This is a genomic window from Chitinophagales bacterium (assembly GCA_019638515.1).
In the GTDB taxonomy this organism is placed as follows: Bacteria; Bacteroidota; Bacteroidia; order Chitinophagales; family LD1; genus UBA7692.
Genome location: JAHBTS010000005.1, coordinates 57,672 through 115,342, shown reverse-complemented (window position 1 = coordinate 115,342; position 57,671 = coordinate 57,672). Strand labels below are relative to the sequence as shown.

Below are 57,671 nucleotides of genomic sequence, written 5' to 3'. Positions count from 1 at the left end.
GTCGCGGCCGGTACTAACGCCAAAGCTTAAACCCAACTTGTAAAATTCTTTCTGTAAATCTTCGGCAGTGTATTTATCGGTTCCCAAGAATTTAAGGTAATCTACGGCAAGCCCCAACTTCTTTATGTTGTCGGAACCCATATCAAAAATATAATTGAGCGAAAAGGTTTTGTTCAAATCATTTTTCACATAATCAAAATTCACTTGCGTGCCTAATTTCAAATGCTGAATATCTTTATCAAAATCCAAGAACTTAGGCTGCAATTCACTCATTTTTATTTGATCGAAAATGGTTTTAAAATTACTCTGCGTGTCTTTGTTCATTACAACAGGTGTAATCTTAGGCTTATCCACTTTGTGTCGTTCCGGCTCGCCTATTCGCTTGTAGCAAACGGCATATCCGCTACCATAATACTTATTTGCGAATGCCACAATTTCTTGCTTTGTAAGTTTTCCTAACTCATCAATTTCCTTTATCTGCTTTTCCCACGGAACATCTTGTACAAAAGCATTCATGAGCGCATAGGCACGAGAATCATTTTTTTCGGCTTCTTTCATTAAACGCAGTTTTCTGTTTTGAACAATTGCGGGAATAAGCCAATCCTCAAATTCACCTTTCTTAATTTTTTCTACTTCGCCCAGCAGCAAATCTTTTACTTGCTCAAGTGTTTGCCCTTGTTTGGGTTCGCCATATAGAAAATGTGTACTAAAATCCTTGTCTATAGAAAAAAACGAATAGGCTTTTAATACCTTTTGTTTTTGCACTAAATCTAAATCTATTAAACCTGCTTGGCCGTTAGAAAGTAACTCATCTACCAACGAAGCCATTAAACTTTCGCGCGTACCGGCACCATCAAAACTATAACCTACATACACATGCTCCGGCTGCGGCCCTTTAATTACTGTTTCAATAGGACTTTTCAACTCCTTCAAAGCAGGTTTATTAAAGATAGGTAAATCGCCTGAACCCCATCTTCCGAAGTTCTTTACAATTTCCGGCATTACCTTATCGGGATCTACATCGCCCGATAAAATAATTGCCATGTTATTGGCACGGTAATAGGTTTTAAAATAGTTATGGATATTTACCATACTTGGGTTTTTCAGATGTTCGCCCAAACCAATGGTTGTTTGTGTTCCATATGGATGATTAGGATAAAGCGAAGCCAAAATGCTTTGGTAGCTCCAACGTGCATCGCGGTCTTGGCTGATGTTAAACTCTTCGTACACCGCTTCTAGCTCTGTGTGAAACAAACGAAGCACCAATGTTTTAAACCTATTAGCTTCTAATGTAAGCCACTTGTTTATGGCGTTAGAAGGAATATCGTTTACATACACCGTCATATCATTCGATGTAAAAGCATTGGTTCCTTGCGCCCCCAGCGAAGTTGTCATTTTATCGTACTCATTCGGAATAGCAAACTTAGAAGCCTCGTAGCTAAAACTATCTATGCGTTTGTAAATGGCTACTTTCTTAGCTTCGTCCGGTTCATTCTTATGGGCTTCAAACAAATTGGAAATAGAATCGAGCAACACGCTTTCTTTTGTCCAATTTAAAGTTCCAAATTCGTGCGTACCTTTAAACACCATGTGTTCTAAATAGTGTGCCAAACCGGTAGTTTGTGGCGGATCGAATTTAGAGCCTGCTTTTACGGCAATCATAGTTTGCACGCGAGGCGAAGTTTTGTTTACAGAAATAAAAACTTTCAACCCGTTTTTCAGGGTATATTCACTTACCGGAAAATTACCATCGGTATAGTTTTTTACCTCATAAGGATTTTGGGCAATTGCTGCAAAAGCAAGCATTAAAAAAGCTGATAAAAAGCTACAATACTTCACCATATTTTTTTGTTCTAAACATCGAAATTGAAAAAATTATGGGAACTGCTACATGTTTTACCAAATTACTTTCACATTGTTAAAAAGCATTTATCAGCAGCATTGGTAAGCCACAGCACACCAAAAACTTTGGCGGGCTTTCAATTCAAGCAAATTATTGAACTTGCAAAAACAAGAAATACAAGCTTCAAAAAGAATAAATTGTTAAAAATTGAAGTTTAACACTACCTTGCGCGGCTTTAATTATTGCAAAATGCAAATTCGCACCTCAACCAAAACATGGAAAGTTAATATGAAGTTTTTAATTCTTGCTTCTGCGCTTACAGCAGCAACCACATTGTTTTCTCAAGTTGACAAAAACACCACGCTTTTTAAAATTGCAGGCGAGCCTGTAACCGTAGGTGAGTTTGAATATGTTTATACCAAAAACAACATCAACAACCAAGCCGATTACAGCCAAAAGAGTTTAACCGATTACTTAGAACTCTACAAAAATTTCCGCCTAAAAGTTAAAGAGGCTGAAGCCATAAAATTAGACACCGTAAGCGGCTTAATGAATGAACTCGAAGGCTATCGCAAGCAATTGGCAAAATCGTATTTAACCGACAAAGAAATTTCCGATAAACTTTTACAAGAAGCCTACGAACGCTCGCTGCACGATGTAAACGCCAGCCATATTTTAATTAGATGCGATGAAAATGCCAACCCGCAAGATACACTCACCGCATACAAAAAAGCCATGAACCTTCGCCAGCGTCTTATTAAAGGAGAAGACTTTGGTAAATTAGCCAAAGAAAACAGCGATGACCCAAGTGCAAAAGATAATGGAGGAAACTTAGGATGGTTCTCGGTATTCCAAATGATTTATCCATTTGAATCGGCTACTTACGCATTAAAAACCGGAGAAATAAGCATGCCTGTTCGCACACAATACGGCTACCACATTGTAAAACTAAACCAAACCCGCCCGGCACAAGGCGAAATACGCACCGCACACTTACTGTTGAAATTCCCCGAAAATGCTACCGATGACCAAAAGAAAAAAGTAGCTACTAAAATAGACTCAGTTTACAATGCCGTAAAATCAGGAAATGCCACATTTGAAGATGCCGTTGCCAAATTCTCTGAAGACCGCACCACCCGCAATAAAAAAGGCGAACTACCTTGGTTTGGTACAGGCAGAATGGTTCCTGAATTTGAAGAAGCTGCATACGCATTACAAGCAGACAATGAAATTTCTAAACCAGTAAAAACAGCTTACGGTTGGCATATAGTAAAACGCTTAGAAAAAAGAGACCTTCCAAAGTTCAACGATATTAAAGCCGACCTTAAACGCAAAGTAGAACGCGACAGCCGCAGCCAAGTTGCCAAAGGCATTTTAATTGAGCGCATTAAAAAAGACAATAACTTTAAGGACTTCCCCGAAAACAGAAAACAATTCTTTGCATCGGTAGATTCTAGTCTTACTAATGGCACTTGGAATTCAACCGCAGTTGCCAATCTAAACAAGCCACTGTTTACCATTGCAGATAAAACATATACCCAAACCGATTTTGCCAACTACATCAGCAAAAATGCAAAACGCAGAGGCGATAAAAACAAAGACCAATTATTAGATGAATACTACGGCAACTTTGTGAGCCAAACAGCTTTAGACTACGAAGAAAGCCAGCTAGAAAAGAAAAAACCTGAGTTTAAAACCCTCATGAAAGAATACCGCGATGGCATTCTGCTATTTGAATTATCAGATCGCTCTGTATGGAGCAAAGCACCAAAAGACACCGCTGGATTGCAGGTCTTTCATGAGCAAAACAAGAACAAATACATGTGGGGCAACCGTGTGCAAACAGTAATATACAACACCACAGATAAAACACTTGCCGATAAAGCACACAAAATGGCGCTCAAGAAAAAAAATGCCGAAGCAATTAAAACCAAACTCAACAAAGCCGATGCTACAGCAAAAGTTTCTACTATCGAAGGCAAGTACGAAAAAGGACAATACGATGTAGTAGATGCCTTAGAATGGAAAGTAGGAGTTACACCCGTAGAAATGCTAGACGATAGCAGCTATCGCTTTGTGGTAATACAAGCATTGCTCCAACCCGAGCCTAAAACATTAAAAGAAGCAAGAGGCTATGTAGTAAGCGATTACCAAGAATACTTAGAGCAAAAATGGATTACAGATCTGCGCAAAAAATATCCCATAGAATTGAACGAAGAAGTATTCAAAGCACTTATCAAAAAATAGTAGCCCTACGCAGTTAGCATGAAGCGCTTAACTAACAAAACCGGTTTCAACCTAAATGAAACAAGAAAAAGAACTCCATTTTTGGGGTTCTTTTTCTTCATGGTATTGGGTTTATGCGCGCTCTCATCTTGTAACTATTTCAAAAAGAAATTTATTGGCGAAGACGAAAAACCCATTGCCCGCGCATACGATAGTTACCTATACCCAAGCGACCTCAACGGACTTACTACTGGCGTAAAACCGGAAGACAGTGCCCGCATCGTAAAAGCTGTAATTGAAAAATGGCTACAACGCCAACTACTTCTCAAAAAAGCCCAAGAAAATATACCGGAAGACGACCCCGGCATTATACGTAAAGTAGAAGACTACCGCGAATCGCTCATCTTGTATGAATACGAAAAAGCGCTCATTACCGATAAATTAGACACCTCCATTAAACAATCTGACATCGAAAAATACTACACACAATTTACCGACAACTTTCCCCTGCAACACGATGTGTATTTTGTACAGTTCATAAAAGTAAAAGAAGATATCACCGACCTTAAAAACTTTAAAAAACTATTGCTAAACATTCGCACCCAAGAAGACGAACAACAAGTAGAAGGCTATTGCAAAGCCAATGCCGTAGCTTATGCCTTTGCCAAACCACTTTGGTACACTGCCGAAAACCTAAAAACCGTATTTATGTTTAGCGACAACGAAGTAGCTCAACTCAATACCAGTGAACGATTCAGAGAGTATAACAAAGAAGATGGCTCGCTAATATTTTTGCGCATACTCCAACACAAAAAGCAAGGCGAAAAAGCACCTATAGAACTAGCACAAACCAACATTGCAAAAATTCTTATCGAAAAAAGAAAAATGCAACTAATAGAAAACTTCTACAACCGTGTTTTTAAAGAAGGAATTTCATCTAAAAATGCCGAACTGTATGCACCATAAAATCCTCGTATCGCTACTGTTACTGCTGTCTTTTTCCATAGCCAAAGCCCAATTAGAAAAAGGCAATATTTCTACCGGAGCAGGTATTGATGTTGCCAGCACTTTTGTAGCCGCTACCAAATACAACAACAGTTATTTCAGGCTTAGCATTTCGCCCGGCTTAACCTATTTTGTTATCAACAACTTAGCCATTGGAGGCAATGTAAACTTTACGATGGATGTAAGAAGACGCGAAAAAATTACTGCCTTTTTATCGGAAGTTGGTCCCGTGGTGCGCTATTATTTTGGAAAGAAAAAAGTTACCAATAAAAAAGGGTTTGCACAAGTTACCGGTGGCTACGCCACTTCAACCTTTTTAAACGATGGAAAAACCTCCGGCCGCGATGGGTGGTTTGTTGGTGGTATGGTTGGCTTTGCCTATTTCATCAATAAAAATATTGCCATGGAAACTTCGCTAGGCTACAACTACAACAAACAAAAAGATTGGGTAACCCACAACATTCCATTTAAAGTTGGTTTCAATATTTTTATTCTTCCCAAGAAGAAAGACATAGCTGCTCACCAATAATGAAATTATTCTTGACTATGGCTGTAACATCTTTTTACAATAAATCTTTTTGCAACTTGATTGCAATAAAGTTATTTGTATTTCGCCAATAACAACAAAAAGTATGAGCGATAAAACAGCAAAACGCAGAATTAGTTTTAAAGAAATAACTGCTTCATTTAAAATTTACCGCTTCATTACTCCCTACAAATGGCAATTTATAGTTGGCATCCTGTGCTTAATAGTTTCTACTGCCGTAGTATCGGTGTTGCCAATTGGTTTCAGGCAATTGGTAGATGCAGCTAACAGCAGCGCCATGAGCCGCGAAATGCTTACCAAACTCGGTATGTACTTAGCCGGAGTATTGTTTATTCAAAGCATATTTTCATTTTTCAGAATTTGGTTGTTTGAAATTGTAAGCCAGCGCAGTATGAGCGATATACGCAAAACGCTGTACGAAAAAATAATTACGCTACCTATTTCATTTTACGAAAACAACCGTGTGGGCGACCTCACTTCTCGTATTAGCAGCGATGTAACACAACTGCAAGATGCCTTAGGTTTTAACCTTGCCACCTTTGTGCGCCAATTGGTATTACCCATTGTTTGCATTCCATTTTTGTTTACCATTTCGGTAAAACTTACCTTGGTGATGATGGCTACTTTTCCGCCACTTATTATTAGTGCCGTAATCTTTGGACGATTTATTAGATCACTCTCCAGAAAAAGCCAAGATGCGCTGGCAGCCTCCACTACTATTGTAGAAGAAACATTCCAAGCTGCCGATGTAGTAAAGTCTTACACCAACGAGCTATACGAAAGCAATCGCTACGGCAATGCCGTAAACCATGTAGCCAATGTGGCGCTTAAAGCAGCCAAGTATAGAGCCTCCTTTGTATCGTTCATAATTTTTGCACTCATAGGCAGCATTGTACTTATAGTTTGGCAGGGGCTTAGCATTGTAGCAGCCGGCCAACTTACCATGGGGCAACTTATAGAGTTTTTACTCTTCACCATTTTTATTGGTGGCTCGCTAGGCGGTTTAAGCGAAAGCTACTCGGTGATTCAAAAAACGGTGGGTGCAGCTGAGCGCATCAACGAAATTTTAAATGAACCCAGCGAAGTGCAACTTGCAGACGAACAACAACAAATCGGCATTACAGGAAAAGTACGTTTTCACGATGTTCAATTTTCGTATCCCACACGCAAAGACATTCCCATTTTTACCGACCTCACATTTGAAGTTCAACCCGGTGAAAAAATTGCATTGGTAGGACCCAGTGGCTCCGGCAAATCAACTATCATTAAACTGCTTAGCCATTACTACCAACCCGATAGCGGCACTATATCTATAGATGACCAACCACTCCGCCATTTCAACATTACTGCTTTAAGAAAAAATATTGGCATGGTACCTCAAGAGGTTATACTTTTTGGAGGAACCATTGGCGAAAATATTGCTTACGGAAAACCCGGAGCTTCGCAAGCAGAAATTATAGAAGCAGCCCGCAAAGCCAATGCACTTCAGTTCATCCAATCTTTTCCCGATGGCTTTGAAACTGCCGTTGGCGAGCGCGGCATTAAACTAAGCGGAGGACAGAAGCAGCGCATAGCCATTGCACGCGCCATTCTTCGCAATCCTAAAATTTTAATTTTAGACGAAGCCACCAGTGCACTCGATGCCGAAAGTGAAAAACTAGTGAAAGATGCGTTAGATGAACTTATGAAAGGCAGAACTACTTTTATTATTGCACACCGACTTTCTACCATTAGGCAAGCCGATAAAATCTTAGTTATCAATAAAGGAAAAATTGTAGAGCAGGGCACACACAAAGAGCTTTCCGCCTTGCCCGATGGTATTTACAGCAAACTGCTAAAACTGCAATTTGAAGAATAGCACTACTCCTCTCCTACTACAGATTCGGCTTCTACACCAGCAGGTGCTACAACTTGTGCCGCTGCGCCTTTCAACACTACTTTAGGCTGAAAAGAAAGCATATCGTTTTCTGTTATTCTTTCTCTTAGCAACATCCGGTTTACTAAAATTTCTGCATACCGCTTAAAATGCGGTTTAAATGAACCATCGCTCTCTACTTGATATTTATAGAACTTGGGGTTAGGAATAATTCCTGCTAAAAACACACTTTCCGGCAGCGACAATTCTGCAGGTTTTTTCCCGAAATAATAGGCAGCAGCCTCGCCAATGCCATATACATTTGGCCCCCACTCAATAATATTCAAATACACTTCCAATAGGCGATCCTTGCTTACCAAATGCAAGTTCTCAATTAAATATACAATAAGCGCCTCTTCTATTTTGCGCGCTACGTTTTTGTTTCTGTTTAAAAACACATTTTTAACCAACTGCATAGTAATGGTACTTCCACCGCGAGCAAAACGCTTCTCTTTAATATTTTGAATTGCCGATTCCCTAAATGCACTTTCTATAAAACCATTATGCTGCAAAAACGAAGGATCTTCTGATTGTAAGACCGCAGCCACCAAATAAGGTGCAACCTGCCGCAGCGATGTAAAAGCCGCATTGCTATGTCCAACCGACATGCTGCGCACCAAACGATCTTTGATAAAAACATCGTGAATAAATTCATCGTTTATACGCGTAAAATTTTCGGCTCCAAAATGCCTTATGTAAAAATTCTTGCGCTTAAAATCCGATTCAAATACCAATGAATCTAAACTCCGAGAATCTACACTAAAATGTAAATTGTAAGCAAGCCTGCCACTACACGATATGCCTTTTAATGTATGAAACATTCCTGCCGGCAGTGAGCTAAAAAAACTATCGGCACCCACCTCCGGCATCTTAAGTTTAAGCGCCACTTGGTAGTTGGTATCTTCCTTAAATGCCGATGCAAACAATTGCAGCGGAATATCTTGCACCGCAGCCGTAGAAGATGAGTCTATTACAAACGTATTGGAGCCTACCATGCCAATTACATGCGCCCGACAATTCCGAAATATTATTGGCTCTGCTGCCAAGCGCCAATGCGCACAACTAAAATTTACCACCTTAGATGCCACATCAAAATGCACACCTGCATCTTGAGCAAGTTTCCATTTCATTTCAACATCTACTGTATCAAAATTCAAACTCAAATCGTATCCTTTCTTTAAAAAAGAAAACGCACCAACGCTATCGCCTTCGTGACTTAACTTGCACTCAAACAGTGTTTGCCTGGCATCAAAAATACCATTAGCAAACAGTGTGTCTGGCTGTTTTCCATTAGTAAAAAACGCAGTGAATTTTTGCTGATGTAGCTTAAAATATGGCAACACAATTTGTTCACTTCCTACGGTATCTTTAAATACCACATTTGTATTTTTCAATACAATTTCTGTTGAAGAAAACATAGTTGCCTTCTTGAGTATTCTAGCAATAAAAGCACCTTTTCCTTCCTTTTCATTTGGCAAATTGGAAGCAGAAGACTTTCGGAACTTTTTATAGTTAGCTACATTATGTTTATCGAATAAATATAGTTCAATATTCTCCGAAAGGATATTGGTAAAACGCAATTGTCCAATTAACATACGCATTGGAGATACTTCTACATATAATTTCTCTACTCTTATTATTGCTGCTCCTGCGCTATCGTTCAACACTATGTTTTCTGCTGAAACACCGCTCCATTGGCTAAAATGAATACTGCTGCAATGCAAATCCAAGTTGTATTGCAGCTTCAACTTATGTTGCACATTTTCCATTGCAAAATGCAACAATGTGTTGCGCCCAAAAAAAATGGCAGTAGCTATCAGTAAAGTTATGGTTGCAATTACAAATGCAAAATATCGGAGTTTATTATGTTTCAAGTGTGCTACTTCAATTTATCCTTGAAAACTTTTTCAAACTTTTCGAGTTTAGGTACAATCACAAAAGTACAGTAGGGATTAGCATTTTTGTTATCATTAAAATAGTTTTGGTGGTAATCTTCTGCCTTGTAAAATGTAGCAGCAGGCGTAACCTCTGTAACTATTTTGCTATTAAAAGCGCCTGCGCTGTCTAATGCTTCAATAAGCTGTATTGCTGTACTTTTTTGAGCCTCGCTATGGTAAAAAATGGCCGATCGGTATTGAGTTCCGGTATCGTTACCTTGTCGGTTTAGTGTGGTGGGGTCGTGTGTTTTAAAAAACACTTCCAAGATTTCGGCAAACGAAATTTGTTTGGGATCAAAAGTTACCTGAATACATTCGGCATGCCCCGTAAGTCCGCTGCAGATTTCTTTGTAAGTTGGATTGGCAATTTTTCCTCCGCTATAACCACTTTCTACTTTTTCTACACCTTTCAAGCGTTGGAAAACAGCTTCGGTACACCAAAAGCATCCATTGGCAAGTGTGGCAATTTCTAACTCGTTTGTGTTACTCATGTTATTTTTTGTAGCTACTTTTTGACTCTTGCCACAATGGGCAAATGCCAATAACAAAACCATTACAAATATGAAATTCTTCATGAACAATAAACGTACCTGCATGGTAAATGTTTTGGCAAATTATTGCTTTTGGCAATGCAAAATAATACGTGGCGAAGCGCCTGGATTAAAATTACCCAATTCATAATCGCCCCAAATATTTTTTATTTCCAAATTAGCGCTGCTGCACAGTTCTCTAAAAGTTTGCAAGTGAATAATGCGCAATTTTTCTTCGTACTCATCATTGCTTCCCTCTGCGTTTACAAACTGAATTTTCTTTAATATAAATCCATCCTGCACCTTTTTTTGGATATGAAATTGCGTATCGCCACGTTGCAAAATTTCGCGTGGCTTTAATTGCTTCACCACCCATTCTGCATTCATATAATCTAAAATTAAAACGCCCTGCGGCTTTAAATTAGAGGCTATTGCCTTTAGCGCAACAAGGTTGTCTTCATCGCTGGGCAGGTATCCAAAACTCGAAAACAAGTTTACGGCCACATCAAAACAATTGGCGCAATATGTTTCGCGCATGTCCCAACGTACAAAATGCAAATTGCTATCTTCAAACGCTTTAGCTGCAGCAATACTGTTTTCACTCAAATCTATTCCTGTAACATTAAAACCAAGTTTATGCAATGTTTTGGCATGGCGCCCTTTGCCACAAGCCACATCCAAAATTTGAGCACCTTCCTGCAATTTAAGTTGCACCGTTAGCTTCTCCACAAACTTCTCTGCCTCGTGCTCATCTCGGTTATTATAGAGCAAATGATAATATGCAGAATCAAACCAATCTGTAAACCATTCTTTTTCAGTCATTAACAAAACTTTAAAACATTATGTACTTAGATAGCGCTGAGTTCTTATTTTCGCCCCCTCAAAAATAGAATAAGTTGTCGCTCATCAAATCAATTTCAGGAATAAGAGGAACCATTGGTGGTTTCCCTGGCAGTAATCTTACGCCAGAAGATATTATGAAGTTTACCGCAGCCTTTGGCGAGTGGGTAATTCAAAATAGCGGAACCCGCAAAATTGTAATAGGGCGCGATGCGCGTGTAAGTGGCGAAATGGTGAACCATATTGTGGTGGGCACTTTGCAATCCATAGGTATAGATGTGGTAGATTTAGGGCTTTCTACTACGCCAACAGTAGAAATGGCAGTACCCGAAGAGCGTGCAGGCGGAGGCATTATTTTAACCGCCAGCCACAACCCTAAGCAATGGAATGCACTAAAATTGTTGAATGCACAAGGCGAATTTATTTCTGCCAAAGCGGGCGAAGAACTACTGCGCATTGCCGAGGAAAAAGAAGTAAAGTACGAAGATGTAAACTCCTTGGGGCATTACACTCAAAACGATACCTACATTGATTTTCATATTGAAAAGATATTGAAGTTGAAATTGGTAGATACCGAAGCCATAAAAAAAAGAAACTTTAAAGTAGTTATTGATTGCGTAAACAGCACAGGCGGCATAGCATTGCCCAAACTGCTTAAAGCACTTGGTGTAGAGCAAGTAATAGAATTATACACCGAACCAAACGGCTTATTCCCCCACAATCCAGAACCACTACCCGAGAACCTGAGCGAACTTTCTATGACGGTAAAGAAAAACAATGCCGATGTAGGTATTAGCGTAGATCCGGATGTAGATAGATTGGCACTTGTAAGCGAAGATGGCAGCATGTTTGGCGAAGAATACACCTTAGTTGCTGTTGCCGATTATGTATTGAAAAACAAACGCGGCAATACAGTTTCTAACTTATCTTCTACCCGCGCCCTGCGCGATGTTACCGAAAAACACGGAGCAGAATATTTTGCTAGTGCTGTGGGCGAAGTAAACGTGGTTCAAAAAATGAAAGAAGAAAAAGCCGTAATTGGTGGCGAAGGAAACGGAGGTATTATTTATCCTGAACTGCACTACGGACGCGATGCAATGGTGGGCATTGCCTTATTTCTTACCCACTTAGCCAAGTTCGGAAAATCTACTTCACTGCTGCGTGCACAATATCCCAACTACTACATCAGCAAAAAGAAAATAGATTTAGATCCATCTATAAACATAGATAACCTCTTCGATGACATCGAAAGCAAATACAAAAACCAACCTATCAATAAAATAGATGGTGTAAAAATTGAATTCGAAAAAGATTGGGTGCATCTAAGAAGAAGCAACACCGAACCTATCATAAGAATTTATGCCGAGAGCGGCTCCGAAACCACTTCGGAAAATATTGCCAACCAAATTATGGCAGATTTAAAATTCTTTAGCAAGCAACAACAAGCATAAGCGCATTATTGCAGCTTTAGAATTGTAGAAGTTTCGTTTATTTTGGCTCGCGCCACACACAATTGGCGGGTTAGTTACATCATGAAAACCGAACTCAGCATTACCGAAGAAAATTACATTAAAACCATTTACCACCTTTCTGCCGGAGGAAATGAAAATGTAAACACCAACGCCATAGCCGATGCCATGAGCACCACCGCTGCATCGGTAAGCGATATGCTGCGAAAACTAAGCGATAAAAAACTGGCCGACTACGAAAAATATAAAGGCGTGCAACTTACCGAAAGTGGCATTTTAATTGCCCGCAGATTGGTACGCGCACACCGCCTTTGGGAAGTTTTTTTGGCCGAAAAACTAAACTACGAATGGCACGAAGTACACGAACTTGCAGAACGCCTAGAACACATTAGAGACGAAAATTTCGTAACGCGCCTCGATAACTTTTTGGGCAATCCGCAATACGATCCGCATGGCGACCCAATTCCCGATGCCAATGGCAATATCGAAAAAAGTAATGCCGTTCCATTAAGCACCCTAAACAAAGGTGCTACTGCGGTTGTGGTGGGCGTAAAAAATTCTTCTTCCAACTTTTTACAATACTTAGATAGCATTGATATTGCTTTAGGCACAAAGCTAAAAGTAATGAATGTGTTTAACTTCGATTCGAGCGTAGAAATAAAACTACCTAAAAAAACCATTTCGGTTTCGGCAAAAGCTGCCGAGCATTTACTGGTAGAAGTAGTGTAATGCCACTAAGCTTTTTCTTTTAATACAATTTCATCGTTCACATATTTCGATGGACATTTCATTAAAATTTCGCTTGCGCGAAAATACTTCCCTTCCATTTTTCCTTTTACCACTACTTGCTCGCTGCGTTCAAAATCTTGCGGCTTAGAGCCTTTAAATACCACCTCTTGCACATTTCCCTCACGGTCGTACATAGTAAACTCAAAATAGTTAGGATCTTTAAGCGGATCGTAAACCAATGGTTTATCTTTTGCTAGAAACCCGGCAACGCTCACAGCTTTGCTCTTTTCTTTTGCCTGCACAAAATTAGAATAGGTAGTGTAATCGCCCGTCATGGCAATAATTACGCCCACACTTACAGCAATAAGAATTAAAAGAACTATATGCGATTTTTTCATGTTTCTAATTTGTGCAACGAATTTACAATCAACTTGTTTTAAACGAAAGTTTTAAGCAAAATTTTGAACTTCCCAATATTCGCTCCTACCCACTAAATTACAAATTGCACTTCTTGCATATTAAAGCGTAATTCCTTTCCACTGCTGTGAATAATAAGTTTCCCATCGCGGGCAATTCCTGCAATTTCGCCTTTAAATGTTTGCTCACCTCTTTTAAAATAGGCAGTTTGGTTGTAACGAAAAAGAGCTTCGGTATAAGCTCTTTGCAAAAAATGGTGGTGCTGTTGGCGCAGTTGCAAATAGTATTTTTCCAAATAGATGTTTAAGTTCTGCAACATGGCATTCAAATCTATATCTGTTTGTGTAAACATTTTGAGCGAACCGGGATTGGGTAATGCCTCATCGAATTCGGTTTGGTTTACGTTAATACCAATGCCCACTACCGAAGTAATTACAGTAGCGCCACTAATTGAATTTTCAATTAAAATTCCTGCAATCTTCTTGTTGCCATAGTAAACATCGTTTGGCCATTTCACTTTTACTTCATCTTCCAAAATTGCTTCACAAACTTCTTTTACTGCCAAACTTGCCACCATATTTAGGTAAAAATGCTTATCGGCTCCCAAAAAAACAGGGTATAAAATATAACTGCAGGTAAGGTTTTTTCCGGCCTCGCTTACCCAAGTATTGCCGAGTTGTCCTTTGCCCTTAGTTTGCTTTTTGGCTATAACCACCGTGCCTTCTATCGGCTTCTCGTTTTCAATTAATTGCTTTGCTTCGGTATTGGTAGAAGTGGTTTCTTCTAACTCAACAACATTCATTCCTGCAAAGAGTGGCGAACTATCCATAAAAGTGTAGTGTTTTTATACCTTTGGCGTTTATTTAAAATTTAAATCGTAATTGATTGGCGAAGCAAGATATTCCAACCACGGCAAAGTTGCGCAAAATTATAGTAGAAGCGCTATTGGATAAAAAAGGAAATGAAGTAGTTACACTCGATCTGCGCAGTTTGGGCGACAGACCTACCGATTTCTTTATTGTAGCACATGGCGATTCTTCTACGCAAGTAAAGGCTTTAGCCGATGCTGTAGAAAAAGACACTTCCGAAAACGGAGCAAAACCATTTAGAAAAGAAGGCGTTAAAAATTCAGAATGGATAATTATTGACTTTGCAGATGTGCTGGTACATGTTTTCCATCGCGAAAAGCGCGATTTCTATCAATTAGAAGAACTTTGGCACGATGCCAAAAGAACGCTTCATAAAGAAAAACGTCCGGTAGCTAAAAAATAAAATACTACTACGGTCGTCCACACTTCACTTAATATTTAGAAAAGATAGTTTTAAACCATCATGGAAAATAAAGACGATAAAAAAGAGAATAAAAGAGAACCAATAAGGCTACCCAAAAGCAAGCGCCCCGAAGAACCCAAGTTCAATTATTTGTGGGTTTATATTCTGTTGGGCGTGTTTATTCTGTTTTCGCTAAACATGAACTACTTCCAGAGTAAAGTTGCCGAAACCTCGCAGCAAAAACTAAAACAAATGCTCGAGTTAAATGAAGTAGAAAAAATTGTAGTGGTAAACAAAGAATATGCAGAAGTATATCTGCGCGATACGGCACTTGCCAAACCACAGTACCAAGAAATTTCGCGCACACGCTTCGGCATGATAAATAAAGGACCGCACTTCTTTTTATCCGTAGCATCTAACGATGCCTTCGACCGTTTTGTAAACGAATTTTACAAAGAACATCCCGATTTAGCAGCCGTTGATTTGCAGTACCAAACCCGCAACGATTGGTTGCGCGATGTAATTGGTTGGGTATTGCCCGTATTACTTTTTGCTGGAATTTGGATATTTATTATGCGCAGAGTTTCCGGTGGCATGGGCGGCCCCGGTGGACAAATTTTCAACATCGGCAAATCAAAAGCCGTACTGTTTGATAAAGACGAAAAAATAAACCTCACCTTCGATGATGTAGCCGGATTAGACGAAGCTAAAGTTGAAGTACAAGAAATAGTAAACTTCTTAAAGAATCCACAGAAATACGCCACCTTGGGCGGTAAAATTCCAAAAGGAGCATTACTGGTTGGGCCTCCAGGAACAGGTAAAACCCTTATTGCCAAAGCAATGGCAGGCGAAGCAAAAGTACCGTTCTTTTCTATTAGCGGTTCCGACTTTGTTGAAATGTTTGTGGGAGTTGGAGCTTCGCGCGTGCGCGATTTATTCCGCCAAGCAAGAGAAAAAGCCCCTTGTATTATTTTTATAGACGAAATTGATGCCATTGGAAGAGCAAGAGGCAAAAACATAATGAACAGCAACGATGAGCGCGAAAATACGCTCAACCAATTGCTGGTAGAAATGGATGGTTTTAGCAGCGAAAAAGGCGTTATTATTATTGCCGCCACCAACCGCCAAGATATTTTAGATACTGCGCTATTGCGCCCGGGCCGCTTCGATAGAGTTATTAGTATTGACAAACCCGACTTAGTTGGGCGTGAACAAATCTTTAAAGTTCACTTGAAAAATATTAAAACCGCACCTACCGTAGATGCACATAAATTGGCTGCACAAACACCCGGTTTTGCCGGTGCAGATATCGCCAATATATGCAACGAAGCCGCCTTAATTGCTGCACGCAAAGACAAGCAGCAAATAGAAATGGAAGACTTTAATGATGCCATAGACAGAACCATAGGCGGCTTAGAGAAAAAGAATAAACTCATTTCGCCCGATGAGAAAAAAATAATTGCCTACCACGAAGCGGGGCATGCCGTATGCGGTTGGTTTTTAGAACACGCCCACCCTTTGGTAAAAGTATCTATTGTGCCGCGCGGTGTAGCAGCACTCGGCTATGCACAGTACTTACCTAAAGAAAAGTATTTAGAAACTACCGAAGAAATGCTCGACCGTATGTGTATGACACTCGGTGGAAGAGCCGCAGAAAAAGTAATGTTCGATAGAATTTCTACCGGAGCACAAAACGATTTAGACCATGTAACCCGCATTGCTTATGCGATGGTAAGCATTTTTGGAATGAACGATAAAGTAGGAAACATCAGCTTTTACGATATGATGCAACAAGGAGCCGGCTTTACCAAACCATACTCCGATGAAACAGCAAAGCTAATTGACGATGAAGCTCGCAAAATAATTGAACTTCAATACCAACGTGCACAAAAACTACTTACAGATAAGCGCAGCGAAATGGAACTCTTAGCACAAGAGTTATTGCAAAAAGAAGTTCTTTTTAAAGACGATTTGGAACGCTTGATTGGTAAACGCCCTTTTGATAAACCCGAAACTGAAACCCAAGAGCAAGCCACCCAAACAGCGGCCTCCGCAACAGAGACCAATAATCAACCAACAGCATCTTAAATAACTAAAAGCGCAGTTTAAAAATTGCGCTTTTTTTATTTCATTGCATAGGCTTGCCACACTCTTTCATAAAAAACAAAGCACATGAAATCGTACGAAAAACTATTACTCGATAATAAAAACTGGGCTACCAATAAAACTACCAACGACCCCGACTATTTCCTACGCTTGGTAAGCGTACAAAAACCCGATTTTTTATGGATTGGCTGCTCCGATAGCCGCATTCCTGCCAATGAAATTACCGGCACAAAATCGGGCGAAATATTCGTACACCGCAACATTGCAAACATGGTAGTAAACACAGATTTAAACCTACTTAGTGTATTGCAATACGCAGTAGAAATACTAAAAGTAAAACACATAATCGTATGCGGACACTATGGTTGCGGTGGCGTAAAAGCCGCCATGAGCAGGCAAAATTTCGGCATCATAAACAAATGGATTAGAAACATAAAAGACGTGTACAGAATCCATCGAAACGAGATAAATGCCATTGCCGATGAAGAGTTAAGGGTAAACAGAATGGTAGAACTAAATGTAAAAGAGCAACTTTTTAATTTGGCAAAAACCTCCATCATACAAAAAGCGTGGAAATACCAGCAACAGCCACACTTGCACGGCTGGGTGTACGACCTTAAAGATGGTTTACTGCGCAATATATACGACATGCCTCCCGGAACTCATATTGATGAAATATACGAATACGAAGACTTGTAAGAAGCATGAAACAGATTAGCACTTTCCTATTGCTGAGCATTAGCCTGTGGGCATATAACCAAACATCGGCATTTAACATACAAGGGCATCGCGGTGCGCGTGGGCTTTATCCCGAAAACACCATTCGCGGGTTTATAGAAGCATTAAAAATGGGTGCCAACACCATAGAACTAGATGTGGTAATAACCAGCGACAGCCAAGTAATTGTAAGCCACGATTGGTGGATTGGCAACCATATTTGCAACAATGTAACCAAGAATAAATCGAAATTCAATATCTATAAAATGACCTATCGGGAAGTGCAGCAATACGACTGTGGCAGCAAACACCATAAGCGCTTTCCCGAGCAAGAAAAATTTCATGCCTATAAGCCCCTACTCAGCGAAGTTTTTGATAGCATAGAAGCCTTTGCAGCAAGCGCCAATATTGCATTGCCGCATTACAATATAGAAATAAAATCTACCAAAAAGGGCGACAACAAACACCATCCGGAACCTGAGCTTTTTACATCTTTGGTGTATCAAGTTATTAAAGAAAAAAATGTAGCGCAGCGCAGCTATATCCAATCGTTTGATATGCGTATTTTACATACACTTAAAGAATTGAATTGCTTTATGCCACAGGCACTTTTATCTGTAAACATAGGTGGCGCAAAAAGTAGTTTAAACAAATTGAAGTTTGCTCCTACCATTTACAGCCCGCTTTACTTACTTACGTCTAAAAGTACCGTAAAAAAATGTCACCAACTGGGTATTAAAGTTATTCCGTGGACGGTAAACAAACGCAAAAAGATGAAACGTATGAAAGCCATCGGTTGCGATGGTGTTATTACCGATTATCCCAACATTGCAGTGCAGGAATTACGATAACAATATTAGCATACTCGACATAAACAATCTTTAGAACAAACCGCCTTGTTCACCTTTCTTTCCTGCTTTGCCATCTATTTCCCATTCAATGGTATCGCCTACATTTATTTCGGTTTCGGAAACTACTTCTTCGGGTGTAACATCTGTAATTTTTCCTGTTACTACAAACTGGGTTAATCGGTTGCCTAGTGCTTTCCAACCTTTTATATCTACAATATCGGCAAGCGGCTGCTCCACTTCGTACTTCTCTTTATCTTTTCCTTTTAAGATATTGAACTTAGCAACCGGAGCGGTGGCGCTACTGAATATTGCTAGCTTACTATCTTTATGATCTGTAATAATGCTTGATTTTACTTTCTCTGATTTCAACTCAATTTTAAAGCGCTTTACATACCAATTTTTGCTACTACCATCGAAATACACCACACTATAATTTCCTTCGGGCGCAAATTTTTCAACCAACATTACATCGTTGGGCTCATATCGGTTGGTGAGTTCAAAATCGGTAAGCTCCACATTGCCATCTTTATAGGCAACTAATATTTTATCGCCAGTATCGAATTCACCAAGGTATTTGCCTTTTTCATCGCGGTTAAGGCGACCATATTCTGCATCGAACCAAATTTTTAAACCGCCAATGCTGGAAGAACCTTTTTCTTTTAAATCTATTTTGCGTATCGGAAATTTGGTAAGTATGTTGCCTTGTGCCTGCCGTCCCTTTATATCAATGCTTCCAAAATCGAAATCAAACTCTTTTATTCTGGCTGCGGAATTGGGATGCAACTGCACGCGCACTACTTCGCTTTCGCTGTTGGGGTTTACAGTAAAATATAGCACTTTGCTACCGGAGGAGCCTTGTGTTAAATCGTATTCTGTGCTGCGTGTGATAGAGGTTACATTAAAGCGTTTTACAAAGGTGCGCTTACTTGTGCCATCGTAATACGCCATATTGTAAGCAGTGCGGTCATCGCCTTTTTTCCAAACGGCAATATGTATAATTTCTTTACCTATAAATTTCTTGTCTTCAATTTTAAAGACCATCATTTTCCCACTACGGGTAAAGGCAATAATGTCGTCTATATCGGAGCAATCGCATACGAATTCATCTTTCTTTAAGCCGCTCCCAGCAAAGCCTTCGGCACGGTTTACATAGAGTTTTGCATTATTAAATACTACTGCTTTTACTTCAATATTTTCGAAGCCACGTATTTCTGTTTTGCGCTCTCTGCCTTTGCTGTATTTCTTTATTAAGTTTTCAAAATAGGTAATAGAAAAATCTGTTATATGCTCCAAATCGTATGCTACCTGCGCCAGTCCTTCTTCTATTTTCTTAATTTCATCGTTGGCCTTAAAAGAGTCGTACTTTGATATTCGCTTTATTTTTATTTCTGTAAGTTTTAGAATATCTTCTTGTGTAATCGTTCTTTTAAACAACTTTTTATAGGGCTGCAGTCCTTTATCTATCCTAAGAATTACATCTTCAAAAGTTTCGGCTTCTTCAATATCGCGGTAGATTCTCTTTTCAATAAATATTTTTTCGAGCGAGGCAAAGTGCCATGCTTCGTTCAATTCTACCTGCCTTATTTCCAACTCGCGGGTAAGTAATTCTTTGGTTTGCTCGGTGCTTTTTTTAAGAATTTCATCTACGGTTGTAAAAATTGGTCTTTCGTTTTCTATTACACAAGCATTGGTACTTATGCTTACTTCACAATCGGTAAATGCGTATAGGGCATCTATGGTTTTATCGGCATCTACTCCCGCTTGTAGCTCTATATTCAACTCTACAAACTTGGCGGTATTATCTGTTATCTTCTTAATTTTTATTTTGCCCTTATCGTTGGCCTTTAGAATACTTTCTATGAGTGAGCCTGTGGTGGTAGAAAAAGGTATTTCTGTAATAATTAGATTCTTTTTATCTACAGCGTCTATTTTGGCGCGTACTTTTACTTTTCCTCCGCGTGCTCCGCTGTTGTATTCACTTACATCTACAAAACCGCCTGTTGGAAAATCTGGGTACAGCTTAGTCTTTTTTCCTTTTAAAACATCTATGGAACCTTTGCAAAGTTCTATAAAATTATGTGGCAATATTTTGGTTGAAAGCCCCACGGCAATACCATCGGCACCTTGCGAAATTACAAGTGGGAATTTCATGGGCAGGGCAACCGGCTCTTTTTTTCTGCCATCGTAACTGAGTTGCCATGTGGTAGTTTGCGGATTAAAGGCTACTTCTTTTGCAAATTTAGAAAGGCGAACTTCTATATAACGAGGAGCGGCTGCGGCATCTCCGGTGCGAATATCGCCCCAGTTTCCCTGAATATCGAATAGCAATTCCTTCTGCCCAATATTTACTAGTGCATCGCCAATACTGGCATCGCCATGCGGGTGGTACTGCATGGTTTGCCCAATTACGTTTGCTACTTTATTAAAGCGCCCGTCATCCATTTCGTTTAGGGCGTGCAAAATTCTACGCTGCACGGGTTTTAAACCATCTTCTATGGCAGGAACGGCACGTTCAAGAATTACATAACTGGCATAATCCAAAAACCAATTTTTGAACATTCCATCTACATGAATGGCATCGTCTGCCTCTTGGTTGATGTTTTCTATTTCTTCACTCATAGTTTGTGGCGAAGCTAAGCATAGCAGCTGTTTTATGTATGTTAGGTTTCCACAATTGTGCATGAAAAGCTATACAGAAGAATAAATTATACAACAGCATTGTAGGTGCTGTATTTATTTCAATCTTCTTATACACCCACTAACTCTAAGAATTGCAAGCAACCTCTTCTAAACCTTAAAGCCCTTAAATACTTTTTGAATAATACCGATGCTTTGGTCTAACTCATCTTTGGTAATAGTAAGTGGAGGTGCTAAGCGTATAATATAATCGTGAGTTGGTTTAGCAAGCAAACCATTTTCTTTGAGTTGCAGGCATATCTCCCATGCCACATTCTTTTTCTTTGAATTTACCACAATGGCATTCAACAAACCTTTGCCACGCACTTCTTTAATAAGTGGCGATTTAAATTTATCCATTTGCTGGCGGAAATAGTTGCCTAGGTAAAAAGCGTTTTGCGCCAATCCTTCATCTTTAAGCACTTGCAGCGCTACCGTTGCTACAGCGCAAGCCAATGGATTGCCGCCATAAGTAGAACCATGTTCGCCCGGTTGTATTTGCAACATCACTTCATCATCGGCAAGCACAGCACTTACAGGCAATGTGCCGCCACTTAGTGCTTTCCCTAAAATTAAAATATCGGGGCGCACACCTTCGTAATCGCAGGCAAGCATTCTTCCGGTACGGCATAAACCTGTTTGTACCTCATCGGCAATAAACAGCACATTGTATTTTTTACACAGTTCGTAAGCCTTTGCTAAATAGCCCTCTTTAGGAACCACTACACCAGCTTCGCCCTGAATAGGCTCTACCATAAATGCACATACATGCTTATTTTTGAGCGCCTCTTCTAATGCCTTCAAATTATTGTAAGGCACTAACTCAAAGCCCGGCATATACGGTCCAAAATCTTTATAGCTCGAAGGGTCGGTAGAAGCAGAAATGGCACTCATGGTGCGCCCCCAAAAGTTTCCTTGTGCAAATACCACGGTGGCTTTGTTTTCCTTGATATTTTTTACACGATAGCCCCAGCGCCTTGCCAATTTAATAGCGGTTTCCCCTCCTTCTACTCCGGTATTCATAGGTAACACCTTATCGTAGCCAAAGTAGGTAGTAATATACTTTTCGTATTCCCCCAATTTATTATTGAAAAAAGCTCTTGAGGTTAGCGTAAGTTTCTGCGCTTGTTCTTGCAAGGCTTTAACTATAAGCGGATGGCAATGCCCTTGGTTTACGGCACTATAAGCAGAAAGAAAATCGAAGTACCTTTTTCCTTCCACATCCCATAAATAAACTCCTAAACCTTTTTCTAAAACTACCGGAAGCGGATGATAATTATGCGCTCCGTGCTTTTCTTCTAATTCAATATAATAGGCAGCATTCTTTTCAACCATAATGTACAAAGAGGTAAATAAAACGAGCCGAAAGTTACCTTATTATTCGGCAATTACAATTCTCTTAACCGTTGAAAAATTACTGTTGCCAACGGCAAGAAAATACACGCCTTGTTGTAGTCCTGCAACATTTATGTTTGTGCGGGCAATAGATGTTTGTACCGTTTGTACCAACTTACCTTCTACCGAAAGTATTTGTATGGAAACATTGCTTTCGTTTGCAGGTACTTCTACCCAAATTTCGTTTTTGGCCGGATTGGGAGAAATTTTTACATCGGCAGCATAGCGCACTTGTTTAATGGAAGCAGCCACATTGGGTACTTTTTCTGCAATACCCGGGCGATACAATCTAATTACTTCACGCATTAACGCTACTTGTCCATTGGTAAACATATTTAAGCAATCATCGCTACTGTAATCCATATAGTTTTCAACCATATCGGGATAGTCTTGCAACATATTGGGATCCGGACAAGTATTTTTGGTGGTATCGCAAGTTTGCTGCGATGCGTCTTTTGCATCCGGAGTATCGTCAATACCATCTTCGCCACCACCTTGGTCGCCAGCACATTTATTTCCGGGGCCTAAAAACGATTGGTCATCGCCCCAAATATGTCTTAATCCAAAATAATGCCCTGCTTCGTGTGTAGCGCTTCTTCCGCCATTTACGGTACTGTCGATTGCATAAGGGTTATTGCGACCTACTGCTTTGTAATACAATACCACTCCTTGCTTAGATGAATCTGCATTAGGGTTCTGACTTCCCCAATTAGGCAGTGGTGCTGCCGGAGGATATGCATATCCCAATACGCCTAAACCGCCCATGATATCGCAAACCCAGATATTGAAATAGCGGTCTGTAGGCCAAGCATTTACACCACCTGTTGATTGACTTTTTACCTCATCGTTAGCGCCAAAACCGCCAAAAATACTTGGTGGTGGGCTTCCTTGCGTATGTGTAATTCCGGTAGTGGGGTTTCCATCAGGGTCGGTATCGGCCAAGAAAAATTCAATACCTGCATCGGCTGCAAATTCCTGAAACACAGAGCGCGTATTTACAGTATCGGCATTACGTCTGCGGTAATCTTCATTTAGAACATCAATTTGCGATAGAATAATTGAGTCGTCTAAATTTTCTTCCGGCTTGGTATAAACCACATGTACCACAGTGCGTATTCTATAAACGGTATCGGGAGCATTACTGCGCTGTGCTTCCTTAAATGCTGCATTTTGTTTAGCTTTTAAAAAAGCAGTTTTTACAGCTTGCAGGTACCCCGGATGTGCTACTTCCATTGCTTTTTCAACATCGGTAGCGCCACACTTGTGGCGGTGCTGCTGCGCAAAGGTTTCTGTAGATAATAACATGCTGCAAACAGCGGCAGCGCCTAAAATTTTCTTCATTACAATAAATTATTTACTAATTACAATTGGTTGAATTTGGCTGGCATTTTCGCCCAGCAAGCGAACAAAATAAGTTCCGGTGGTAAGCGAATTTGTATTCAACTCCACCACACGCTGAAAGATAGCTTGCGATGCTACTTTTTGCCCTACGGCATTATACACCTCCAACTGTGTAAATGGATGTACCACAGGCAAAGAAATGTAAGCAAAGTTTCCGGCAGGGTTAGGGAATACACTTACTTCCACCTTATTACTCTTCTCTTCAATACCTGAAATTGGAGTGCCATCTATATTGATATTATCTAAGTACAATGCATTGCCCCAACCTGAAATATTTTCAAATTTAAAACGCACTTTGTTTTGGCCAATCGTAGATGGCAGCGAAACTGTAACCGTTTTCCACTGGTTTGAAGTTGGCACAAAGAATGCATTTTGATCCGGAGCGGTAGCCATGGTAGTTCCTCCGCTTCTATATACTAAATTCCATTGCATGCCACAATCGAATGAATAATATACGGCTAATGAATCTTGGCGGTTGTTGTTTACGCGGCAATATGCCAAATCGAATTTCAAGTTTGGTAATCCCACATTTGAAACATCGTAATCATCGGTAATTAAAGCATCTTTAGCTCCGTTTGGATTTGAAGTGTAATTTAAGTTATTGATAACTGCTCCATAACTACCAACTTCGTAACCGCTGGAAGAAGCCAAATCCCAGGTATTGGCATTTCCCTTATTATCTATAAGCCAATTGGTTGGTGGAAATGCGCCCATTTCAAAATCTTCAACAAGTGGTGCTTGCAATGCAAAACCACCATCGTAAGCATAGAAATTAACTGTAAGTTCATCGTTGGCTGGATAACTGTCTAAACTTACGCCATTGGGTCTTTCGAAGGTAACTGTAAGCGTATGATTGCCCGCGGTTACAGATTGTAACGGCAAGGTAACAAACGCTTCTTCCTGAATAAGCAATTGCCTATTGAATGGAAGCGAATCGAAAGAACCATTATCAATTCTGTAATAGATAGTCGCATTTATGATGGTGGTTACGCCTTCGTTCTTAACCTTTACTACCGGTTTAAAGTTTAAATTGCAAATTGTATCGGTAGGAAGCAATACTGTTTTTACTGCTCCATCTAAATCATAAAAGCAATTTGATATTGAATTTCTAATAGAAGCGCGCTGCCCACCTTGGCTAACAGTGCCGTACATTACATCCGCTTGCCCTATTGTAAACATATTGCGACAATTGTCATCGGAGTAATCCATGTGGTTCATAAACATATTAGAAGTACCGCATGAATACTGAGGATAACTTGGGCAACCAAAATACTTATCGTCTTGATCCGGAGTATCGTCCACAAAATCGGTAGAGTTGTAAGTACCATCGTAGCAACCTGCGGTATTGCCCCAAATATGCAACAAACCTAGCCAGTGCCCCACTTCGTGTACTACGGTTCTGCCACCTCTTTGGCTTGAAAGTAGTGTTCCTACAGTACCAATAGCATTATGGCGCGAAACAACCCCATCGGTTTGGTTATCGGTAAAGTAAGGTAAGGTTGCATAAGCTAAAACACCTTGGCTTTTTAAGGTGCCACCAAAATTACAACTCCAAATATTCAAGTATTTTCTTCTATCCCAAATGGTTGCCGGTTTCAGCACTCCATCAATATCATTTTCGGTATCCCATGTTGCTTTATTAGAATATACAATACGCTCAATACCTGTGGTAGGATTGCCTTGCGGATCAAACTTCGCCATACAAAACTGTATGTAAGTATTAGTTGCTAAAGGCTTAAACTCAGCAGGGATATTTACAGTATCGGCAGCCATAAGAGCAAAGTCTCTGTTAAGGGCATCTATTTGCGAAAGCACCTGCTCATCAGAAATATTTTCGCCTACGCCATAAGCTTTTCCATTATGAATAATGTGAAAAACCACCGGTATATATATAACACTTTGCCCCGCTCTTGCTGCAGGTTTAGGTGTAGTTCTAAATGCTTCCATTTGTTGAAACATCTCATCGCGCTGCCTAGCAAACTCTGCACTTGAAGCTGCCCTTTTTTGAATGTATTCATCGGTGCCACAAAAGTGTTGTGCTTGCACAACTAACGACAATGCAACCGAAGCTGCCAGAAAAATCTTTTTCATTACAGATGTTGTTCTTTAGAATTTATTTTTTTACAAAAGCGGTGGTAGTTCTATAGTTGGCTGTAGCGTAGGTAAGATAATAAACACCTTCCGGCAACATAGAAATATCTATTGATTTCAAATGCTGACCTTCTTGCATTTTTTCATGAATCATTACTTGACCCAACACATTAGCAATGGCAATAGTAGCCATTCCTTCGGCATTGGTAGAAACCCAAATTGCATCTTTAGATGGGTTTGGATATACCACCAAATGTAGTGCTCCGGTAATATCTTTTATTGAAGACATGGTTGGATTTACTAAACTATCTATTGCTATGGCTTTGCAACCATTGGCATCGGTAGCTGTAACGGTATAAACTCCGGCTCCAATTCCCGTATTGCTTACTCCTATTACTCCATTGCTCCATTCCAAAGTAATAGTTGGCGAGCCGCCCGATGTAGTTGCAGTTAAGGAGCCATCAAGCGCTCCGGCTGTGCTAGGTTGTGTTTTAGAAGAAATTACAACAGATAAATCGCTACTATCGGTAACAATACCGGTGGCAGTAGCCGTGCATCCTAAACTGTTGGTTACAGTAACTGAATATGTACCTGCTACCAAGCCAGTTATGGAACTGCCGGAAGCATTATTGCTCCACTGATGCGAAACTATGGTGGTGGTACCTCCTGTTACTGCCGAGGCAAATGCAGTTCCATTCGCTTGTCCGCATGTAGAGGTAGAGGTATTTACCGTTACCGATAAATCGCCCGGCAAATTATTTACAGTTTTGGTACTTACCACACTACAGCTATGTGCATCGGTTACTGTAACCGTGTAAGAACCCGGCAATAAAGAATCTATGGTTGTTCCGGATTGGCCGTTGCTCCATTGGAAGGTATTATTGCCATTTCCACCTGTAGCCGCAGCTTGAGCACTGCCGTTGTTTAAACCACAAACAGCATCGGTTATAGAAACCGATACAGTAAGAGGCGCCAGCGGTTGAGGAATAAGTGCATTTGCCGTAACGGTGCAGCCTTTTGAATCGGTTACAGTTACCGTGTAGCTACCACCTGCTTTATTCATAATACTATCAGATGTACCTCCAGAACTCCATGCATATGTAAATGGCCCATTACCACTTGCCGTAACTTTGGCTCCACCATTTTGTTCACCATAACAGTTTACAGGCAGTATTGCCAAAGGTGCTGTTGGCGGAGCATTTACGGTAATATAGTTAGAAATAGTAGTATCGTCACTACCATTAGCATTAGAAGCAGTAAGTTTTACAGTATAGGTGCCAACATTATTAAAAGTAACAGTTGGATTCTGTGCATTCGAAGCTTGAGGTGTGCTACCAATACCGAAAGTCCAACTCCACGCAGTAGCACCACCCGTACTTTTATCGGTAAATGTAACTTGCTGCCCAACGCAAATAGAAGTTTTATTAGCAGTGAACTTTGCCACCGGAGGAGCTACAGCTGTTGAACAAATAACCGGATAAACGATGTTTGAGAAACCGGCATTGTATTGCGAATAAATAGCTGAATAACTACCCCATGTTCCATTTGCATACCGCTCCCATCCATATAATGAATCCTTATAGGCAGCATTATTGCTAGTGGTTACTAGTGCAATTGTATCGCCCGCAATGGTAGGAAGTATCACACCTACATAAAAATTAGAAGACACTGTGGGATTAGTATTAAACGGTACATAAATAAAGTTACCATTTGTGCTTATTAACTGTGCCAAAGGATAAGTGGTTGTTGCAATTGGAGTTGCCCCCGGTGCGCCTCCGGTTCCTGAATTATCCCATACTGCAAATGTTACAGATTTAGAACCGGGTGAGGCTGACTTTCCATACACAAATATGTATGCTCCCGATATGGTAACTTGCTTATTATTTAAAAAGCGCTCGGCCTTAGCCAAATCGCCATCGCTATTATTGCCCGATACATAACCGCTACCAAAAGGATAGTTATACACCGAAGCAGTAGTATCATTTGGCACATTGCTTAGTGTATCGCAACCGCTGCCGCCCGAAGGTGGATTCACTACTATAATATATGCTGTTTTAGTAAGCGGAGTTGAACTACCTGCTGTGTTAGTAGCTGTAAGCGTAACATTATATTGCCCAACAGTATTGTAAGTAACAGTTGGATTTTGAGTGGTAGAACTTGATGGTGTGCCACCTGCAAAAGACCATGCCCATGAAGTTGGTGTATTGGTAGAAAGATCTGTAAATGCCACCGAATTGCCTACCACTACTGTAGTTGGCGCACCAACAAAATCTACTACCGGAACCTGTGGCGTAACCGTGCCAACATTGTATATGTTTATATTATCCAAATACATGTTGTTTCCATAATTGTTGATACCAACAAAGGCAAAGCGAACAGAACTATTGCCGGCTATGCCTGTAGTAAGTGTAATGGAGTCTGTTTTCCACTGCGTAGAAGATGGCTGGAAATTAGAAGTAGTGGTGGTAGTTCTTGTTTGTAAACTAGAACCTCCCTTTTTCCAAAGTTGCGTCCATGTAGCGCCACAATCGGTAGAATACATAACTGCCAACGAATCGGTAGAACTGGTTGAGTAGCGTGCATAAGCATAATCGAATTTCAACCTACCGGAAGTAACACCCGAAAAGTTGTAATTGGGCGTAATCAACCAATCGCGCTGATTGGCAGCGTTGTAGCTATAGCAATTCAAATAAGTTGAAGCCGAAGATTGGCTATATCCACTTGCCGAGGCTGTTCTTACCCATGTTATGCCTGCATCCGGATTGTTCAAAACCCATCCTGTTGGAGGAAATGTAGTAGATTCAAACCCTTCACTCATTGGTAATGCTTGCACTCCCGAAACGGTAATATATCCTGTTTTTACAGCCTGGTTGCTGCCATTGCTATTGGTTGCAGTAAGTGTAACGCTGTAAGTTCCTGCAGTTGGGTATGTAACCTGCGGATTGGTAGCGCTGGATGTTGCAGGATTGCCACCTTGGAAACTCCATGAATAAGTAAGTGGAGCTGTTCCATTCGTATTATTAGTGAATGTAACAGTTTGCCCAACACAAATATTGGTAGCACTAGCAGTAAAATCGGCAATGGGCGCTCCGGTGGTTACACAACCTGAATTATTAGTTACCAAAGATGCTCTGGAAGCAAAACCATACGTATTAAATGGACTTGAAAATGGTCCTCCATTTAGCACCAAGTTCATAAAGTTAGCCTGCTGTGTTGTAAACATGGTAGGGCAGCTTGAATAATCCATGATGTTTTCCAACATATCGCCACTGGGAGAATTGTTGGAGCAAGAAGTAACTGCCGAGCAACCAAAATTGGGTCCTTTTGAATCCGGTGTATCCGAAAAACCATCATCCGTATCAGGAAACACATTACCACACGCATTGCTGCTAAGTTCTCCCCAAGTATGGCCTAAGCCCAAGTAATGCCCTGCTTCGTGCGAAGCAGCACGGCTGCCACTTCCAAAGCCTAATTGATAATCTAAAACTATTCCATCAATGTAATTTCCTACCACACCGGTAGTAGGCAAATAAGCATATCCTGCTGTGCCACTTGTAGAACTTCCACATAAATCTACTATCCAAATATTCAAATATTTAGTTTGCTGCCAAGGGGCTTTACCACCACCATTGGTTGTTTTCATATCATTTGGATTGGTATCGGGATTATAGCACGAAACGGTAGTATTTGTTCTAGTAATACCTGTAGTTGCAGCACCGTTCGGGTCTCTTTTTGCCAAGCAGAATTCAATCTCTGCATCTTTGGCAAATTGCTTAAAATAAGTTCTAGTTTGCGAAGCATAACTTGGATTCAGCAATCTAAAATCTTCTGTCATGTAGTTTACCATCTGCTGTATTTGAGCATCGGTAACGGTACTTTGCAAATTTGAAGGCAGCACCACATGCACTACCACCGGAATAGTGCGTACTGCTCTGCTTGCATTTTGATGTTGATCTAACACACCCTGCATTCTAAGCTGCTCAAACTGCTGAACGCGCTCCTGCATTGCTCTTTCGTAATTAGCATCGTGTTGGCGCATGTAGGTATTTGCCTCCCCAAAGCCACACCGAATTTGTGCTATACTACTCACTGCAAGTACAGCAAATAAAAAAGTTAGAATACAATTTTTTTTCATCTGTAAATTTAAAGCCGCCCAAAGGTATAAGAAGGAATAAAATAGGCAATAGTTGTATAATAATTGGGGAATATTAGTACTTGTTAAATTTCTTCACCCTCATCTTGTTTTCACTGAAAAGTGTAATAAAGTAAATACCTGACGATAAATATGAAACGTCAATAACATCTACTTTCTGTGCATTCTGATACAGAATCTCTTTTCCAAATATGTCTGTTATCTGCACCTTACAATTTGGGAGCGAAGTTTTAATTCTTATTTCGCTGTTTACAGGATTAGGAAAAATTGAGAAATCGTTTTCGCTAATCTCTTTAATTGAAGTGTATAATTCCGGGTTGATGTTAATGTTATCTATCAACAAGTTGTTTCCATAAAAGTTTGTGTAGTCTATTTTGAATCTAAATGCCGATGTTCTAAATGCCGGAGGCAGCGGCACTAAAATTGTTTTCCACTGCAAAGTATCGGAGGTGTAATTCTGTTCATTTTGAACTTCAGTTTGAACTGTTCTTAATGATGCTCCACTCAATTTAACTTGGCTTATCCATTTTTTCCCGCAATCGCTCGAAAATGAAACTTCTAAAACATCGTTGCTATTCAACTTCTTTTGGGTAAAGTAATAATTGAATTGAAGAGCTGCATTAGGCGTGCTGCTCACATCTAATGCAGGCGAGGTAAGCGAAGTTTTTCCTGAATACTTCATAGTATCGGGCAACAGAAATCCTCCGCACTTTGCGCTGCCATATCCCACGTTTGGCAACACATTCAGCGATATACTTTCATTCTCCTTCGACACAAATAGGCCGCTTTCGCCAAAGTTGTTTATCACTTCAAAGGTTTGCACAAAATTGGTTGGCGGCACCAAATTGGAAATAGTAATTGGCAAGGGTACACTTTGCAATTGCACACCATTTTTAGATGCTTTCAATACCACATTTAAGTTTCCTTCAGTAAAATACGCATATTTAGGATGCTGCTCATACGAAATACTTCCATCACCAAAATTCCATTCCCAAGCATCGGCTCCCGATAGCGATTTATCGAAGAAACTAATGGTATCGCCAACACAAGCATATTGTGTAGATGCCGCTGTGCGTGCCACGCAAAATGTATCGGCATTTACCACTCCGGTTGCATATAAATTGGCTGTAGAAATCAAGTTGCTTCTTCCGGCTACCGGAGAACGTAAACATGCCCGCATCCGCTGTTTTTGCCCTTCGGTAAACATAAAGTTGCAATACGTATAATCCATTGCATTTTGGTAATTATCTACCGTATTGCCACACGAAGCATTAGACGAAGAGCATACACTCCAGCCTATTGTTGGAGGTGTGTCTGCAACGTCATCGCCCACTCCGCAATTGCTCTGTTGCCCATTGGGCAAAAAGATATAGCCGGGCACATTATTACCTCCCCAAATATGAAATAGGTTTAGATAGTGCCCTACTTCATGTGGAAATGCTACCGAGCGCAACTCTGAAGAAGTTCCGATATTTCCAAAATAAGCATGAGCAACAACAATGCCATCCCACTCGGGCTTAGCAGCAGCTTGGTCGGGCATTAGGCAATGTCCGGCAAGCCCTGCAATTTGCTTTACCACATACACATTCAAGTATTTAGTAGGATCCCAATGCACCAAACTTTTTACACTATGGTCGCCAATAGCAGTAAGCGGAGATGCTATTCTATTGATACCATTGGTGCAGTTGCCATTGGGATCTTTTTGAGCCAACCTAAATTCTATTTCGCAATCGGCAGCAATTGGCTTGTATGCAGTTTCAATATTTCCTGTATCCGGATGCTGGTTTCTAAAGTTTCTATTCAAAATTTCTAATCCATTCAGCACTTGTGCCTCGCTAATATTTTCCACACCATAATTATGAATAACATGAACAACAACCGGCACTATCAATACGGAATCTGCACCTCTACCCGCTCCTATATTTTGTATGTAATTGGCTGTATGCTGCTTTAGCTCGCTGCGTTTTTGCTGCATAACCGACTGTAAATGCGGGTGATTTTTATACATTTCAAAACTGTATTCATCGGTGCCGCAAAGTTGGGTTTGCTGCTGTGCAATTGCGCTACCTAAAGTACCTAACAGCATTACAAGTATCCAAGTTCCTTTCATAACAAGAGGTGTTTTAAAATTAAAAAACCGATTGTGCGATACACTCACACAATCGGTTAAAGTAAATTATTTACTGCAAATCAGCTACTATAGTTTTTCTATTACAATGGCTGAAGCACCGCCTCCACCATTGCAAATTCCGGCAGCGCCATACTTGCCGCCTTTGTGTTTTAATACCGATAGCAATGTGCATATAATTCTGGCACCGCTTACGCCTACCGGATGTCCTAAAGCAACAGCACCACCAAATACATTCACCTTTTCTGGCGATAGGTTCAACAACTTAGTATTGGCCATAGCCACGTTGCTAAACGCTTCGTTTACTTCTACAAAATCTACTTGGCTTAATTCTAATCCTGCTTTTTTAAGCGCAATAGGAATTGCCAGCGCTGGCGTAGTTGTAAAATCGTCTGGTGCTTGCTCGGCATCGCCATAGCCCACAATACGTGCAATTGGCTTTAATCCTAATTCATCTGCCTTTTCGCGACTCATTAAAACCAATGCCGCAGCACCATCATTTATCTTAGAAGCGTTTACTGCAGTTACAGTTCCATCTTTTCCAAATGCCGGTTTCAGTGAAGCCACCTTTTCCGGTTTCAACTTCTTGTATTCTTCATCTTCTTTTACAAAAGTGCTATCGCCTTTACCTTTTATTTCAACTTCAAAAAGTTCATCGGCAAACCATCCGTTTTTATATGCCTCGGTAGCTCTGCGATACGATTCAACGGCATAAGCATCTTGGTCTTCTCTGCTGAAATTAAATTTTTGGGCACAACGGTCGCCACTGTTACCCATCATTTGTTTTGTGTAGGGATCTTGCAGAGCATCGCGCACAATAGAATCGAGCAATTCACCATTGCCATAGCGGTAACCATTACGAGCGCTATTGAGCAAATAAGGAGCATTGGTCATGCTTTCCATTCCGCCTGCTACCACAATATCTTTATCGCCCAACAAAATAGATTGGGCACCAAGAATTACGGCTTTCATACCCGATGCACACACTTTATTTACGGTAGTGCAAGTAGCTCCGGGCTGTACACCTGCTGCCAAAGCTGCTTGGCGTGCAGGAGCTTGCCCTGTATTTGCCTGTATTACATTGCCCATAATTACTTCTTGCACATCATTGCCTGTAATGCCTGCTTTTTCAACAGCTTTTTTAATGGCTTGTGCGCCTAATTCCACTGCCGAAAGCGATGAAAGAACACCACTCATACTGCCAATTGGCGAGCGTGTTGCCGATACTATAACTACTTCTTTGCTCATATTTTTAATTTTATTTTGAAATGAATAATGGTGTTATTTTCTTAGAAGTTCCAATAGGGTAATCAACTTTTCGCGTAGTTGTTTTCTATCAACAATAAAATCCAGAAATCCATTTTCTAACTGAAATTCTGAAGTTTGAAAACCTTCCGGCAGTTTCTTTTTAATTGTTTCTTCAATTACACGCGGTCCTGCAAAACCAATGAGGGCATCAGGTTCTGCAATATTAAAATCGCCCAGCATGGCAAACGATGCCGTTACGCCTCCGGTGGTAGGATTGGTCATAAGTGAAATATAGGGCAACTTTGCATTCGCCAACAAGTTGAGCTTAGCGGCTGTTTTTGCCATTTGCATGAGTGAAAAAGCACTCTCTTGCATACGCGCACCTCCCGATTTTGAAATAATAAGTAGAGGTGTTTTGTGCTCTATAGCAACATCAATTGCCAATGAAATCTTTTCGCCTACCACACTGCCCATAGAACCTCCAATGAAGCGAAAATCCATTGCTGCAATGGTAAGGTTTTCGCCACCTGCTTTGCCAAATGCAACGCGAATGGCATCTTTTAAACCACTAGTTACAGTTGCTTCGTGAATGCGCTTTTTGTATGGTTTTAAATCAGAAAAGTTCAAGGTATCTACCGAAACAAGATCCGGGAATTTTTCTTCCCATCGGCTGTTATCAAAAATAATGTCGAAATAATCATCGGCATCAATCTTTTCATGGTTGTTGCAAAATGGACAAGTGTATGCATTTGCCTTCATTTCTGTAACCAACGATGCCTTTTTGCAAGCACTGCATTGATGCCATACACCATCAGGCGCTTCTTTCTTCTCGCTGGTTGAAGTTTCAACCCCTTTTCGTATGCGTTTCCACCAACTCAATTTCGAGATATTATCTGTTTTAAAATTCCCTTATGGAACATACTGCCCCAAACGGTATTTATGCTATGGTTACTTCTTTGCTCAAATATACGTCCTGGATGGCATTCAGCAACTTAACACCTTCAGCCAATGGGCGCTGAAATGCTTTTCTTCCGCTAATTAAACCCATACCACCCGCACGCTTATTGATAATGGCTGTGGTTACTGCTTCTGCCAAGTCGCTTTCTCCACTCGAAGCGCCACCGCTATTAATAAGTCCAACTCTACCCATATAGCAATTTGCCACTTGGTAGCGGGTTAGGTCTATTGGATGGTCGGTAGTAAGTTCGCTATATACCTTTTTGTGTGTTTTACCAAAATTAAGAGCGTTATAGCCTCCGTTGTTTTCAGGTAGTTTTTGTTTAATAATATCTGCCTGAATGGTTACGCCTAAGTGGTTGGCTTGGCCTGTTAAATCTGCCGACACATGATAATCTACACCATCTTTCTTGAATGCACTGTTGCGCGTATAGCACCAAAGAATAGTAGCCATACCAAGTTCGTGTGCATATTCAAATGCTTCGGCAACTTCTACTATCTGGCGTTTACTTTCTTCGCTTCCAAAATAAATAGTAGCCCCTACTGCAGCTGCGCCCATATTCCACGCATCTTTTACGGTTCCAAACATTATTTGATCGAAACTATTTGGATAGCTGATAAATTCATTGTGATTAATTTTTACCACAAAAGGAATTTTATGCGCGTACTTTCTTGCCACAATACCTAACACACCATAGGTTGAAGCAACGGCATTGCAACCTCCTTCAATTGCAAGTTTTACAATATTTTCGGGGTCGTACATAGGCACGTTAGGCGTAAACGAAGCGCCTGCACTATGTTCAATACCTTGATCTACTGGCAATATGGATACATATCCGGTATTGGCAAGGCGCCCTGTGCCTGCCAGGCGCTGTAAATTATTCAATACCTGAGGAGAACGATTGCTCTGTACCCAAAGTTTATCTATAAAATCCGGATTAGGGATATGAATTTGCTCTTTGCTAATAGTTTTGCTTTGGTGTTCAAGAAGGAACTTCGCTTTTTCTTCTCCAATGAGTTTGGCAATTTCTGATGCGTTCATTGCTAATTGTAAATTTTTGGAAGGGCGAATGTAGATTTTCTATTCAAGATTTTAGAACCATTTGTGGAAAACTCCGCTAATTATCTAAAACCTACAGTAGCATGATAACACCTACTGCCAAAATCCGACTTAAAAAAATCTTAAACTCATTTGCCTTTCTATATTTACAGCGCTAAAATTTTTTATGAGGACAGACCAATACCAACATCACGACTATTACTTAGTGGACGATTTATTAACCACGGAGCAAAAACTTATTCGCGAAACAGTACGCACATGGGTAAAAAAAGAACTCAGTCCAATTATTGAAGACTATGCACAACGGGCAGAATTTCCAAGGCATATCGTTAAAAGTTTAGGCGAAATTGGAGCATTTGGCCCTAGCATTCCGGCAGAATATGGCGGTGGGGGTATGGATGAAATTACCTACGGCATTATTATGCAGGAACTAGAACGCTGCGACTCCGGCATTCGCTCTACGGCATCGGTACAAGGTTCATTGGTAATGTACCCAATTTACAAATATGGCAACGAAGAACAACGCAAAAAGTATCTTCCCAAATTAGCCAAAGGTGAATTATTTGGTTGCTTTGGGCTTACAGAGCCTAATCACGGCAGCAACCCAAGCGGTATGGAAACCACCATTAAAGATAAAGGCGACCACTACCTGCTCAATGGTGCTAAAATTTGGATTTCCAATGCCCCATTTGCCGACATAGCCGTGGTATGGGCAAAAAATGAAGCCGGAAAAATCAGGGGTTTAGTGGTAGAGCGTGGCATGGAGGGCTTTTCTACACCAACCATGCACGGCAAGTGGAGTTTGCGGGCTTCTACTACCGGAGAATTGGTATTCGACAATGTGAAAGTGCCTAAAGAAAACTTACTCCCAAATGTAGAAGGATTAAAAGGGCCTCTCGGCTGCCTTTCCAGCGCCCGATACGGAATTGCATGGGGAGCAATTGGCGCTGCCTTAGATTGCTACGACACTGCATTGCGCTATGCCAAAGAACGCATTCAATTTGGCAAACCAATTGCGCAATTCCAATTACAGCAAAAGAAGTTAGCTGAAATGATTACCGAAATCACCAAAGCACAACTTTTAGTTTGGCGATTGGGAACTTTAAAAAACGAAGGCAAAGCTACTCCTGCACAAATTAGCATGGCAAAAAGAAACAGTTGCGAAATTGCTCTCAACATTGCACGCGAGGCACGCCAGATGTTGGGAGGAATGGGCATTGTAGGCGAATATCCGATTATGCGCCATTTAATGAACTTAGAAACTGTAATTACGTACGAGGGCACACACGATATTCACTTACTTATTACAGGGCAAGATATTACAGGCTTAAATGCCTTTGCATAAACAAAGCACACTTTCATCTTTAATTAAAATCACTACAACATGGAGCGTTGGATGGGACTTTTAGGCATTGCCGTAATACTGGGCATTGCCTTTCTATTTTCTTCAAACAGAAAAGCAATTAACTACCGCTTAGTGTTAAGTGGATTAGCGCTGCAACTTGGTTTAGCCTTGTTTATACTAAAAACAAAACCTGGTGAAATGCTCTTCGCCAAAGCAGGAGCATTTATTACCAAGCTACTCAACTTTGCCGATAAAGGCGGAGAATTTGTGTTTGGAGGACTCATGCGCCCAGACTTACTGAAACCCATTTTTGGCGACCAGTATTCCTTCCTCTTCATGTTTAAGATTATGCCTACCATTATTTTTGTTGCCGTATTGGTAAGCATGAGCTATCACTTAGGTATTATGCAAAGAATAGTAAGCTTTATTGCGCGCATAGTACACACCTTAATGCAGGTGAGTGGCAGCGAAGCACTGAGCAACGTTGCTTCTGCATTTGTGGGGCAAGTAGAGGCTCAAATTATGATTAAACCCTACCTGAATAGTATGACACGCAGTGAATTATTGGCAAGCATGGCAGGCAGCATGGCGTGTATTGCAGGTGGTGTGATGGCTGTTTACATTTCTATGGGTGTGCCTGCTGCATATCTTTTAGCAGCTAGTATTATGGCGGCTCCTGCTGCATTGGTAATTTCAAAAATTGTGTTGCCCGAAACAGAAGAAAGCGCCACAAAAGGTGCTGTAAAATTAGAAGTAAAAAAAGCACACGCCAATTTATTGGACGCTATTTCGCATGGTGCAGGCGATGGCTTAAAAGTTAGTTTAAATGTAATTGCCATGCTTATTGGATTTATTGGATTGATAGCACTGGCAAATGCCTTTTTGGGCTGGAGCGGAAGAATGATAGGCTTAACCGGCATAAACCTTACTGCAATTGGTGTAGATATTAACCACCTGAGTTTAGACTCTATTTTTGGAACCGTGTTTTCTTTATTTGCCTTTGTGATGGGTGTTCCTGTACAAGATATTAGTACAGTTGGTTCTTTGCTTGGTACTAAAATGGTAATCAATGAATTTGTGGCGTATGCCAACATGAGCCCCATGATTGCTAACCAAACACTATCGCCCAAAGCTATTATTATAGCAAGTTTTGCATGTTGCGGCTTTGCCAATTTTTCTTCCATTGCCATTCAAGTGGGAGGTATTGGAGAGTTAGCTCCCGAAAGAAGGAAAGACCTCGCCAAATTAGGATTTAGAGCACTACTATGCGGCACTTTAGCTTCGTACCTAAATGCTACCATTGCCGGAATTTTATTTTAACTTATGATAAAACACACCGAAGCATCTTCCAACTACAACCATTTAGAAACCATGAGTACTCGGCAATTGCTACAAAGCATCAATGCCGAAGACAAATTAGTGCCTCTTGCTGTTGAAAAAGCACTACCACAAATTGAACAATTAGTAGATGCCGCAGCAGATAAAATGCTTGCCGGAGGAAGACTTTTTTATATCGGAGCAGGCACCAGTGGCAGATTAGGCATTGTAGATGCCAGCGAATGCCCACCCACATTTGGTGTGCCTCATAATTTGGTGATAGGCATAATTGCAGGTGGCGATACCGCCATTCGCAAAGCAGTAGAATTTGCTGAAGACAACCGCCAACAAGGATGGGAAGACTTACAAACGCATCAAATTTCTACCAACGATGTTGTAATTGGTATTGCAGCCTCGGGCACCACGCCTTATGTAGTTGGTGCGCTATTAAAATGCAAAGAAGCCGGCATTTTAACCGCTTGTATTACCTGCAACGAGCAAACGCCCGTAGCGGCAGCATGCCACTTTCCTATTGAAGTAATCGTGGGAGCGGAATTTGTAACCGGAAGCACTAGGATGAAAGCCGGAACAGCACAAAAATTGGTTCTAAACATGCTCTCTACTTCACTCATGATAAAACTTGGTAGAGTAGAAGACAACCGCATGGTAAATATGCAACTCACCAACGAAAAATTATTAGACCGCGGTACCCGAATGATTCAAGAAGCGCTGCAACTTTCGTACGAAGAAAGCCATGCCTTACTTTTAAAACATGGCAGCGTAAAAAAAGCAGTAGAAAGCCATAAATAAACCAGTCGCTATTCGCCTTTTATATTACTGAGCAATCCATTGTGCTGCGTGGTAAACACAGTAGAGGCGCTAGGGTTATCGGCACTTTCAAAATCAATTATTCCCAACTTACCTTTATGGCAACTATTACAATTTGCAGCTGTGCCCGTATGCGAAGGCGGCAAAGCAGGATTTCCATTGCCCGGAGTTGGCTTTCCTCCTATATTAGTACCGTTGCCGCTAGAATTGCCACTGCCGCCATTATACGAAACTTGTTTGGTAGTATTGGGCGTAACTTCGCGCTCCTTAGCACAACCTATTATTGCTATAACAAGCAGCAATAATGTAGAAATGGTAAAACCTATTTTCATACACATAGACTTTCCATAAAAATATAACAATAGATGCGTTTACTCCAAATTAAACCTGAAAAAATGACAATTTCATGAAGAAATATTCCGACATATTTTCAAATACTTCTTTAAAAACTGCCGTTTCTTCCGAATATATTACTTGGTGTAAAGATTGATGGCATAGCAGTAAAACCTATAAAATGAACGTAAACAATTTCACCGTAAAAGCAATCGAAGCCATTAACCAAGCGCAGCAAAATGCCTTCGATAATGCACATCCATATTTAGATACCTTACACATGCTCAAAGGCATGTTAGATACCGATGAAGATGCACTTCCATTTATACTCGAAAAAGCAGGAGTAAACAAAAATATTCTATTAGGTAAGGTAGAAGAAAAATTAAAGGCGCTACCTAAAGTTTCGGGCAGCAGCCAAAATCTAACTCCATCGCAAAGTTTTGGACAAATGGTATTGCACGCCAATAAATTTATGAAAGAAATGGGCGACAGCTATGTAACACTAGAACACCTGCTTTTAGCCATGCTTTCAACCAAAGACGATGCCAGCCAACTTCTAAAAGAAGTTGGTGTAGAAGAAAAAAAATTACGTGCTGCAATCACAGAATTGCGCAAAGGCAATAAAGTAACCGCACAAGACAGCGATACCACTTACAACGCACTCGCAAAATATGCCATTAACCTAAACGAGCGCGCACGAAGCGGCAAGCTCGATCCGGTAATTGGTCGCGATGAAGAAATACGCAGGGTAATGCACATTCTCTCGCGCAAAACAAAAAACAATCCGCTGCTGGTTGGCGAACCGGGCGTTGGTAAAACCGCCATTGCCGAAGGCATAGCACACCGAATGGTAAATGGCGATGTGCCCGAAAACTTAAAAAACAAAACCATTTTTGCATTAGACATGGGCGCACTCATGGCAGGTGCAAAATACCGTGGCGACTTCGAAGAGCGCCTAAAAGCTGTAGTAAAAGAGGTAAAAGAAAGCAACGGAAGCATTATACTTTTTATTGATGAAATTCACACACTCGTGGGCGCAGGCGCTACCGAAGGCGCTATGGATGCAGCTAATATTATTAAACCAGAATTGGCACGCGGTGAACTGCGAGCCGTTGGCGCTACCACACTAAACGAATACCAAAAGTATTTTGAAAAAGATAAAGCCCTCGAAAGACGCTTCCAAAAAGTAATGGTGGAAGAACCCAGTGTAGAAGATGCCATTTCAATACTGCGCGGTCTTAAAGAACGCTACGAAACACACCATAAAGTAAAAATAAAAGACGAAGCTATTATTGCCTCCGTGGCACTTTCTAACCGCTATATCAGCGATAGATTTTTGCCCGACAAAGCCATAGATTTAGTAGATGAAGCGGCTGCAAAACTGCGCCTCGAAATGGATTCGCTACCCGAAACATTAGATGAAATAGAACGCAAAATTATGCAGCTAGAAATAGAGGTAGAAGCCATTAAACGCGAAAACGATGATAAAAAACTAAACGAACTGAAAGAGCAACTTGCCAACCTATTTGATGAGCGCAACGAGCTAAAAGCCAAATGGCAAAGCGAAAAAGAAGTAGTTGAAAAAATACAAGACGAAAAGAAAAAAATAGAAAGCTATAAACTAGAAGCAGAGCAAGCAGAGCGCGAAGGGAACTATGGAAAAGTAGCAGAAATACGCTATGGCAAAATAAAAGAAGCAGAGCAAGCAATTAAAAATTTTGAAAAACAATTGGCAGCCATCTCTCCCGATAACAGAATGCTCAAAGAAGAAGTAGATGCCGAAGACATTGCAGCCATTGTAAGCAAATGGACAGGCATTCCCGTTACCAGAATGCTCGAAGGCGAAAAAGAAAAATTACTGCTGCTAGAAGATCGGCTCCGCGAAAAAGTAAAGGGACAAGATGAAGCTATTATTGCCGTAAGCGATGCCATACGCAGAAGCCGTGCAGGATTGCAAGATGAAAGAAAACCCATTGGTTCATTCTTATTTCTAGGTACAACCGGAGTTGGTAAAACAGAACTCAGCAAAGCGCTTAGCTACGTATTGTTTAACGATGAAAACGCCATGATACGAATAGACATGAGCGAATACCAAGAAAAACACAGCGTGAGCCGCCTAGTTGGTTCTCCTCCGGGCTATGTAGGCTACGATGAAGGCGGACAACTCACCGAAGCTGTACGCAGAAAACCATACAGTGTAGTGCTTTTCGATGAAATTGAAAAAGCACACCCCGATGTATTCAACACCTTATTGCAAGTGCTAGACGATGGCCGCCTAACCGACAATAAAGGCAGAACAGTAAACTTCAAAAACACCATCATCATTATGACTTCCAATATTGGAAGCGATATCATCCAAGCCAATTTTGAACGCATAAACGATGAAAGCAATCTCGACTCCATAGTAGAAACTACCAAACTGGAGGTATTGGAGCGACTTAAACAAACCGTGCGCCCTGAGTTCTTAAACAGAATTGATGAAATAGTAATGTTCCATCCGCTCATGCGTAAGCAGATAAGACAAATTGTGGAACTGCAACTTGCCAACCTTCGTACCTTATTGGCTCAGCGAGAAATAACCATAGAGTTTACCAACGAAGCACTCGACTACTTAGGTGCAGAAGGCTTTGATCCACAATATGGTGCGCGCCCGCTAAAAAGAATCATTCAAAAAGAAGTAATAAATGCTTTAAGCAAAAAAATTCTTGCTGGCGAAATAGATAAAAACAACACCGTAAAAGTAGATGCTTTTGAAGGCGAAGGATTAGTGTTTGTAATAGAAGCACTTCCGCAACCCAACGCCTAAACCAAGCACACAAGCATAAAGGTGCATTCGTTCAAAAAAACAATGCACCTTTATATTTTCCCTCTGCTTATCGGCAGCTTATCTATTTATTCCAAAAAGCCCTATGTTTGGGATAAATGAATAGAGAAAAATTCTCCTTGTTTGGCATCAGTACCAATTTCAAGATTAATGTTACTATCAATATTCCATTTTGGATTCTTGTTCTGCTCTTATTATCCGCATACATTGGTTGGGAAGTATATTGGTATTCACAGGTAGGGTTAAATTTCATAAAATGGCATACACACTTTGGGGTACTAATTTCAATCTGGTTCTTTATTGCATTGCTTTTTCATCTTACCAAAGTGAATCTAAAATGGAAAGTGGTACTCAACTCCACCATGCTCACATTGCTGGCAGTAGAGTTCCTGCTTATGCTCACCGGCCTCAATCAAATTTATATTGAAAGGCGAAACAACACCTATCAATCACTATTTAACTATAAAAGTTATGATTCTGTCAGATGCCATACACCGAACACTACCGCATATCTAACAGCTCCGGAGTATAGTTTTAAGAGAACAAGAAACCAGTGGGGATTTAGTGATATGCATTTTATGCACAACACCTCTAAGTTTTTAATACAAACCTATGGCGATAGTTTCACCGAAGGCGATGGAGCGGCTTTCGACTCCAGTTATCCGGCTATTCTCAGAAACTTGTTAGGTCCAAAGTATCAGGTTCAGAACTTTGGCTTATGCGGCAACGACCCTGGCTTTTATATCCCACAATTTACTAAAGTGGGCAGCCAGTTTCAGCCCAAAGTAATTGTATTGTGTTATGGTACTTTCGACTTTACGGCAGATGTATTAAGCCGAGGTGGAATAGAAAGATTTACTGCTACCGGTTGGCAAACACGCAAAGGTCCTTGGTGGGAGGTTGTTTATGCTTCGAGCTACATAGCAAGATTGTTTTTTCATGCTGCCGGCATAAGTTACAAATCCGCATTCTATACTAATTGGCAACTAAATGAAGAACTAAAAAAACTCCAACCAAAATGGAATGAAATGTTCAGCGAAATTGCACGCATGGCAGCGCAACACAACACTAAAATTTTCCTCTTTAAGAAACCTGAACGAAATGAAATAGAAAACAACCAATATGAATACAACATGTCGTTTTTCGATACTTTTTTACAACAACATCCGGAAATTTACCATGTAGATTTATTACCTGCATATAGAAAAGCTATGCAGGTAGAAAAACCCAATGCTACCGACCCTTACTACTGGGTATATGACGGACACCATAATGCAAACGGCTATCGTATTATGGCAACTATTATTTACAACGAGTTAGAAAAATCTAAGCTGCTTTCCAACTAAAGGCATTGTAAATTTAAATTGTAATACAGTTTACATTTACCATCTATTCACATTATGGCATAAGATGTTTACTACTCATGCCATAAACATTTATACATTAGTTGCTGAATTTACGCATGGACTTAATAGAACACATTAAAACCCGCCTTACGGATAAACGAACCCATGAGGCATCTCAAAAAGCCGGATACCACACGCTTAATCTGAAGCAGTACCGCCAATACAACCACTTTCGCCACTTAGGTGCTAAGCCAGTATTTTGCTATGTACCGTTTAATAGCTTAACCTTTTCCTTCTCAGGCAAAGTATTTGCTTGCTCTTACAACAGAGATGTGCAATTAGGACAATATCCCAACCAAACTATAGACGAAATTTGGAATAGTACCGAGGCAAACCAATTGCGCACACACATGCTGCACAACGATCTCAATTATGGCTGCCAGCATTGCAAATACTTTTTTGAAAAAGGTAAATTCAGCAACTTAAAACCTTTAGTTTTTGATAAGTACTATAAAAACACAGCTGCACATTTTCCTCAAGTAATGGAGTTTGAACTTAGCAACGAATGCAACCTCGAATGCCAAATGTGTGTGGGCGAAGTGAGCAGCAGCATCCGAAAAAATAGAGATAAACTACCGCCAATTCCAATGCCCTATGACGACACTTTCTTAGAGCAGTTGGCTAAATATATTCCACACTTAAAGGAAGCTAAATTTTATGGTGGAGAACCATTTTTAATTTCAATCTATTACAAAATTTGGGATTTAGTAAAACAACTAAACCCCAAATTACCACTATTTGTTATTACTAATGGTAGCCACTGGAATAGTAAAATAGAAGCCCTTATCAACGATCTTGATTTCGATATTGCCGTAAGCATTGATGCTGTAGATAAGAATACTGTTGAAAGCATTCGCAAGAATATTCAGCATGAAAAACTAATGAATAACATCAAGCGATTTAGTGAGGTTTGTAGAAAAAAAGGCAAATACCTATCGCTCAGTTTTACGGTACAAAAAGATAACTGGCGCGAACTACCAAGAGTTATTAACCTTTGCAACGAGGTAGATGCTTTTATCTTTATCAGCTATTTAGAAAGACCTGTTCAATTCTCTATTACAGAATATAATACGCAGGAGCTAGCGTTAATCTTAGATTACATGCAACACGTTTCGCTTCCGCGCTTTACGCAAAAAGAAAGGCACAATTACAGATGCTTTGAAGACTTTAAAAAGTATATTCAAACATACATAAACAATCCAGAAGAAAAACGCTATCTCGAATATCGCTTTGAAGCAGAGTTGGTTCAAAACGAGAACCCGGAACTTATTCACAAACGCAAAGACATACATATTTCGCAAGTAGTAACCCCAAACGAAGTGCTGCAACAGTTGCGCACTGCCGCTGCCAACACAATTTTGCCAAACGGACTTACCATACAAGATATTGAAGAAAAAGTAAAAGCAGTTACCTCAACATTTACTGAAGAAGAACAAACAAAAATATACAGTATGATAGTACTTGGCAATCCCGATATTGCATTACAATCGCTCATTGAAAATGATGTAGAACACTTGAAAACTAAGGCGCGCGAAACACTACCATTTATTAAATTAGTATCGAAATGAAACAGCAGATACTAAAGCTATTAAGTAAAGCAGCTAGTACTTTACGCAACAATCCCGAAGGCATAAACCTTCCATCGGAAGTTATTGTTGCATACAATGCAGCACGTGGGAAACCGCATAGCAAACACATTTGCCATGCCCCCTTCAGCAATATGTATTTTAATGTACATGGCGATTGCGCACCATGCTGGCTTACTTTTACAGAACCCGACTCATATCCCCAAAAATCTATACGAGAAATTTGGTTTGGCGAAAAATACCAAACACTCAGAAAAAACCTATTGGCATACAACCTGAATGACAAATGCGGTGTTTGCTTGAAAAATTTGAACATTGGAAATTACACCTCTGTGTTGGCAAAAGCCTACGATGTAAATGAGCCGGCAGCATACCCAAGCATGCTGGAATTAGAGCTCAACAATACCTGCAATTTAGAATGCGTAATGTGCATTGGAGAATTATCTTCATCTATCCGTAAAAACAGAGAAAAATTACCCGCCATCCGTAGTCCATACGATGAGGCATTTGTAGAGCAACTAGAAGAATTTATACCTCACCTTAAAGAACTCCGATTTAATGGAGGCGAACCTTTTTTGATTGGAATTGTTTTTAAAATTTTTGAAAAAGTAGAAAAACTAAATCCCAAGCTAAAAATTGTAATAGCCACCAATGGAACCGTACTCAATTACAAAGTGAAAGAATGGCTGAGTAAACTCAATATTCATATCAACCTTTCGCTCGATTCGCTTACACCACACATCTATGAAACCATTAGAGTAAATGCCCACTTCGAACGGGTTATGGAGCATTTTTTATTCTACCATCAATACTGCAAAACCAACCAACGCACACTATGCATTATGGTAAATCCCATGCGAAATAACTGGCACGAAATGCCCGAATTTATTCGCTTTGTAAACAAACACAATGTAAATATTTGGTTCAATACCATTCACCGCCCATTAGAATGGAGTATTTGGGCATTGCCATCCAACGAGCTGGAAAATATTTACCATACTCTTTCAAATGTTTCATTTAGTAAAGATGAAAGAAATGCGCCTTTGGCAGCGTACAACATCGGCATTTACAAAAACCTCATAGAAGTTCAGTTTAAAAACTGGCTAAACGAAGCTATTGATCGCGAAAGAGCAGAAGAAACGGAAAGAAAAAACATAAATGAAAATACTGCCCGCCAACTGCTTAAAGATAGAATTACACATTACATTTACCTCAATACAAACGAGGGAGAAGAGCAGAAAAAATATAAAGTAGAAATTATCTTCAATAAACTTGACACCACTAAGCAAGCCTTACAAACAAGATATGGCATAAGCAATTTTTATATCAATTTCTACAAAGCTCCGGTAGATATTCTTTCAAAAGAAGTAGAGTCTAAATCCGTGCCGGAACTAATTGCCGGATACGAAAAGCACTATGTATAGTTTAAAACTGAGTACTCAGCAACAATTTCATTTGTTGAATATCTAATGCAATTAAATTTTCTGCAAGCACCTTTGGCGAAGCCTTGGCCATTTGTACTAAGATAGTTTCGCGCATGGCATGGTTATTTATAATAGATGCAATCTCCGAGGCTTTTGCAGTATCTACATTATCTCCTGCTTCCCTTTTCATATAATACACAAAAACTTCTTCTAAATGTTCCGGTGGCGTAAGCACAAATATATTCGTGATTTCATTCAAAAAATCCACTTCTTTATTTACATAACCTTGTTGGGTCATTGCATCTAAAGTTTCAATTTTACTAAAGAGCAACGGCAGCGACCATACTATATCTTCTTGTTTTTCGTAGGTGGATTTTTCAAAAGAATAGTGTTCGTTTTCTACAATAGGTGTTTGCATTTTTTCTTGCAACCAGCCGTGCAATAATTTCACAAAATCATTATATGCCTTAATGCTTAAATTCTTGGGCGATTTAGGGTTCCCCTTTATTTCCGGTACGGGTTGGTTTTCTAAATATGCAATCACCTCTTCTAAATACACTTTCGATTGCTCTTTCAGCGATAACTCAGCTGGTGAAAAAACAGCATTAAAATACAAAGCTATTTCCTTCTCTATACAGAAATTGAGCATTGCAGGCAACTCTTTCCAATTGTAAATAATGGGGCATGATGCAATAGAAATAAATGTGTGCTTACGTTTGGTATAATCGCGCAAATACTCTAAGTTTTCCATTACTTTTTTAAAGTTTCCATTCACTCTTATTTTCTTGTATGTATCCTCTGTAAGCGAATCTATGGACACAATTATGCCTGCATTTAAACCTTCCAACAAATCTTTTATTCGATTGTTTAGAATAGTACCATTTGTGGTAATATGTATGCGTACAGCAGGGTTTATCTTTAAAATTCGCTCCCAAATTTTCAGATAAATTTCAATCATAAATGGCTCCCCACCTAAGAATTTAGCATCAGTTAAGTGTGGAATAAACTCTTCTAACTCATCCACAAATTTATCGTTGTAAGGTGTTTTTACAGGAGGCAAATTTTCTCTGTTTTTGCGAATACTCGAAGAGAAATAACCATTGCACATTACACACTCTAAATTGCATTCATTGCTAAGTTCAAACTCTAATACTTTTGGATAATTTATGTGCCCGTTTAGTTTGTTTCTAAAATAATGTATGCGAGAGGAAAGATTGTTGGGCGCATACTCATCTGAAGAATTTGCGCGGGCACCTTGGTAATTTCCGGCAATAATCATATTGCCGCATTCTGTGCAACCGCCTCCCAACTCGTTGTTGCGAATATGCTTTCGCAACTCAACGGCCTGCGTACCTTCCCAAATTTCTTTTATGGTTTGCTTGGGCCATGTACCAAGCACATCTTTAAAATTATAGCAGCAGGCTCTAACATTTCCATTCTGTTCAAAATTTAAGTTTACAAAAGGAGCATGGCATACTATTTTCTTGTACGTATTGCTGCGCGAGGCTGCATAGCTGCTTAACACTTGTTCATTTAATTTCATAACTCCAACTTTTGAAACACTCTAAAAAAATTCCGTTTTGCTTTTCTAACTAATGAATGAAAAACAAGTTCATTTAATTTCTTCTTAAACGCTGAAGTGGGAATAGTAAAAAGACCATACGACTCCAGTAATTTTGCCAATTGGCTATTGTGATAAAAATTGTACTTATCCAACTGCTGGCTGCGCCATTCTTCGTTTTGCCAATGTATAAAACGCCATTCTTGCGGAATAACTTCCATACCAAAAACAAATCTTCCGGTATCGTCCCATCTATCTTGGTTGCTGCAATTTTCTACAATATAGCCACTCAAATGTAAGCGTTCAATATTTCGATTTAAAATATCAATTGGTTTATGCCAATCTGTATTGTGTTCATCTACTTCACTCAGTGCTTCTTCATAACATAGCTTCATGAGTAAACTTCCTTTGGGGCATTTCATTACATTGCCCACCACATTTAAGTTATGGTGCTTTCTGAAAAAATAGGGCGCATCTGTTTCAAATGGCTTCAAACAGCTAATATCCATATCTACCCACCAACCTCCTTTATCAAACAATAGTTTATACCTAAAAATATCGCTAAAGCCTGCCACACTTCCTTTTCCATGCCCAAATTGGCTCTTATGCTTATAGCTAAAAACCTTTTCTTTCGGAATAATCTCGTTGGCATCGCCTAACTGCAAGCCATTAGGCAGGGTATTTTGTAACGGCTCATACACCCACAATTTAAACTCATGCCCCTTTGCAATAAATGAATGAATAGTAAGCAACTCCAAAGGCGATAATTTATTACCAATCCACAACCCATGCACAGTTGCAGGCGGAGCCTCCACACTTAATCCTGTATGTGCTTCTATTGCCTGCCAAACATCCCATTCGTGATCTGCCCAATGGTGATACACATGTATAAAACATGGTTCTATTTCATCCTCTTCTGCACTTACATTGAATCTTAAATTACCTAGGTGTTGTGTATCTTTTTTACTGTAATCTACAATTAAATTAAACTGGCGCGGCAGCATGGCATGTGTTTGTAAACTCAGCTCCCAAACAGTAGCAATCAACGTGCCTTGGTCGCGCACTCGCCAATAAGGAAGAGAAAATATTTCTATTGTTTTTTTATGCCAACGTTCAAGAAAGTCTGCGCTTTCATCATTGAATAAAAACACCCCTCCATTCCAATGTTGCCAATGGCGATCTGCCACTTCTATACCAAACTGCTCCTTAATTGCATCGTGTAGATGATTGCACTGCGGGTGGTCATACACATCTATACCGTCTCGCTTCCAAACATGAGGAACAGAGCCGTACTTTCGATAAGGCGAAACCTCCTCAATATCTGGCATACGCTTTTCATACAGTATAGGTTCCCCCTCTTTATCAACCCAAACACCCTCTCCTTTTAAGAAGAAAGCATCGTTATGCAGTTTAAATTTCTGCTTACTCAAATTAAATTTAAACGAAATCCATTGATAACGTAATTTCTGTTCCTTTATATCAGCCAGCAACTGTTTTAGCTGCTCCTTCTTCTCTAAATTTTCCGGTTTCCTTTTTTGCTTTTCATAACGCTCCAATAGTCCATTCAATTCCGTTTCCCACTCCTTAAACCGCTCCTTGCAACCACAATTCAGTGCCTCCGGACTAAATTGGTTGCTCAAACAATGATCGGGAGCAAAAACAATGGGCGCCTTAAAGTGATTAAAAACAGCATCCACCTTATTGTTTAACGCCACTACATCGGTATCTAAGTAGCAATACATATTGCCCTTGGGAAGAAACTTGTGAATACCCGTTTTTAAATAAATACTTGCCTGATGATGGCTAAAATTTTCAGGTGTTTTTACATCTATAACAGCATCATGAATAACAGGAGTTTCATTGCGGGCACTATCGGTTAGTACTACTATTTTGCTGGCAGAATACTTCTTTAATGCTGCCAGAGAAAAGTGTAGCGTATCTATATGTTCTTTACCTCCACATACTACAAATACAAATACATTTTCGTTCGCCATTACCTTCTTTCTAATTTTACACAATTTACTGTTACATCCACTTTCTATACCACATTTCCATTACTGCAATCTTCCAAAGCCGCCAGCTATCATTTGTTTTTAGATATTGCTCTACTGCCAATTTATTCAGTAACTTATCTCCTACCAACCTTGAATTATCTAATACCGTGCGATACCAATCTATGTTTTGGTAATAGACATCGGGCCCCACAAATCCTTGCTTCTTTCTATTTAAAATTTCCTGAGGCAACACCTCTTTTAACTGCTCAAAAAGCAAAACTTTAGTTTGCTCAGGGTGATGATACACTGACGATGACAGGCTAAATATCTTTTCAAACAACGTATGATGTAAGAATGGCACTCGCACCTCCAAACTATTTGCCATACTGGCACGGTCTATCTTTGCAAGCACCAATTCGTTCATAAAGCATTTTACATCCATGTATTGAACAGCTTTAAGTGGAGGCAACTCCTTACGATATTGCGCTGCATAAAACCAATCGCTGTTGGCACTTATATAGGAATGTAAATTGGGGTGCAACAAATAGCGCTGTTCTGCAGTATCCATGCGTCCCATTGCCATTGCATTAGCATAGTACTCTACCGTAAATGGATTGCGATGCTTCTCAAAAAAGTACTTTACCTTTTGCTTAAAGCTAAGAGGAGTAAACTGGCGCTGCCAAGTGTATCCCACAAAAATTTCATCGCTACCCTCGCCACTCATTACAGCTTTTACTTTCTGCGATGCAACCTTACTTACCATGTAAGTTGGCAGTGTAGATATATCTGCCAATGGCTCATCGTACACCCATGCCAAATGCTCCAGTAAATCTAAATGTGCATTGTTTACGATATATGAAGTATGGTTACTATTAAACAATGCCGCAACCTGCTCTGCATATTGATGTTCGCTATTATTCCAACCGCTAAATCCAATAGAAAAAGTTTGCAGTGGATAGTTCATTTTATGTAGATAATAAACAATGGCAGAGCTATCGTAACCTCCACTTAAAAATGCACCTAAAGGTACATCGCTCACAGCATGCTGCCTTATGGAATTTTGCAACAGGTCTCCCACTTCTTCCAACAATTGCGTGTAGTTGGCAATATTATTACTGCTTTCTAAACGCCAATATTCTTTTATTGTTATCTCCCCATTTTTAAAAATCAAATAGTGTGCAGCCGGAAGTTTATTCAATTCATTCCAGATAGTACCGGGCGATGGCACATAACGATAATTAAAGTAATCTGCAAAAGCTGTATAGTTAAGTGAAAGACTAAAATTAGGCAATGCTGCAATGGCCTTTATCTCCGATGCAAATACAAACTTGCCATGTTTATTGCCATAATACAATGGTTTTATGCCAAAACGGTCGCGGGCGGCAAATAAAGTTTGCGTTTTTTCGTCCCAAATTGCAAAAGCCCACATTCCTACCAATTTATCCAACATGGCTTCGCGCCATTGTTCGTATGCATGCACCAATACTTCGCTATCGGTATTCGACTTAAAAGTGTGCCCCAACTGCCGGAGTGTTTCTTTCAGTTCACTATAATTGTATATTTCTCCATTAAATGTAATCCATATAGTTTTGTCTTCGTTACAAAGTGGCTGCCGCCCTTGCGCACTTAAATCGAGAAACGACAATCGCCTATGCCCCAACCCAACCGTAGCAGTATCGTTTATCCAAGCACCTTCATCATCGGGTCCTCTATGGCGAATAGCATCTGTCATGCAACGCAATGCTGCGGCATCTACCTTTCCATCTCTGCTAATAATTCCTGCTATTCCACACATTTATCGGCTGCTAAATTTCTTTTTACAATACTCCAATAAACTCATTTTTTCCTTTGCCAGATCTACACCTATCAACTTCATGAAAAGATAAATTGGATAGTTAATGCACATACTAAAACCATGCCGTACCGTTACAGTTACAAAGCGCACCCACCACCACCAAAATGCTTTACAGTAAAGCAGCACTGCAGTCCATGCAGTTATCAAATAAGCCGTAGGAAACAAAAACAACAAATGTAGTGGTACTAAAAAAATAAATCCAACATGCCTCAACACAAGAATACTCAACCAACTTAATGGTAGCACATATTGGTTCACATCGTCTGTAATATGGCGTGTACGCTCAATAGAGAAATAAGGTGAAGCAAACTGCACACGATTAGTCCATACCTTATACGATACCGCAACTATATACACCAGCACTATTGCAAAATGAAGTGGCAATGCAATTCCAATCATTACCAACACTCCGGTTAAAAACAACACTTCGTGAAACAGCAATATCTTAATTAAAAAAGTAGTTGCATCTACACCTAAGTGCATAGGTAAAGTTTGCATACCTGCGCGCCTATCATTAAACACATCATTTACTTGATGAATTAAAATATTCCTAAACCCAATTAAGAAAACCGCCATAGAAAACAATGGCATCCAATACGCCCACTCCTTTTGCGCATAAAGCGCATACGTGTGGTGCGACAATAGTAAAGGAATCCAATACGCATATCCGGCATCAATAAAATTAGAAACCACCGGCACCTCCTTTAACCGCGGGAATGGCAACGAATACAGTAGAAAAAAGAGCAACTGCAAACCAATTAAAAACCAAGATACACCATTCACAGGCAGCCAGCACCAAGGCACAAAAGCCAATGCCAAAGCCGCTAAAAACAGTCCTACTCGTAACAACACAGGCAAGTACGCCAGTTTATTTACCTTCCCGGCACGTGCATCGCTAGCTATATCGAAATACTCATTTATGAAATATCCCAAAGCTGCAAATCCAACTGTTGTAAGCAATGAAAGCAATACCAAAAAAACACTGCTGCTGTTCAACTCAATTGCAAACCAACTCAACCATAGATATACACAACCCATGATGAATGGTACAAAACTCAAACGCCAGTCGCGTGAGCGCGATACAACAGAAAGTTGGTAAAAAATTGCCTTCACAAGAACGTTGTAAATATAGGTTTACTTACAACAATGCTCCATTCTATTTCTCACAAAAACACAATAAACAAATTAAACAAATTTATATTTATTACTTTTTACTACAAACACACATCTTTTTTAGCCAAACCAATGAAATAAAAATAAAATTTTGGGATTTTCATTAGAAAAGTAGATTTGCACCGCAAAAAAACAACAAAAAATGTTCACAAACAGAAAAAAAGCTGTAGAAACAGTAGTAAATCGCGAGTCGGTAAAACCGCGCTTAGAAGGAAGTAAAGTTTCAGAGTATTATGGCACCAACGTATTCAACGATAAAGCCATGCGCGAATACCTGAGCGATGACGCCTACAAAGCAGTAAAAGAAGCAACCCGCACAGGTAGCAAAATTAGCCGTGAAATGGCAGATGCCGTTGCCGCAGGCATGAAAGTTTGGGCTATTAAAAAAGGTGCAAACTCTTACACACACTGGTTTCAACCACTTACAGATTTAACTGCCGAGAAACACGAAATGTTCTTTACGCCAAAAGGAGAAGATGCCATTGAAGTATTTGGTGCAGATGCATTGGTACAGCAAGAACCCGATGCTTCTTCATTTCCAAGTGGTGGTATTCGTGCAACTTTTGAGGCAAGAGGTTATACAGCTTGGGATCCAACTTCACCGGCATTCATTATGGAAATTGGAGACGGCAAAACACTTTGCATTCCAACTATTTTCATTTCATACACTGGCGAAACACTCGACTATAAAGCACCACTTCTAAAAAGCACCGCATTCCTTGAAAAAGCAGCATTACCTGTAGTACACCTTTTCGATAAAGATGTAACTAAAGTTACTGCAACATTAGGTTGGGAACAAGAATATTTCTTAATAGATGAAGCATTATTTTATGCCCGCCCAGACTTAATGGCAACAGGCAGAACCTTACTGGGTGCATCATCTGCTAAAGGACAACAATTAGAAGACCATTATTTTGGCAGCATTCCTGAAAGAGTATATGCTTACATGCTCGATTTAGAAGTAGAATGCCACAAATTAGGCATACCGCTTCGCGCACGGCACAACGAAGTAGCACCATCTCAATTTGAATGTGCTCCAATGTTTGAAGAAGTAAGCGTAGCCGTAGACCACAACCAATTGCTTATGGATTTAATGGAGCGCGTAGCTCGCAGACATAAATTGCGTGTGCTACTTCACGAAAAACCATTTGCAGGCATAAACGGAAGCGGCAAACACAACAACTGGAGCATGAGCACCGATACCGGAAAAAACCTCCTCAGCCCGGGCAAAACACCTAAAACCAACTTACTATTCCTTACGTTTTTTGTAAACGTATTGAAAGCCGTAAGCGAATATGGCGATTTAATACGCACATCTATTGCATCTGCCAGCAACGACCACCGCTTAGGCGCCAACGAAGCTCCTCCGGCAATTATTTCTGCATTCATTGGCTCTTACATGACCAATGTTTTAAATGAAATTGAAAAACGGGTTGCCAAAGGAAAATACGATGAACTGGCAAACGCTTCCTTAAAATTAGACATCCACAATAAAATACCGGATGTATTGCTCGACAATACCGACAGAAACAGAACTTCTCCTTTTGCATTCACAGGCAATAAGTTTGAAATACGCGCTGTGGGTTCATCGGCAAACTGCGCTTCCAACATGGCTGTAATGAACACTATTATGGGCCAACAGCTTACCGATTTTAAAGCCGAAGTAGATAAACTAATGAAAGATGGCGAAAGCAAAGAAGGTGCTATTATGCGCGTTATTCGCCAATACATTACCGATAGCAAAAAGATTTGCTTTGAAGGAGACGGCTACAGCGAAGCATGGGAAAAAGAGGCTAAAAAACGCGGCTTAAGCAATGTGAAAACAACTCCTTATGCACTCGACTTTTTAAAGGTGAAAAAATACAAGGACTTGTATATCAAAAACAATATCCTTAATGAGCGCGAAATAGAAGCTCGCTATGAAGTTGAAAACCATAAATATGTTGTAAAAATAGACATCGAAGCCGATACTTTAGCCGATATTGCAATAAACCAAATTATACCTGCAGCATTGGAGTATTCAAATAAACTCATTACCAACGTACAAGGTTTAAAAGCAGTTGGCGCACCTGCAACCGTAAGCAAAGCGCAAAAAGAATTGGTAACATCTATTGCAGAAAAAATCAATACAATTAAAACAAACGTAGATAAGCTAAATACAGCATTGGCAAACGCACACAAAGTAAAATCTACGGCAGATGAAGCTAAGTACTACTGCGACAAAGTAAAACCTGCCATAGAAACATTAAGAGCAGAAATAGATGCTATCGAAGGCTTAGTGGACGATTCTGTTTGGCCACTTCCAAAATACAGAGAAATGTTGTTTATGAAATAAACAGCACCAACACACATTACTTCAGTTTAAGGATGAACCGGCACCGGCTGCCGGTTCTTTTTCTTTTTAAGCAGTCTATTATCTATGGTAAAAGTTAAACCAACATTAAAACTAAACGCACTAAAATTGGCAGCCCTGCGCAATTCCTGACGAGGAGCATCTTCATTTACATTATTAGTTGAGTTAGGCACCTTTCTTGTTTTACCAAATGCAGTGGTATTGCTGTTTTCATCCAATCTATCTACAAATTCCGTAACCTTACTAAAAGTACTGTAAGTAGGAATCATATCATTGGTTTCGCCATTAAACGTAAGATTGTACTTGGTAATAGTTGTAGTACCCGAGCGCACAAAAAGATACTGCCCTGCCACTTCACCAAATATTCTAACCCATTTTGTAATGTTATAGCCCACACCTGCCGAAGCATTAAAACCAACAGAAACAACCGATTTCGTTTCGGTGCGGATTTGAGCCGATGCCGGCATCTTTGTTTTCAAAAAATCAGTACTTTGAATATCTAATTCATGCACCGTAGTTCCCCAAACCGGCAACACAATTGCAAAGCGACCATAAGGCACTACTTTGGCACTTGGCTTACAAGCATTAAACCTTGCAGAAATACTAGTACTTATGCCATGAGACCATGTGGTTGAATTTATCCGCACCTTGGGACCCAACACTACATTATCATCATAAATAGAAGTACCTCTACTTTTTTGAGGCACAATAGTGGTCATACCAAATTCAAATCCTACATACGGATTTATGAAATAACCCGCACTAAAACTAAATATCCCTCCGGTAGAATACCCTTGATAAGCATTTGACTTAAATTTTAAACTGGCACTATCGCTAATATTTTGGTTAATAAGTGGAATAATAGTACTCCCTGCCGGATCGGTACCATTAGGCTGAAAAGTAATTGCCTGCTGGGTTTGCTGCAAAGCCGGCATACTATAACCTCCTGCAACATTAAAATACAAACCCGGCTGCGCAAAACTCACAACCACCATCCATATACATACAACTGTAAGTAATCCTTTTTTCATGTTTATTCCGTTTATACTAAAGTGAAAGAAGCAAATTAGGCGGTATCGGCAAAAACAATTTTTCATGCATTAAGCTCGCCATTCATGTTAATTCAGGTTAAATGAAGAAAACCTGTATTCATTCAAAGTTTCCTTCAATGCTTGTAATACCAATACTTAGCGCCAGCAACCATAAAACATGGTACAAAGCTGGCTTCAAAAATATAGTTGAAAATAGCTTTGTTAGCAAAAAGTTTTTCAGATGAAGTCTTGGATTTTTTGGGGTTCTATTATTCTGTTTATTGGTGGCATTATTTTTTACAACAAAGTTCTAAATGCACCCAAAGCACAAGGAGGTATGATGGCAATGGGCAAGGGCGGCTCGCAGCAAGCTATGCCCGTATCTGTAATTATTGCCAAAGCAGAAAATGTAGAAAGCACCATTGATGCTACCGGCACACTTACTGCATTAGACGAAGTAGAACTAAAACCCGAAACAAGTGGCAAAATTGTACTCTTAAATATAAATGAAGGCGCACATGTAAGTAAAGGCGCATTGCTGCTAAAGATAAACGATGCCGAATTGCAAGCACAACTAAAGAAACTTCAACTGCAAAAAGATGTAGCTGTACGCAACGAAGACCGACTGAAAAAACTACTCGCCATAAATGGTGTAGGGCAGCAGGATTACGATATTGCACTAAACCAACTCAACAATATTATTTCCGACATACAATTGCTGCAAGCTCAAATAGAGAAAACAGAAATTCGTGCTCCATTTTCAGGAAAAATCGGCTTGCGCAACGTAAGCAACGGAGCAGTAATTACACAAGGCACAACCGTTGCCACTTTGGTAAATAGCGATAAGTTGAGAGTAGATTTTTTTGTGCCGGAACGCTATGCAGGTGTAGTGGCAATTGGCAAACAAGTTCAACTTGAAATAGATGGCATTGCCACGCCTATTCAGGCAAAAGTAATAGCCACAGAATCTAAGATAGACTTGGCTTCGCGCAACATAAAAGTGAGAGCCGAAATAGAAAATACCAAGCATTTAATGCCGGGTTCATTTGCTAAAGTAAAACTGAACATACAAACAGAAAATTCCATTTTAATACCATCCGGCATTGTAATTGCCGAAGCAAGGGGCAA

At 40.0% G+C, this 57,671-nt stretch carries 40 protein-coding genes (2 of these 40 cut by a window edge); 19 read left to right on the top strand and 21 right to left on the bottom strand.

Features of this window, described 5'->3' with window-relative positions:
• Positions 1-1,842, bottom strand: partial view of an insulinase family protein gene (locus KF872_10115; GenBank protein MBX2903900.1) — the 5' portion only. It extends 1,059 nt beyond the left edge of the window; 1,842 of the gene's 2,901 nt are visible here — the first part of the coding sequence; its start codon is at positions 1,840-1,842; its stop codon lies off the left edge, out of view.
• A gap of 289 nt (positions 1,843-2,131) precedes the next feature.
• On the opposite strand from KF872_10115, the gene KF872_10110 reads away from it, so the two are divergent.
• The 4 genes from KF872_10110 to KF872_10095 all read left to right on the top strand — a co-directional run bounded on the left by KF872_10110 (position 2,132) and on the right by KF872_10095 (position 7,479).
• Entirely contained in the window at positions 2,132-4,090 is a 1,959-nt protein-coding gene (locus tag KF872_10110; GenBank protein MBX2903899.1) for a peptidylprolyl isomerase, read from the top strand.
• Between the two features lie 18 nt (positions 4,091-4,108).
• Positions 4,109-5,035, top strand: a complete 927-nt coding sequence (locus KF872_10105) for a hypothetical protein (GenBank protein MBX2903898.1) — start codon at positions 4,109-4,111, stop codon at positions 5,033-5,035.
• On the top strand, positions 5,025-5,603 hold the full coding sequence (locus tag KF872_10100) for an outer membrane beta-barrel protein (protein ID MBX2903897.1): 579 nt from the start codon (positions 5,025-5,027) through the stop codon (positions 5,601-5,603). Before KF872_10105 ends, KF872_10100 begins: the two co-directional genes overlap by 11 nt.
• Positions 5,604-5,706: 103 nt before the next feature.
• Complete coding sequence (locus KF872_10095; GenBank protein MBX2903896.1) at positions 5,707-7,479, top strand: ATP-binding cassette domain-containing protein; 1,773 nt, start codon at positions 5,707-5,709, stop codon at positions 7,477-7,479.
• Between the two features lie 2 nt (positions 7,480-7,481).
• Here KF872_10095 and KF872_10090 read toward each other — a convergent pair whose 3' ends face one another.
• Genes KF872_10090 through KF872_10080 form a run of 3 tightly spaced genes read right to left on the bottom strand, consistent with a single transcriptional unit; the run spans position 7,482 to position 10,825 of the window.
• On the bottom strand, positions 7,482-9,410 hold the full coding sequence (locus KF872_10090; GenBank protein ID MBX2903895.1) for a transglycosylase domain-containing protein: 1,929 nt from the start codon (positions 9,408-9,410) through the stop codon (positions 7,482-7,484).
• A 5-nt stretch (positions 9,411-9,415) separates the two neighbouring features.
• Entirely contained in the window at positions 9,416-10,048 is a 633-nt protein-coding gene (msrA, locus tag KF872_10085) for a peptide-methionine (S)-S-oxide reductase MsrA (protein ID MBX2903894.1), read from the bottom strand.
• A gap of 39 nt (positions 10,049-10,087) precedes the next feature.
• Positions 10,088-10,825: a class I SAM-dependent methyltransferase gene (locus KF872_10080; protein ID MBX2903893.1), complete on the bottom strand. Its 738-nt coding sequence runs from the start codon at positions 10,823-10,825 to the stop codon at positions 10,088-10,090.
• Positions 10,826-10,899: 74 nt separating this feature from the next.
• On the opposite strand from KF872_10080, the gene glmM reads away from it, so the two are divergent.
• Positions 10,900-12,294, top strand: coding sequence for a phosphoglucosamine mutase (glmM, locus tag KF872_10075; protein ID MBX2903892.1), 1,395 nt, complete (start codon positions 10,900-10,902; stop codon positions 12,292-12,294).
• 81 nt (positions 12,295-12,375) lie between these two features.
• Positions 12,376-13,041 carry a metal-dependent transcriptional regulator gene (locus KF872_10070; protein ID MBX2903891.1) on the top strand — a complete coding sequence of 222 codons (666 nt, stop codon included), beginning with the start codon at positions 12,376-12,378 and terminating at the stop codon, positions 13,039-13,041.
• Between the two features lie 5 nt (positions 13,042-13,046).
• Here the strand turns inward: KF872_10070 and KF872_10065 are convergent, their stop codons facing one another.
• Both KF872_10065 and KF872_10060 read right to left on the bottom strand, forming a co-directional pair.
• Positions 13,047-13,439 carry a cytochrome c maturation protein CcmE gene (locus KF872_10065; protein MBX2903890.1) on the bottom strand — a complete coding sequence of 131 codons (393 nt, stop codon included), beginning with the start codon at positions 13,437-13,439 and terminating at the stop codon, positions 13,047-13,049.
• Between the two features lie 92 nt (positions 13,440-13,531).
• The gene (locus tag KF872_10060) at positions 13,532-14,287 is read right to left on the bottom strand and encodes a biotin--[acetyl-CoA-carboxylase] ligase (protein MBX2903889.1); all 756 of its coding nucleotides are present in this window, start codon (positions 14,285-14,287) and stop codon (positions 13,532-13,534) included.
• A gap of 56 nt (positions 14,288-14,343) precedes the next feature.
• Between KF872_10060 and rsfS the strand changes: the two genes are divergently transcribed.
• The 4 genes from rsfS (at position 14,344) to KF872_10040 (ending at position 18,404) form a co-directional block, all read left to right on the top strand.
• Positions 14,344-14,730 carry a ribosome silencing factor gene (rsfS, locus tag KF872_10055; GenBank protein ID MBX2903888.1) on the top strand — a complete coding sequence of 129 codons (387 nt, stop codon included), beginning with the start codon at positions 14,344-14,346 and terminating at the stop codon, positions 14,728-14,730.
• A gap of 60 nt (positions 14,731-14,790) precedes the next feature.
• Positions 14,791-16,818: an ATP-dependent zinc metalloprotease FtsH gene (gene ftsH, locus KF872_10050; protein ID MBX2903887.1), complete on the top strand. Its 2,028-nt coding sequence runs from the start codon at positions 14,791-14,793 to the stop codon at positions 16,816-16,818.
• Positions 16,819-16,902: 84 nt separating this feature from the next.
• A complete protein-coding gene (locus tag KF872_10045) occupies positions 16,903-17,535 on the top strand; it encodes a carbonic anhydrase (protein ID MBX2903886.1) in 633 nt (210 codons plus the stop codon).
• 5 nt (positions 17,536-17,540) lie between these two features.
• A complete protein-coding gene (locus KF872_10040) occupies positions 17,541-18,404 on the top strand; it encodes a glycerophosphodiester phosphodiesterase (protein ID MBX2903885.1) in 864 nt (287 codons plus the stop codon).
• A 30-nt stretch (positions 18,405-18,434) separates the two neighbouring features.
• Here the strand turns inward: KF872_10040 and KF872_10035 are convergent, their stop codons facing one another.
• The 9 genes from KF872_10035 to KF872_09995 all read right to left on the bottom strand — a co-directional run bounded on the left by KF872_10035 (position 18,435) and on the right by KF872_09995 (position 35,495).
• Positions 18,435-21,023, bottom strand: a complete 2,589-nt coding sequence (locus KF872_10035; GenBank protein MBX2903884.1) for a DNA gyrase/topoisomerase IV subunit A — start codon at positions 21,021-21,023, stop codon at positions 18,435-18,437.
• 168 nt (positions 21,024-21,191) lie between these two features.
• Entirely contained in the window at positions 21,192-22,415 is a 1,224-nt protein-coding gene (gene rocD / locus KF872_10030) for an ornithine--oxo-acid transaminase (GenBank protein ID MBX2903883.1), read from the bottom strand.
• Between the two features lie 42 nt (positions 22,416-22,457).
• Entirely contained in the window at positions 22,458-23,816 is a 1,359-nt protein-coding gene (locus KF872_10025; protein ID MBX2903882.1) for a T9SS type A sorting domain-containing protein, read from the bottom strand.
• Between the two features lie 9 nt (positions 23,817-23,825).
• A complete protein-coding gene (locus KF872_10020; protein MBX2903881.1) occupies positions 23,826-25,967 on the bottom strand; it encodes a choice-of-anchor J domain-containing protein in 2,142 nt (713 codons plus the stop codon).
• Positions 25,968-25,989: 22 nt separating this feature from the next.
• Complete coding sequence (locus KF872_10015; GenBank protein MBX2903880.1) at positions 25,990-30,057, bottom strand: PKD domain-containing protein; 4,068 nt, start codon at positions 30,055-30,057, stop codon at positions 25,990-25,992.
• A 118-nt stretch (positions 30,058-30,175) separates the two neighbouring features.
• Positions 30,176-32,230: a T9SS type A sorting domain-containing protein gene (locus KF872_10010; GenBank protein ID MBX2903879.1), complete on the bottom strand. Its 2,055-nt coding sequence runs from the start codon at positions 32,228-32,230 to the stop codon at positions 30,176-30,178.
• Positions 32,231-32,317: 87 nt separating this feature from the next.
• The gene (locus tag KF872_10005; GenBank protein MBX2903878.1) at positions 32,318-33,496 is read right to left on the bottom strand and encodes an acetyl-CoA C-acyltransferase; all 1,179 of its coding nucleotides are present in this window, start codon (positions 33,494-33,496) and stop codon (positions 32,318-32,320) included.
• A gap of 33 nt (positions 33,497-33,529) precedes the next feature.
• Positions 33,530-34,384 carry an acetyl-CoA carboxylase, carboxyltransferase subunit beta gene (accD, locus tag KF872_10000; GenBank protein ID MBX2903877.1) on the bottom strand — a complete coding sequence of 285 codons (855 nt, stop codon included), beginning with the start codon at positions 34,382-34,384 and terminating at the stop codon, positions 33,530-33,532.
• Between the two features lie 49 nt (positions 34,385-34,433).
• Positions 34,434-35,495 (bottom strand): class I fructose-bisphosphate aldolase, encoded by a 1,062-nt coding sequence (locus KF872_09995; GenBank protein MBX2903876.1) that lies wholly within the window; start codon positions 35,493-35,495, stop codon positions 34,434-34,436.
• A 184-nt stretch (positions 35,496-35,679) separates the two neighbouring features.
• Between KF872_09995 and KF872_09990 the strand changes: the two genes are divergently transcribed.
• The 3 genes from KF872_09990 to murQ are packed head-to-tail and all read left to right on the top strand — an operon-like array spanning position 35,680 to position 38,985.
• Entirely contained in the window at positions 35,680-36,858 is a 1,179-nt protein-coding gene (locus KF872_09990) for an acyl-CoA dehydrogenase family protein (protein MBX2903875.1), read from the top strand.
• A 39-nt stretch (positions 36,859-36,897) separates the two neighbouring features.
• On the top strand, positions 36,898-38,178 hold the full coding sequence (locus KF872_09985) for a NupC/NupG family nucleoside CNT transporter (protein ID MBX2903874.1): 1,281 nt from the start codon (positions 36,898-36,900) through the stop codon (positions 38,176-38,178).
• A 3-nt stretch (positions 38,179-38,181) separates the two neighbouring features.
• Complete coding sequence (gene murQ, locus KF872_09980; GenBank protein ID MBX2903873.1) at positions 38,182-38,985, top strand: N-acetylmuramic acid 6-phosphate etherase; 804 nt, start codon at positions 38,182-38,184, stop codon at positions 38,983-38,985.
• Between the two features lie 8 nt (positions 38,986-38,993).
• Here the strand turns inward: murQ and KF872_09975 are convergent, their stop codons facing one another.
• Complete coding sequence (locus tag KF872_09975) at positions 38,994-39,335, bottom strand: hypothetical protein (protein ID MBX2903872.1); 342 nt, start codon at positions 39,333-39,335, stop codon at positions 38,994-38,996.
• Between the two features lie 182 nt (positions 39,336-39,517).
• Here KF872_09975 and clpB point away from each other — a divergent pair, with 182 nt between their 5' ends.
• From clpB to KF872_09955, 4 genes are all read left to right on the top strand, one after another.
• Complete coding sequence (gene clpB / locus KF872_09970) at positions 39,518-42,142, top strand: ATP-dependent chaperone ClpB (GenBank protein MBX2903871.1); 2,625 nt, start codon at positions 39,518-39,520, stop codon at positions 42,140-42,142.
• Positions 42,143-42,486: 344 nt separating this feature from the next.
• A complete protein-coding gene (locus KF872_09965) occupies positions 42,487-43,506 on the top strand; it encodes an SGNH/GDSL hydrolase family protein (protein ID MBX2903870.1) in 1,020 nt (339 codons plus the stop codon).
• A 116-nt stretch (positions 43,507-43,622) separates the two neighbouring features.
• Entirely contained in the window at positions 43,623-45,134 is a 1,512-nt protein-coding gene (locus tag KF872_09960; GenBank protein MBX2903869.1) for an SPASM domain-containing protein, read from the top strand.
• Positions 45,131-46,576 carry a radical SAM protein gene (locus KF872_09955; GenBank protein ID MBX2903868.1) on the top strand — a complete coding sequence of 482 codons (1,446 nt, stop codon included), beginning with the start codon at positions 45,131-45,133 and terminating at the stop codon, positions 46,574-46,576. Before KF872_09960 ends, KF872_09955 begins: the two co-directional genes overlap by 4 nt.
• A 1-nt stretch (position 46,577) precedes the next feature.
• Here KF872_09955 and KF872_09950 read toward each other — a convergent pair whose 3' ends face one another.
• From KF872_09950 to KF872_09935, 4 genes are read right to left on the bottom strand one after another with little or no spacing between them, the layout of a single operon-like run.
• The gene (locus KF872_09950; GenBank protein ID MBX2903867.1) at positions 46,578-48,119 is read right to left on the bottom strand and encodes a twitch domain-containing radical SAM protein; all 1,542 of its coding nucleotides are present in this window, start codon (positions 48,117-48,119) and stop codon (positions 46,578-46,580) included.
• Positions 48,116-50,131 (bottom strand): hypothetical protein, encoded by a 2,016-nt coding sequence (locus KF872_09945; protein MBX2903866.1) that lies wholly within the window; start codon positions 50,129-50,131, stop codon positions 48,116-48,118. Before KF872_09945 ends, KF872_09950 begins: the two co-directional genes overlap by 4 nt.
• 31 nt (positions 50,132-50,162) lie before the next feature.
• On the bottom strand, positions 50,163-51,926 hold the full coding sequence (gene asnB / locus KF872_09940; protein MBX2903865.1) for an asparagine synthase (glutamine-hydrolyzing): 1,764 nt from the start codon (positions 51,924-51,926) through the stop codon (positions 50,163-50,165).
• Positions 51,927-53,099: a UbiA family prenyltransferase gene (locus tag KF872_09935; protein ID MBX2903864.1), complete on the bottom strand. Its 1,173-nt coding sequence runs from the start codon at positions 53,097-53,099 to the stop codon at positions 51,927-51,929.
• Positions 53,100-53,301: 202 nt separating this feature from the next.
• Between KF872_09935 and KF872_09930 the strand changes: the two genes are divergently transcribed.
• Positions 53,302-55,494: a glutamine synthetase III gene (locus KF872_09930; GenBank protein ID MBX2903863.1), complete on the top strand. Its 2,193-nt coding sequence runs from the start codon at positions 53,302-53,304 to the stop codon at positions 55,492-55,494.
• 26 nt (positions 55,495-55,520) lie between these two features.
• Here KF872_09930 and KF872_09925 read toward each other — a convergent pair whose 3' ends face one another.
• The gene (locus KF872_09925) at positions 55,521-56,543 is read right to left on the bottom strand and encodes a hypothetical protein (protein MBX2903862.1); all 1,023 of its coding nucleotides are present in this window, start codon (positions 56,541-56,543) and stop codon (positions 55,521-55,523) included.
• Positions 56,544-56,784: 241 nt separating this feature from the next.
• On the opposite strand from KF872_09925, the gene KF872_09920 reads away from it, so the two are divergent.
• Positions 56,785-57,671, top strand: the 5' portion of a protein-coding gene (locus tag KF872_09920) for an efflux RND transporter periplasmic adaptor subunit (GenBank protein ID MBX2903861.1). Its footprint extends 175 nt past the window's final position; only the first 887 of its 1,062 coding nucleotides appear in the window; its start codon is at positions 56,785-56,787; the stop codon falls past the right edge of the window.

What these genes read in the sequence shown, in the direction of transcription:
- ftsH (MBX2903887.1), top strand. Translation starts at nt 14,791, where the DNA reads ATGGAAAATAAAGACGATAAAAAAGAGAATAAAAGAGAACCAATAAGG.
- KF872_10025 (MBX2903882.1), bottom strand. Translation starts at nt 23,816, where the DNA reads ATGAAGAAAATTTTAGGCGCTGCCGCTGTTTGCAGCATGTTATTATCT.
- KF872_10070 (MBX2903891.1), top strand. Translation starts at nt 12,376, where the DNA reads ATGAAAACCGAACTCAGCATTACCGAAGAAAATTACATTAAAACCATT.
- KF872_10060 (MBX2903889.1), bottom strand. Translation starts at nt 14,287, where the DNA reads ATGGATAGTTCGCCACTCTTTGCAGGAATGAATGTTGTTGAGTTAGAA.
- KF872_10105 (MBX2903898.1), top strand. Translation starts at nt 4,109, where the DNA reads ATGAAGCGCTTAACTAACAAAACCGGTTTCAACCTAAATGAAACAAGA.
- KF872_09960 (MBX2903869.1), top strand. Translation starts at nt 43,623, where the DNA reads ATGGACTTAATAGAACACATTAAAACCCGCCTTACGGATAAACGAACC.
- KF872_10020 (MBX2903881.1), bottom strand. Translation starts at nt 25,967, where the DNA reads ATGAAAAAGATTTTTCTGGCAGCTTCGGTTGCATTGTCGTTAGTTGTG.
- KF872_09955 (MBX2903868.1), top strand. Translation starts at nt 45,131, where the DNA reads ATGAAACAGCAGATACTAAAGCTATTAAGTAAAGCAGCTAGTACTTTA.
- KF872_09975 (MBX2903872.1), bottom strand. Translation starts at nt 39,335, where the DNA reads ATGAAAATAGGTTTTACCATTTCTACATTATTGCTGCTTGTTATAGCA.
- KF872_09985 (MBX2903874.1), top strand. Translation starts at nt 36,898, where the DNA reads ATGGAGCGTTGGATGGGACTTTTAGGCATTGCCGTAATACTGGGCATT.
- KF872_10005 (MBX2903878.1), bottom strand. Translation starts at nt 33,496, where the DNA reads ATGAGCAAAGAAGTAGTTATAGTATCGGCAACACGCTCGCCAATTGGC.
- KF872_10080 (MBX2903893.1), bottom strand. Translation starts at nt 10,825, where the DNA reads ATGACTGAAAAAGAATGGTTTACAGATTGGTTTGATTCTGCATATTAT.
- KF872_10100 (MBX2903897.1), top strand. Translation starts at nt 5,025, where the DNA reads ATGCACCATAAAATCCTCGTATCGCTACTGTTACTGCTGTCTTTTTCC.
- KF872_09925 (MBX2903862.1), bottom strand. Translation starts at nt 56,543, where the DNA reads ATGAAAAAAGGATTACTTACAGTTGTATGTATATGGATGGTGGTTGTG.
- KF872_10065 (MBX2903890.1), bottom strand. Translation starts at nt 13,439, where the DNA reads ATGAAAAAATCGCATATAGTTCTTTTAATTCTTATTGCTGTAAGTGTG.
- KF872_10110 (MBX2903899.1), top strand. Translation starts at nt 2,132, where the DNA reads ATGAAGTTTTTAATTCTTGCTTCTGCGCTTACAGCAGCAACCACATTG.
- KF872_10095 (MBX2903896.1), top strand. Translation starts at nt 5,707, where the DNA reads ATGAGCGATAAAACAGCAAAACGCAGAATTAGTTTTAAAGAAATAACT.
- msrA (MBX2903894.1), bottom strand. Translation starts at nt 10,048, where the DNA reads ATGAAGAATTTCATATTTGTAATGGTTTTGTTATTGGCATTTGCCCAT.
- KF872_09930 (MBX2903863.1), top strand. Translation starts at nt 53,302, where the DNA reads ATGTTCACAAACAGAAAAAAAGCTGTAGAAACAGTAGTAAATCGCGAG.
- KF872_10035 (MBX2903884.1), bottom strand. Translation starts at nt 21,023, where the DNA reads ATGAGTGAAGAAATAGAAAACATCAACCAAGAGGCAGACGATGCCATT.
- KF872_09950 (MBX2903867.1), bottom strand. Translation starts at nt 48,119, where the DNA reads ATGAAATTAAATGAACAAGTGTTAAGCAGCTATGCAGCCTCGCGCAGC.
- clpB (MBX2903871.1), top strand. Translation starts at nt 39,518, where the DNA reads ATGAACGTAAACAATTTCACCGTAAAAGCAATCGAAGCCATTAACCAA.
- asnB (MBX2903865.1), bottom strand. Translation starts at nt 51,926, where the DNA reads ATGTGTGGAATAGCAGGAATTATTAGCAGAGATGGAAAGGTAGATGCC.
- KF872_10040 (MBX2903885.1), top strand. Translation starts at nt 17,541, where the DNA reads ATGAAACAGATTAGCACTTTCCTATTGCTGAGCATTAGCCTGTGGGCA.
- KF872_09995 (MBX2903876.1), bottom strand. Translation starts at nt 35,495, where the DNA reads ATGAACGCATCAGAAATTGCCAAACTCATTGGAGAAGAAAAAGCGAAG.
- KF872_09990 (MBX2903875.1), top strand. Translation starts at nt 35,680, where the DNA reads ATGAGGACAGACCAATACCAACATCACGACTATTACTTAGTGGACGAT.
- rocD (MBX2903883.1), bottom strand. Translation starts at nt 22,415, where the DNA reads ATGGTTGAAAAGAATGCTGCCTATTATATTGAATTAGAAGAAAAGCAC.
- murQ (MBX2903873.1), top strand. Translation starts at nt 38,182, where the DNA reads ATGATAAAACACACCGAAGCATCTTCCAACTACAACCATTTAGAAACC.
- KF872_10010 (MBX2903879.1), bottom strand. Translation starts at nt 32,230, where the DNA reads ATGAAAGGAACTTGGATACTTGTAATGCTGTTAGGTACTTTAGGTAGC.
- KF872_10045 (MBX2903886.1), top strand. Translation starts at nt 16,903, where the DNA reads ATGAAATCGTACGAAAAACTATTACTCGATAATAAAAACTGGGCTACC.
- KF872_09945 (MBX2903866.1), bottom strand. Translation starts at nt 50,131, where the DNA reads ATGGCGAACGAAAATGTATTTGTATTTGTAGTATGTGGAGGTAAAGAA.